We start from the raw sequence: 54,008 nt of genomic DNA on the forward strand, positions 1-54,008 counted from the left end.
TCACCTACTTTCCTTTACTGAAAGCATCTTTGCCGGCGGTCAACCAACTGGTAAATGCATGCCAATTGGGTACTAGGTAACGCTCAATCAGCCAGCCTGCTGCGCCGAAGATCAAGACCAGCAGCATACCCATAAACCCGAATCGCATCCAGGCGAAGGCAAGCACGATCCCGATCACAGCACCGATCATTCCTCGCTGCATTGTCATCTCTCCTTCTAGCTGGGCACGTCGTCAAAGGCATCAACATCTTTGGAAAGTGTCCGCTTTGAATGCCATTTGCTTGTTGTCCCAGTGTTGTCATCGTTAAATCACACGGGCCGTTTTCGCTTTGACCTTTGTGGCTGGCAAGAGATGCACCCGCACATGCTTCACAGGAATACCGAGACAGGCCTGCAGCTTCTGGCGAGCAGTTTCTTCGATTTGCTTGGCCTCTGCCTTCAGATCCTTGCTATTACCGGAAAAAGCTTCAATCCGCATTCGTGCGACTTGCTTCTTGCGAATGCTAACAGCTACCGCCACCGATTTGGCAAAATGTTGCGCAACAACCGCTTTGGCCACGGTGTTTTCGATCGCACTTTTATCAAGCGTCAGATCACCATCTTCACCAGCTAGAATCAGCGACTGAGCGGTTGACCGCCTGAAAATGGCGACCAATAGCATGATGAGGAAAACCAAAGCGACAAGCCCAGTCAGGCCTATCATGGTTGGCCGCAGCCAAACGACTTGTTGCAGATAAAATCGCGTAAACTCACGGCTTGGCCAAAGCAATAACCCGAAACCAACACTTTGCAATAAACCGCCAACGGCAATGATGCCAAGCATGATTTTTGTGATGGGTCTCATGATCATCGGCCTCCTATGCCTTGCGCCGTGTGGTTCCCAGCAACAGGGAAACAAGGAAGACGACGATGATGGCCCCTATAATGGCTGGGATCAAGGCCATTCCGGCTAATGAAGGCCCCCAGTCACCAAGGAGTGCCGTGCCGAGCCATGCACCGACTAAGCCGCCGATAATGTTACCAAGCCAGCCGAGTGGCATATCGCGCCCAACGATCAGCTGTCCAATACAACCAATCACCGCACCGATGATCAGTGTCCAAATAAAATGCATCATGGTTCTCACCCTTTCTTTTGGTTGACTTTCTTCTGACTATCCTAAGCTTAACGAAACGAGGTTATTCGAAGCAATAAATATGCTAATGATAACAATTAGTATTTTACTAGGTATACAAAAAATGCCTATAACCATGCATATTTGCAAAGTTATAGGCATATAAATTGTTTAATTAAAAATCATGGCATCATGAGCTGCTCGTTTTCCGCGTTAAAGTCCGGGAATCAGCCCATCAACCTTCAATCAAATCGCCAGCATTAGGACCGGCATCCAGTTTATAGATACGATCAACATTAATCAAAACGGCACTGATGGCTGCTGGCAGATGATGTGCCTTCGCGAATGCCTGAGCATCTTCAAAGATCTTGTCATCATGATGGAATTCAACGGTCCCTTCAAAACGAAAACCCTTGAGTGCCTTGTAATCAACCGTCGCAACCGCAGCCTTCTTAGAATACTGCAAATTATGCCATGCCTGCTTACCTGTCTCTTCGTTGTAAATCAGGTGATGATCATCGAAGACACGCATCGTGCCTTTGGGACCCACTTGTGGATTACCATTTTCATCGGCAGTAGCCAAATAGTTCAATTGTGCGCCGATCATGTCTTTCATATCTTGTGTCAAAGTTGCCATAAATGATCAATCTCCTTTTACTTACTTTTTGTTAACAGAAAGAGTGTAACACAATCAGCCACGATTCGTCATATTTTTATATCAGAGCGTTCGCAGGCGCGCTTAGAAACCTGAGTGTAAGCGGCCTCGGGCGTGATGGCCGGGTTTGGGTCATTGCGTCCGAGGTCCTTACACTCCGGTTTCTGCGCCTGCGAACGCGTTTCAGTCAAGAGCGTGATGGCCGGTTTTTGGCCATTGCGATCAAGATCCTTACACGTATGTTTCTGGGCTGGTGAACGGGAGCGTGTATATCTAGAAATATGGTTTTAGGCAACGGTTTAACCATGATTGGATTTCTAAGAAGACAAAACTTCCGATGTGATTTCTTTCTTTTTGTCTAACCTGTACTACACTTAAGTTAGGCTCTTAAAAGTATCAGTTCGGGAACTTGTAACGCAATCCGCCATGATGATGCTAACCGCACACCCATAGTGATTGTGCAGACGTTAAGACTGATCAACAAGGTTAAGGGGGAAAATGATCCATGGCAAAAGTTTATATTTCTGCAGCATTGCCGAAATCGGCGAATGCTGCCTTGCAAAAAGCTGGCGTGGATTTTGAAGCATATACCGGCAGTGGTTTAATCACCGAAAGCGACTTACAAACACACTTGGCTCATACTGAGGTGTTGATCACCGCCTTGTCCACACCAGTAACGGCGGCAACCTTGGCAAAGGCCCCACATCTGAAACTGATCGCTAATTATGGTGCCGGTTTCAACAACATTGATGTCACTGCAGCCAAGGCCCAGGGTGTGCTTGTAACCAATACGCCAAAAGTATCGACCACTTCGACTGCCGAAGTCACGGTGGCCTTAATTCTGGCGGTCTTACACCGGGTCACGGAAGGCGATCGGCTAATGCGCGGCGCTGGTTTTGCCGGCTGGGCACCCACCTTTTTCCTTGGTCACGAACTGGCTGGCAAAACCGTTGGGATTATCGGGATGGGCCAAATCGGTCAGGCCGTTGCCAAACGCGTGCATGCTTTTGACGCAAAAATTCTGTATACCCAGCGCCACCAACTGACATCGGCCACAGAGCAAACACTAGGCGCAACCTTCACCGATCAGGCCACCTTGTTACGTGAAAGCGACATCGTGACCTTACATTTGCCGCTAGTACCAGCTACGCATCATTTGCTGGACGCGCAGGCAATGGCCACTATGAAGCCGACTGCCTACCTGATCAATGCAGCTCGCGGCCCGTTAATTGATGAAACCGCCTTGCTTCAGCAATTGCAGGCTCACAAGTTAGCAGGCGCCGCGTTAGATGTCTATGAGGCTGAACCGCATGTCAGTTCAGGTCTCAAGGCGCTTGATAATGTGGTCCTGACGCCACACATCGGAAACGCCACCGTCGAAGCGCGGGATGCCATGGCCAAAATCGTGACTGACAATACACTAGCCATTCTAGCTGGTAAGCAGCCTGAGTACATCGTCAATGCCTAATCAGTGCTGGAGTTGACTAACCATAAAAAAGGCGCCTGTCGTCACACAATGCATGTGGTAACAGGCGTCTTTTTGGATGAAATACCATTTCATTTAATCAAGGCTTACGCGAGTTCCGCGGTTGCCAAATGCTTGCGACTAACAAAGCTAACACAATGCCAAGTGTTAAACCAAGACCGCCAACCAAAAAAGGATTGGCGATCTGATTTTGAGTCATGACAAGATCAAGAACGCCAATTAAGCCCACGGCAATGAGCACCAAGACAATACGGTACCACGCCGTTTTCGTCATAGATGAGCCAGAATCGTATATTTGCCAACTGCTTTATAGTCACCTTTAGCCTTTGAATCAGGCGTTCCGGCAGCTTCGTAAAAAACGGAATACTTGCCGTCTTTATCTTTAGCGACAACCAAGCCTTCATCGACAACATGTTCGGCTTTGTAAATTTGGGCACTGCGTCGAGCCGCGGCGAAATCAAAATCATTGGCGACTGCATCGCCGGGGTTGAAGAAAACAATTTCTTCGCTCATGAAGATCCCCTCGCTTTCTGGCTTCATTATACCACGTCAACATCGTCTCACTTATCAGCTTGAAGCGCCTCAGCCTTGGCTATCAAGCTTTTGGTAAATGCTGCAAACTGGGGCATCTCCTCTTGCTTGACATTTAAGGCAATTTTCACAGGGTCAGCTCCTTGAACCGCCCCACTTGCCGCCAACACGGCTTCAAACAACTCTGGCGCGGTATTGTAATCTTTACCATAATACGGATCGCCTGTGCCAAGCACGCCAAATACCAACGGCTTAGCGGAAAAATCAAGTTTGCTGAGATCCTCGTAAAAGTCTTCGGTTTCTTCCGGAATAACGCCACCAGTCCATGTATAAGTGGCCAAAACCAATACATCGTAATCCTTGATCGTCGTTGGGTCGGTTTGAATCATTTCACCAAGGGTCACGTCCCAACCATAATGTTCAAAGAACTGCTGCTCGATCCGTGCCATTCCTTTGGCATTGCCTGTAATCGATGCATATAAAATGATTGCCTTCATCGTCCTCACCTCATTACCTTCAGTATACTGATAACATCAGGGTTGTAAAAGCTTTCAAAAAAAGCATGGACACGAAAAGTTGTTTTTTCATGCACACGCTTAAAAAATTCAGCTTTCACAGCGGGCAAGTTCCATGAATGCTCACGACGTTGCCACTACAAAAACGTTCAACTGGCAGTTTCAACAGTACCTTCACCTTGCAAGATGAAATGAACGGCATCTGCCAACTCATTTTCCTTAAAAAACCGAATTTCCTGATGACCCGAAAAATCATCAATTTCGATAATCGGTTCAAAACCATTAAATCGTCGTAACTCTTGACGCAGCCAAGCATCCCAGACTTGTGTGGCTAAGCCTTGCTGCTGACCCAAATTACGCCGAATGATGATATTCTTATTGTCCCAAATTCGAACTCGCAATTGCCGATCATTTTGATCAGCTGCCAAGTCCTGTAGATAAGCATAGTGTTCCATAAGCTCACCTTACCTTTCAACAAAAGACAGCAAGCTAACAGTGTCTTTGCGTCAAGCAAACGACGAAGCATCATCGCCTAGGTGTCTATGCTAAACTAGAGGCAATGATCCAAAAAACTTGATACAACCAATGCGCTAATGGCGCTAGGGGGCAATATGACGAATTCCGAAACTAAACAATATTCATGGCCTAAATTCCGGCGCTCACTGCGCTTTGGGCGACCATCTGCCATCATTCATTTTATCTACTTGCTAGCAATTGCCCCATATGTGTTTTGGGCCATTTACTTCATCGGGTTAACTGCACTGCTGCTGGTATCAAAACCAAGTATGTTGCTCGCTTTGCTAAGTTATATTGGCAAGCTATTATTACTTGATCCCATCTTGCAAACCTGGCAGTTACTGACATCTTTGAACTTCGCCGAAACCGGTTGGATGCTACTGATTGTTATCAGTTATTGGTGTGTCATCGCAGGCATTGTCATGCATATTGTCCACCGCATTCGCAAACGGCAGCTTTTCCATCAACTCATATCAGGACAGGCACAGATTATCACAAAAGCAGATCAGACCTTCGTCATGGACAAGCACCAGCATCATTACCCACTGCTTAAGCATCCCGTGCGATGGTGGCAGGCCAGTCCGGATCGGCGGTGGTACTAATGGTTGATCTGGTTAATAGCGGATCAAGAACAACATGGTGTTAACCTTTGGTACAACTTCATTATACAAACATACGTTCGTAAATGCAATAGCTTTGTTTACTGTCGCTTTGCAATTGGCCATTAGAAGTTTGTTTTACCGCTTTAATCAAGCAACTCAGTCTGACAACGTTACGATTGAATGTCATACGTGCGCAGACTGGTAAAAATCGTTATACTGTTAGTAAAGGCTCACGAGGAGGAATCGTTTTGGCTGAAAAAGATCAAATCAGTGCATTTTCACGGGAGATTATTGACTTCCAGCGCAAAAATCATCTAACAGACACAGAGATGGCGCTAAACAGCCACGTATCAGTTGAACATATCCACAATATTAAATCCATGCGTGAGATGCCGGATTCTTCCGTCGTCGCCACACTGAAGGATTACATGGAACATAAGCCAAGCGGCAAATAATGATGCCACTGAAAAGCGCCGATGCAAACTCATTAAAGTTTGCATCGGCGCTTTTCGTTTGCCGGCTCAGAATAGCTAACTCATGAGCTACCGATTACCCAAGTAGCCAATCGTCATCGCACCCAGCAAGATAATCAAAACAATCGTCGTAATCCATACATATAACCGATCGTGTTCAACTGCAAAAGCGTAAATCGAAACGACCACTCGCAACACCGGTGTCAGGATCAGCAAGAAGATGCCCGTCATCAAAACCGCATACGGCTTCAGTGCCAGCGTGCCAGATAAAATATCACCAACACGTGTTGGATGAACGCCGGTCGCGTATCCCGTTGAGCCAGTGACTAACAATAAAAGCAGGCCAAGAATAATCACCAAGGCCGACAAAACGACCCCAATTTGCATGACCTTACCGATCATGATTTCAACGTCATCAATTTCAGTTTTGAGTTTTTTGTCCATCAGATGTTCACCCCGAATCCTTTAAGCGCCATCTGAATACCCATGTAGCCAATAACAGGAATAAAAATCAGACGTAAGACTTTTGTTGGCAGCATCGGCATGATGCGTGAGCCAACGGTTGCCCCAATCAAAATACCGATAGCGAGCGGTGCCGCGATTTGCGGCTGCAATTGTCCGCCAAAATAGTACACTGTCGCACTTGCTGCTGCCGTAACCCCCATCATCAGATTACTCGTGGCACTTGATGGCTTTAGCGGCATATGCATGATCGTATCCATGGCAATCACTTTAAAAGCACCGCTGCCAATGCCTAACAACCCAGAGGCAATGCCAGCCCCGAACATCATAGCAAATCCGCCTGGCACATTTGTCACAGTATAATTGATTTCTTTACCAGTCGCCTTGTCAAAATACGCGCTATTCAATCGCAGTTTAGTCGCAATCTCATCTGGTTTTGACTGGCGCTCTTCAGGCTCCTTCATCCGCATTTTACGAATCATGTTGAATGCAGAAAAAATCAGCAAGGCGCCGAACAAGACGTATAAGACTTTGCCGTCCACAAGACCAGTGACAACGGCACCAATAACTGCGCCAACGGTGGTCGCAATTTCTAGAAACATCGCAACGCGCAAGTTTAGCATCTCATCTTTTAAGTAAGCAATGGTGGCGCCTGAGCTGGTAGCGATAACCGATACAATACTAGCACCGATGGCATATTGAATTGGCAACCCCATCAACATCGTCAAAATCGGTGTAATAATCATCCCACCGCCGATGCCAAGCACGGCACCGAGAATACCGCCAAGTAAACCGGTGACCATTAACATTATCATTTGTTCCATTTATCTAGCCTCGTTTTCCAGCATTTTAGGATGGCAACGAAAACATCGCCATCAATTTGTTTTATTTTCTAAGGTTAGCCCACGTGGTAACAAGGTTTCAAGCCCTCAATATCATTCCCGTTGCTTACCAACTGCCGCCAAATCCACCACCGCCACTGCTGCCACCGCCAAATCCACTACCGAAATTGTCAGAACCGCCGCTGCTACCGCTGCTGGCACTCGACCCAAAGTCGGATACAACCCAAAGTGGCAAGTCGTATTGACTTAAATCCTGATTTTTTTCTGGATGCCGAATATGGAACAAGATAACGCTAAACGTGGCAGCCAACATTTCAGCTGAAAAACGATCTGTTTCTTTAACATTTTCAAGAAATTTCGACCAAGTTGTCACCGCAGCTTGACCAGCAACATTCTTTTGTTGGCCTAACCACTGGGCATAACTGGCTTCATAAGGTCTGCCTTTTGCAAAACGATCAGCTAATGCGGGGGTTAATAACGCTGCTAATGCTGAAACAGATGGGGCCGCCACCACATCTTGATCGGCTAATTGCCGCAGTGGTTTGCTTGTTTGGTAGTAGTACCAATAAGGATATGGTGCGGTCAACCGCAGCACGCGCGTCCACGACTCGAAACCACGACGAGCCAAATTGGCCAGACCGATTTCGCGTAGCTTGGCATGTGACCAAGCGAATTTGAATAGTGGTAAGGAAGCTGTCTGTCGGCGTACCGGAATGCCTGCTGCCATCACAGCCGCATACAACGGCATCGCCTCCAACGCAACGGTATCACGCATAGCATCACGCAATCGGGCAGCCATCGCCATGTGGACTACGAAGAAGAGTACCAGCAAGACCATCAAAATCAAAGCAGCAATCAAGATTGCCTGCTGAATAGCAGCATCACGTGCCCGTTTAGCGGTTATTTGGGCAGGCGTCGCGATGGCACTTTGGTTTGCTGTCACGCGTTGACCAATATGATCAAGAAACAGTGCGATTGCCTCATCGTAGTTCTGCGCCTTCAGCTGTGTTTTCACGTTCGAAGTAACAATCTCGTCTGCGCTCCCGTCTGGCACGACGTCTTCTAACCCATAGCCGACCTCTAGCCAATACTTACGGTCTTCGCGGGAAAGCACAAGAAGCAAGCCATTGTCCCAGCCTTTTTTGCCAATACCCAATTTAGCAAACTGATCATTGGCATAGTCTTCGATTTCGTCATCATCAAGCGACTTGACCGTGATAACTGCAAGTTGAGGATGACCCTTTACCTTGGCAAACGTCTCATTATTCAAACGATTGACCGCCGCCTGGCTCTTAGCTCCCATCATGTCACCGTCATCGCGATACCATGTTCCCGAAGCCGCTTGAACCGACTGTTGCGTTGCTGCCCCAATACCAAGTAGCAAGACAAGCGGGATGAGCCACCAAAGATATTTGTGCATGTGAACCTCCTTTGACGCGTTTTGACGCATTCATCGAATCGAGTCGCGCTGTCAAAATTTGCAATTGTTGCTCTCATGATACCATGAGCCTTCGACCAGCTTACACGCCATCTGGCAAAAATAACCATGCAGCAAAAACGACCTTCTCACTTTCGAGAAGGTCGTTTGGCTAACTTTGACTGAATTTAATCCTTGACGGGATCAATTTCCACAAACGTATCATTTGGTACCCGTAAAATCGAGAAACGGTCAGCAATGTTGCCAACATGCATACCTAAACCGTTTAAAAAGCCTGGCTTGTAACGAGCAGTGACCGTTGCCACGTAGGCTTGATCGGCCGTCTGATCCAATTTTTTCAGGTCTTTTTTCGACCATGGATAGCCTGCCGCCCGCGGGGTCAACGGTTGTGTACCGGCACTAACTTCAGCATTGTGACTTGTATTTTCGTATTTAGCGCCGTTAGTCCAGTAAGTGTAGTACAAGGTTGGATTCTTACCATTCCCTGTTTGGACACGAACATAAAAGGAATGATCCTCGCCAGTTTGTAAAATGAGATGTTCTGCGCTGTGGCTAATAGCTACCGCACGACTATCACGATAATCAATAGGCCGTAACCAGCTCACCCAAACCATGCCAATCGCGGCAATCGCAAAAACAAGCACTTCTGCAATGTCAATTAACACCACCGAGCCACGAACTTGCTTTCCGGATTTAACAATTGCTTTAATGTGCCGTTGCCGAATGTGCCAGACGATGAAAATCAAATAGGCGATGAGTATCACCCATGCCAACAGTCCGATAAGATTCCACGAATTCATAATTTTCCCCCTACGCCGTCGTATTATCTGCTTGCGTCACAGCCAATTGCCCTAACAGATTCAAATAATGCCACGGTTTATCATAATTCGGATTGAACAGCATGTCGACATAAGCCAGCTGATCAATCGTGTTACGATTTTGGATCATCACAGAAATGAGATTAGCTGCATTTACAATATCATATTGACTATAAAACTGGGCACCCAGAATCCGGCGATCATCAGTATCATAGACGAGCACCATCGTAATTTTGACGGTGTCCGGCATGAATGGCGGTCGAAAATCATCCGTCATCGTGACACTGGCAGCCGACAGGTGGTTGCGCTTGGCGTGAGCAAGCGTCAAACCCGTCACACCTAAGTTATGATCGTACAACTTCAGCGCGCTGGTGGCTTGCGTCCCCATATATTTAATCGTTGGTTTAAACAAGTTAGCGCCAACCATCATCCCTTGGCGCACAGCATTGGTGGCCAAAGGCGCATAAGCGTCCTTACCAGTGGGATTGAAATGGACGGCGACCGCATCACCAGCGGCGAAAATATCCGAATTGCTGGTCTGCATATAATCATTCACGTGAATGGACCCATCAGGATTCATATCAACTTGGCCGATCAGCAACTCGGTCATCGGCCGGAACCCGACACAAACCACCGCCAAATCTGCCTGTATTTCGCCTTTATCTGTTTGAATAAAAACATGCTGCTCGTCACTATCAAAATGCTTGGCAACTGTGTTGGGTTTCAACTCAACCCCACGTGTTGTCAGGGCCTCACTGATTTCATGACTAAGTGGTAAGTCAACATAATGACTAAGTAAAGGCGAAACACCATTAATTAACGTTACCTGTTTATGGTTGCGGCTATAGGCTTCCGCCAGTTCGACACCAATATACCCGCCACCAACAATCGCAATATGCTCAGCATCCTTGGCACTTTCTTTGATTCGCCGAGCATCATCGTAGTTTTTACACATCAGCACCCGCGGAATACTGACACCTGAAATCGGCGGAACAACAGGATAACTGCCTGTCGCCATGACTAATTTATCATATTGATAATGTTGTTGGTTGCCCGTTTTAAGATTTTCGGCCAAAATCCGATGATCAGCGGCATCAATGCTTAAAACATCATGTTTGAGATGAACGTGAACATGCGGCCCCAGCGCCTCTAAAGAAGCTGGCGTAGCATAAAACATATCTTCCAATCGGCCAACGGTACCTTCAAGGTATAACGCGATGCCGCAAGAAAGAAAGGAGATGTCTTCCCGCCGTTCAAAGACATCCACTTCTGTCTCTGGGTGCTTCATCAACAGTTCGCGCACTGCCGCAGTTCCTGCATGCGTACAGCCCACAACGACAACTTTCATCAGCATCTGCCTTCCTTTCAAGATTGTCAATAATGACATTATGACACGAAAATGGCTAAACCTAAAGCATGTCGCTAACCGCTTTCTGGCGCTTACAAGTATAATGAAATCGTTGCTTCACAAATATTCAACTCATAAAGGAGCGCTGCACATGCACATCACCCTCATCGGCGCCGGCCCTCGCGGCTTATTAATTTTAGAACGGCTACTCAGCTGGCAGCAAAATCGCTTTCCAAAACGCCAACTCACCATCGTTCTGACCGATCCTTATCCAATTGGCGGACGCGTTTGGAAAATCGATCAAGATCCGAACCTTATCATGAATACAGCAGCGTCACAGATCACCTTATTCACTGATCAAACGGTCACCAATGTTGGTCCATTCTTGACCGGACCTGATCTGAGCACATGGGCACTCACAACTGCATCTGGTTACCTTGATGCTCACCCTGAGTTCAATAACCGCGCGATCCTACTGCGGCAGGCAGCAGCACTGGGACCCAACAACTACGCTTCACGGGCACTTTATGGTGTCTACCAGCATTGGTTCTTTGACATGCTTGTAGCCCGCGCTGGTAACAATAGCATCACGTTTAAGCAGCAAACCGTTGTCAGTTTAGCTAAAAACGCCGCTAATTTCACAATTACCACCGATCAAGAAAGCTGGCACACAGACCAAGTTGTCATGGCGCTAGGCAACCTCAAGAATTCCTTGACGCGCGATCAAAAAGCATTGGACGATTACGCCCACGCTCACGATTTGTTTTATCTTGCCCCAGGTTTCCCTGAAGAAGGTGACCTTAGCACCATCGAACCGCAGGCACCTGTGATCATTCGCGGACTTGGCTTAAGCTTCTTTGATTTAATGAGCAGGTTAACTGAAGGCCGCGGCGGCCGCTTCCAGAAAACAGCAGACGGCTTGCTGGCCTATCATCCTAGTGGTCGAGAACCGCACATTTTTACTGGTTCTCGACGTGGTTTTCCTTACCGGGCAAAAGGTCGCAACCAAAAAGGACCCGGTGAAGAATGGGAGCCACAGTTTTTGACGACTGAACAGATCAATACTTGGCAAGCACATGGCGAAGTGAGCGGTCAAACCTTCTGGGAAGCATTGCAACACGAAGTTGAACTAGTTTATTATCGGCTCCTGCTAGTGCAACGCTACCCCGATCTAGACGTGACTGCCTTTGAACATGACTTCGTCGCCAATCCTGTTACGACGCTAGGCACATTGCCAATTGCCGCCAAAGATCGACTTGATTGGGATGCCTTGGCTGATCCAACCAAGTGGCATCCAAGCGGTCAGCCTTATCAGGACTTTATGCGGCATTATCTGCGTCGAGATGCACGCGAAGCCATGCGTGGCACCAAAACTGGACCATTAACTAGCGCACTAGAAGTTTTGCGTGATATGCGCGACCCGATTCGCCAGCTCGTCGAACGCGGTTTGTTGAGTCAAGATCAGTACCTCGATTTCTTCTTGCGCTGGTTCAACTCGCTGAATGACTTTCTCTCCATTGGGCCGCCTGCCTTGCGAATTGATCAATTGCAAGCTTTGCTGGGCGCTGGGATCGTCACCATTTTGCCACCGGGGATGCAAATTAAAGGCATCAATGGTCAATTTTTATTGAAAACGCCAAGTGATCCCAGCTTTTCGGTTCAGGCCAAGAGCTTACTCGAAGCGCGTGTGCCGGCTGTCAATGCGCCAACTGCGCAAAACGCATTAATTCAGCAACTCTTGCATGACGGCTATGCGCACACATATGAGCTGCAGTTGAACGCTGACAAGCGATTCCAATCCGGCGCCATCGCCGTTGATCGCCAAACCCAACAACTGCTTGACGCCAACGAACACCCTCAACCTGGTCTCTTCTTCTGGGGCGTCCCTACTGAAGGCGTACATTGGCTCACCACTGCCAGCCCCCGGCCACTGGTCAATGATACTAGTTTGAAAACGGCAGAACAGATTGTGCAGACAATTTGGGAAGTGTGAAGTTGTATGTTGCATTAAAGCATCTAAGATTAATCTCTTGCCGTGCCAAACTCCGCGATCTCCGGCCAGCTGGGGCTGGCGACGCGTAGCTAGAGCGGAGACGGCGCTTCGAGCCCGCAAAGCCCGCGGTCTCGAAGTCGCCTAACAACATCAGCGCCAAGACCGGTCGCTGTGTTGTTTGCACGGCTGAGCCCCATCTGGCCTACGATTGCTCCGCCTTGGCACTACGGTCTTTAAAATCGCAATAAATAATCCATGAGCAGACAAAAGCGAACAAATTTCCTTTAAGTGGAAAATTGTTCGCTTTTATTTTGCCGACTAAGAATTATGTCCCAAACTCTTTATTTGCCGGTTGTAAATGATGTTCCACTTCTCCACTTCTATTGCGGAAAAGCTCTCTATCTTGGTAAAAACACTCACTGGACCCTCTATTTTCCCAATTCGATGAATTGCAATATCTCAGGGCTCAAACATTACCAGCAGAATCGTTACTTGATATTTTCGTTTCATTTATGAACATCTTCGCTTGATTGTTGAAAGCGACAAAAAAATTTGTCGATCCGATTTCTTTTTGAATTTCAATCATTCTTTTGACGTTATTTTCATGTTCAACTGTTGGCTCTCCGCAGTAGTCACAAAATGCGTCTGCGAGTGCAATCAGGTATCGTTCAGCCATCATACTATCTTCAACATGGCTATGTTTCATAACCCGTAAAAAAAGTCTGGCAGTTGTCAGGTCTTTTGCGGACAAATTTAAAATCACGACGTTATACAGCAAATTTATAGTCAATTGAAAGTTTTGATGTATCGCCCATGCTTCATTGATTTGAGCGGCTAGCTCCCGCGCCAATTGGTTGACAGTAACCAACGACAAAGCTGACATAGTATTTCCAAAGAGCAACAACTCAAAGTGTGTCCAGCCATCAACACTAAATAAATAGTCGGCGAGGACTTTAGTATCAGCCTTTGGAAGGGTTCCCTTTTCCATATCGCAAATCATCGCCTTGACCATGATCAACGTGAGCTGATTATACTTTCCATGGTGTTTTTTTAGATGTTGCTCCGCCCGTTCTTTCACGAGTTGCGCCTGGTCTTTGTTGTTATTGATAACTGCTTTTGTAATGTCCTCTAATATGGCTTGTTCATACAGTCTTTCTTGAATTGCCAAAGCGTTCCCAAACTCAGTAAACGTCACATGGAGCCGTTCAAGTAAAGCCAGAAACTTATCAACGGAAATTTTCGTCAAATCTCGTTCAAACTTCGACAGCTGTGCTTTCGAAAGAATTCCTTCGCTGAGTTCCGCCTGACTCATACCTTTGTTTTCGCGAAAATGATTAATGAGTTCCCCAATTTTTTCCATGCTGCAGTTCCCCTTTTTCATATATGAAACAACATTTAATGGCACCATATTAGCACATATACTTGAGTCAGCAAAAACAACAAAGTCACACCCCACAAGAAAAGGAGCTGTCTCATGAAATCTACAAGTAAGTTGTTAACAAACCAAAAAACACTAACCATCCTGATGATATTCCTAACAGTTATTGAATCACTCGGCAGGGTTGCGAGTTCTTTAACACTTGCCCCGTTAACTGATCAACTCATTTCAAAAAACCTTCACGGCGTGGTTTTTTGGTTATTGTCTACCATTGGCATTTGGGGCGTCACATTGACGGTTAATTATGGTAACTCACTTTTAAAAGCCCAGATTATTCGTAAGGTAACCAATCAGTTGCGCGTTGATATTGCCAATGGTTTGAATACTGTTCCAATTTCCGAATACAAAAAAGTCAATCATAATGAATACGTTTCTTGGCTAACGAATGACGTTAACATGATTGATCAGAATGGGCTGGAGGCCTTCTTCTCACTTCTAAGCAGTGCCACTACCTTGCTATTTGCAATCACATCTCTGGCTTTCTATCATTACAGTTTAGCGCTTGCCGCTATTATATTAGGCCTCCTGACGATGACAATTCCCCAGTTTTTCTCAAAAGTCATGACGCATGAAACGAATCGCTTAGCAACTGCGAACAGCTCATTTTTAGGCAAAGCAGATGACATTATCGGTGGCTTCTCAGTATTTTTTAGTCACAATCTTGGCAATACACTCACAAATAAGCTAGCGACTGCGTCTGATCATCAAGGAAAAGAAAAACTTCTTTACACCAAAAATGTAGGATTGGTTAATTTGCTTATTAGCGGTGTTAATGTCGGAGCACAGATGCTAGTCATGACATTAACATGCTTATTGGTTATTGGTGGCTATTTCAGTGTAGGGGTTATCTCTGCCAGTGGTTCATTAGCAGGAACAGTGTTCAATAACCTTGCAGGCATGATTCAAAGCATCTTTCAAATGAAATCCGTTGCAGTATTGCTTGATAAAGACATACAAGCAACAAAAATTAAGACTGTTTCAGAAGACGATTCGTTTAATCATGCCTTGACAGTTGATCATCTTTCTTTTGGCTATGAAGGTAAACCCGTCATTAAGGATATCTCCTATAACTTCGAAAAGGGCGGTAAATATGCTGTCGTGGGGAAAAGCGGCGCCGGAAAATCGACATTGATCAACCTTATCAGCGGACGACTTCGTGATTATGCTGGTACTATCCAAGTTGATGGTGACGAATTAAAATCAATGCCGGCAACACTGCTTAATGCCAAAATCGAACTGGTAGATCAGAAATCATATATTTTCAATGAGAGTATTGAGGAAAATATTACGCTTGGCCATGCAAAATCACAGGCACTACTTTCTAACGTTGTAAGCTTCTTAGGGATTGATAAATTCACAAACCTAGCAACAAAGATTCACGAACACGGCAGCAATTTATCTGGTGGGCAGCGACAAAAGCTGGCTTTAGCGCGCGCACTTGCTTTTCATAAGCCCATCTTAATTGTCGATGAAGTCACTGCTGGCATTGATAGTGAAAATGCCCAAGAAATAGAGGACGCACTACTCGCTGAGAAAGATCTAACCGTCATTATGATTACCCACAATCTGACGGAAAAAACACGGGCACAACTAACAGACACCCTTGAACTAGCATAAGGAGATTTTTACGTTGAAAAACAATAAACGTTTTCTCTTTAAACCTTCGATCAGAATGATGGTTCCTTCTTTCGTGGCACCAGAATTCCTTGATTCATTGAGTGGCAAAACAGCCAATCTTTATAAGCAACAATTTTAGCCAAAGTTCCCTCATCAGAAACGTTCGGACAAAAAAAGCGACCAACTGGCGGGTCGCTTTTTCATTTCGACTAAAGAGCCTATGCGTAACGCACCATCGCACCGACTTCGACTGGCAAGTAGGCTTCTGTCAGCAGTTCAACTTGTCCGCCATGACTAAGGACGATGTCAGCTAAGTCATTTAAAAGATTAGCGTGCTGTGCATTGATCGAATCGCGTTCAATTTGGGTGCCTTCAAGACGCGCATGAATCCGTGCGCCGGCTTGGACAAAAAGAATGGCGATTCGTCCGGCAACGGCTGCTTGAACGACTTCTTCCAAGTGATCCGTGTAGCTGTCATTTCCGCGAGCATTTTCGATGATCTCGGCAAAGTTCTGGCGCCGGCGATCGCGCAAGGTGTCGCGTACTGGCGTCAACAAGTCGTCTAATTCAACAAAATCAAGGTTTGCTGGGCTCTTAACGACAGCCAGCTTCGGTAACAGATGATGGTTCTTGGAAATTTCGCGGAATACCGCCACGTTTTCCGCTAAGCCCATGAGTACGAGCGGCATTTTATGTGGATTGGAGTGATTGGCCAGCACATACTGATCCACCGCTTGATAAAAACGACGCTGATCGCTGGCTTTTTCCGCTGACTTCTCATTATGCCCGTGATGGGTCACACGTCCGCCACCTTGGGACACGCTGTTCATTTCGCCACCGCGAATTTCGGTGCCTAGCGTTCCCTTCAAAGTCTGCGGTGCATCGTCTGGCAACGATGTCGGCCGCACCTGATGTCCGTGGTTATGATACAGCTGAATGCTGTCGGCATTTAACGCTAAGATATCAAAGTCGGTTGCCGTTGCCTCATCCAGCATCAGTGGCAGAATCTGCGGCATGTCAGTAACCATTGCCACTTCATCAACCTCTTCATACATCGGCGTCACATAAGTCTGCGCGCCATTTGTCAACATGCCAAACCCATTTGTTTCGCAGGTTTGCCAGAATGTTGGGTCTTGTTCATATGGCTCAAGTTCAGCCGCGTATGCCGAAAAGTCCGTTTCAGGATAAGTCTCGGTCATGACGCTCTTGGTATGCTTCACCATGTTTTTGAACCGCAACCTCAGGGCCTCAACCGAGGTGTTCTCTGGCCAAGACATATAAAGCGAAACATACGGTCCATGTTTCGTGTCAGATAAAAAGTGCTGCAGTGTCGGTCTAGTCGTCATATCCATCATGATGTAACTCCTTTCCGGCCTTTAGCCTACCTTAAGCGTATCAATGAAAACGATGAAAGGCAAAGTAATCCGCTTTAATTATACTATTTATAATTAGGCGCTTCTGTTGATCCGAGTATCAATAGCCTTACCTCTCTACCAGCGTCAACCTAGGCGTCATTCTGTATGATGGTCGACAAGGTGGCGAATTGCATCGCCGGAGGTTAAAAACTGTGCCAGTGATCGTGGCTGCAACACCCTAGCTGCCTTTGCAAACGGCAGCCACTCACCCTCCAAACCTTCCTGCCAAACCAAGCCAGCCTTTTGTGCATCAGTCAACGTCACCCGATGTACCATGATGAGTTGTTGGTAAGTTCGTTCAGGTTGTTGCCAAAACGATTCCACGATCCCCACCAGTTGTGGCACCACGTTCAGCTTTAGCTCTTCATGAATTTCCCGAGCAGCCGCTTCTGCCGCCGTTTCACCAAATTTAACCGCACCGCCTGGCACAAGGGCGATACCGCTTGCCGAGTTAACTGTCGCTAAAAGTTGGCCTGCATGCACCAACAACACCGCCGCCCGGACATCGAATTTAGCCTGCGGATGCACTTGAAAGCGTAAATCATTCGGTTCTTGCACCAACACCATCAACCTCTTTTCAGTTAAACACAGCTCACATAACATGCTCTTGCCTTATTTTCTCGATGATTCAAATGGCACGATCTGAACCAGATTCTGCGAGTTTAGTGCTTGTGGCAAGGTCGTGATCACAACCCGATTGTCGGTCGCCCGACTATAGTACGCATCCATCATTGTGATCACTTTCTGATCTTGACTCAAGTCGGCTTGTGGTTCGTTTGGTACTTCCCGCCCCTCCCGCTGTTGGGCCAGTTGAAATTTCATATGTTTCATATTTTGTTTAGTGATCGGTTGTCTAAAATGAAGCCGGACACGCCACTGACCGTGTACGATAGTTGCTTCCACTTTTTCAAGTGAAACCGTCCTTCGATGTAACACAACTTTTGTAGGCAGACTTAGGCTACGCGTCTTCACTGCAGGGTGGGCCAATGGCGCGTTAAGTGTTTGATAACGCCAACTAAACAATGCTACGAAAATCATAATCATTGCCAAAAGCCCAACAGCCAAGAGACGTCGATGCAACTTTTTCATAGTGGTTGCCCAGCTTCCAGCTTATTAAGTTGGCCGCCTGTCAATTCAAAAATCTGATCGGCTAAAAGCTGCAGCCACATGAAATCGTGGCTAGCTACCACGACCAATTTGCCTTGATCACGAAGCTCTCTTAATAAATCGGTCAAGAAAGCCACCCCTTCACGATCCAACGCATTAGTCGGTTCATCAAGCAAGATTAATTGCTGATCTTCCATGATGGCTTGAGCAATGCCAAGTCGCTGAATCATGCCAAGTGAATAATCGGCAACGGCTTTCCTATCATCGCTTAAGCCGACCTTTTCCATAATCGCCCGTATATCCGCGTCACTAAGTTGACTGCGAATGTTGCCTAATGCCATTAAATTGTCGTGCCCGTTCAGATCACCAATAAATCCTGGATGCTCAATAATCGCACCAACGCTGACTGGTAGATCATGACGCGGGTCAACCCGTACGCCATTCATCTTGACACTACCAGCAGATGGTCGAATAAATCCCAACAATGTTTTTAACAAAACCGATTTACCCGTTCCATTTGGGCCGACAATGCCGTAAATGTTTGGTGACACCAGTGAAAGTGACAGATGATCGAGAATCTTTTTTCGTTTAATTGTGACAGACAACTGTTCAACCTCTAAATGAATTGCTGGCTCACGTGTGATTTGCGGCATAACGCCCCCACCTTCCTGGCATATAAAAAATCTGAATAAGGACTAATCCAATGATCAAAACCAACTGGTACCCGATGGCGCCTAATATCTGCTGATCGCCAGCAAAGGTACTGCCAATCGCAAAGCGCAACGGCATCAATGGCACTTGAAGAAAACTCAGGAAAATCATGACCAAGGGGCCGACGACACCGATGACGATGCCAAAATAACCTTCAAGAACCGTTTCCATGACCAGTAATAGCAGTTGACTCATCACAATCAAGCCGGTAAACAAGCCGGCTGTAAAAAGCTGTTGCTCTCGCCAGAATAAAAAAGTGGTTAGCCCAAACCCGGCACCCATGAACAGCAAAAGCCCAGTCTCAATCATCAAGGTTTGCTTCAAAGGCCACAGATAAGTTAAGACGCGCGGGCGAAATCGTAAATTCAGATAAGAATATAGTCCCTGCTGATAAGTATGCGTGATACCAGCACTAGCAAAAATCGGTAACAACATGTAGCCAAACCAAAGGAGCAGCCACAGTAATTGACTACTGGCAAAACGTTCGGGGGATGCACCGATAAAGATCATCATGACTGAGTCGTGAACCTGGCGAAGCAACCCATTTGTGCGATCTTCAAAATACAACGCCACTGACCCCATGAGAAGTCCGACAAATAGCAGTATCACAATGATGACTCTTTGTCTTAGCAGTCGTACTTGCCATCGTTTTTGCATGCCACTCACACCTCTACCGGTAAGCGAATACGCCTCAAAGTTAACACCATCAAGCCCGTCACAAAAATTATCATCAAAAACTGTTTAACAACACTGATTGGCCACATAGCGTTTACGGCTAATTTTGGTGTGATCAGAGTCGCGATTTCACTCAGATTGAAAACAGGGGCCACATGAAAAACAATCACCAAACTCAATCCACAGAAAATGCCAATTGCTCGCGACCTAAATAAAAGACATCCTATCAGTGTCAGCGTCGTATAAGTAAAGAGGGCTGCTGCAACATTCATGACCAAATTGACATTAGCCACGACGGCGGTGCCACTTTGTCCACCCCTTGACCGTAACAGGACGGCAGTGAACCAAATCCCCCAGACTGAAAAAGTGACGACAGCGGTCAAAAAAATCAATTCCCTCAAAATACGCCGAGCGATCATGACCCGAGCGTCAATTCTTATTAGAACACTGGTGTTTTGTAACAGTCGTAAGAGCACAGCCGTCATCATGCCCGTCATAGGTAGAAAAAGGACCAGTTGACCAAAAAGGCGCTGCATCGATCGATTCGCATCAAAGAAACCCGACTGGAATCGCCCGGTCGTCAGCCCTATAGAGGTAAAACAAAGTGACACCAGCAATGTCGCCAAAAGAAAGGCTACTCGCTGCCACCGAGGGGCAAATTGAGCTGTTAGAAAGCAATTTCTTTTTGGCATTGTTCACGCCTCTATCACGGGTATGCGAAGTGCTAATAGACTAATACTAATTAAAGCCACTGGCCACAAAATGACATACGCGATTGATGGTTGGGCAATCGTGGGAACAATTTGCAGATAAGCAATCGGTGCCAAGCTCACTTGCGACATTAGACTCACGCTCAAAAGTAACAGTTGAAGTCCCATCAATCCCAGTAATGCCACAACCATTTTCTTCGTGAGGAAATAGAGAAAGTTAGAGAAAATGGCATAACTTGCACCATAGAGGGCCACCAATAAAACCCAACCTAGCATGTATAGCCAAGTATGGGCATAGAAAAGATTGCCGCCGAAGCCTAAATAACTTATTGCGACATTGTTGTTAAGCCACTGACTCGGTAATACATTCGGGTGTATGACAAGCAGACCAAGAAAGTCCAACCCCAAAACAACAATCGGCAACATGGCACCCCAAAATCCAGCCGCAAGAAACGTTCGTCGCCGGTAAGTTAAAAAACTTTGACGAGTTCGGAGCAGCTGTGCATACCCATTCCGACCTTGGTTAGCAGCAAACATACCACCAGCAAGTACTGACAACAACGGTGCTGCCATGTTCCAAGCAATCGGTAAATTTGAGGAAATATCGACTGGTAGCCAGTTCATATATGGTGAGAAAAAGAAGTATCCCGCCACTTGCTTACCACCATTAACTTCGTAGCCAAGATTGCCCAAGAGATGCCCTAAGAGAAACAGCAACGCCAATAAGAAGGCAGCGATCGTAGATCTAGTCTTCCAATACTGCTTACTGAAAACCAATGTTAGCCTCCTTACAAGCCTACACTTTTTCCATGTTTCTAATCGGCAGCGATAAAGCCCTTGATGTAACGCCATTGCATTGGATATGGTTAAAAGTACATTTCATTCACTAAAACGTCAATCATTTATCGTTTTTTATTTTTAGAGATTCTTCACAACCTTCGATTATTATTTCCTTTTCATCATTGGATTTATAAACGGATCTCACTATCATTGTCAATGATACATAAATATGATTTTGTTATTTTAAAGTGACTGGCGATACCTACCCACCTCGGTACCAACCCAAGACATGTTTTGTCTGTCTGCACAGCATTATTCAGAACAAAAAAAACATCCCCATCGCCAGTCAACTTACCTTGAACTGAACAAAATGGAGATGTTTTTTGATTTTGATAATATTACTTAGCCATATAAGCCCCAACAAAGTTATACATGTTGGCTGGGCTGAAAGTAGCACCTTTCAGCTTAGGATTGCGCAAATGGCCTTGAACAGTTTGATAAAGCGTTGCAACAGGTGATTCCTTAGAAAGCAGTTCCTGTGCCTTCAGAAGATCATCATATCGCTTGGTTTCGCTGTTAGCATCCGTTCCCTTAGAAGCCTTAATCAGATCATCATATTGTTTATTGGACCAGTGACTAAAGTTGTAAGTGTTGCCAGTCGTGTAAAGGTCCAAGAAGGAAATTGGATCTGGGAAGTCACCTTGCCAGCCGGAGAGAATGAACTGAGCACTGCCATCTAATGACCGTTGGATCCGGGTCTTGAATGGAACAGAAGAGATGGAAACCTTCATGCCTGGCAATTGTTCCAAAGCAGATTGCAGATATTCAGCAGACTTCTTAGCAACGTCTGTGTCATCGGTCGTCAGGGTCACATCTTCACCAGATTTACCGACTTCCTTCAGGCCTTCAGCCCAAAGTTGCTTAGCTTTCTTAAGATCGTATGTCTGAACTGTCTTAGATTCCTTAGCGGCTTCCTTAGAGAAGTCTTCGCCAGTCTTTGGATTACTGCCAGAGTTTTCTGGTGTAATCGTTGAGATTCCGAAAGAACCATCGCCAATAACCTTATTCGCAAACTCATCACGATTAATAGCCATCGCAACAGCTTGACGCAACTTCAGATTCTTGAAGTCAGGTACCTTTTCTTCGTTCATATCCAAGTAAGTGGTCCGACCTTGCTTGTCGCCAACGTAATCCTTGTCCTTGGCATGCTGCTTAGCAATTTCACCGGTCAGAACCGCATCGTCAAGTTTCTTCGTAGCGAATAAATTAGCGGCAGTGTTGGAATCCTTAACCACTTGAACGTGAATCTTATCGAGCTTAACTTGCTTGGCGTTCCAGTAAGAAGTGTTCTTCACTTCATCCCATGAATTGCCAGTGCCGTTCCAGTTAGTCAACTTGAACGGGCCATTGAAGACCAAGTACTTGCTTTGCGTACCGAACTTCTTGCCATACTTATCAACCGTCTTCTGGTTCAATGGGAAGAAGACCGGATTGACCATCATCGTGCTAAAGTACGGTACTGGCCGATCCATCGTGACAACCAGCTTATAATCGCCTTCTGCTTTAACACCAAGGGTTGAAGCAGCCTTCTTACCAGCAGTGATGTCATCCGCGTTCTTAATGCCAGAGAAAAGATAAGCATATTCTGACTTAGTTTTCGGATCTGCTGCTCGCTTCCACGCAAAGACGAAATCTTTGGCAGTAACAGGATCGCCGTTACTCCACTTCGTCTTCCGCAAGTTGAATGTATAAGTAAGGCCGTTATTCGTTGGCTTAACGACTTTAGTGGCAACAGCAGGTTCCAATTTCTTGCCTTTATACCGATACAACCCATCACCAGTATCAACGGCGGCTTGCCCACTAATAACATCCGTAATGTGGGCATTATCCATTGTGGAAATAACATCTTTTTCCATTCGATTAAAAGTTTCTGAGCTACTGCTGCTACTCTTGCTGCCACATGCGGCCAAGAGTGCAGCTGAGGCAAATACCATTGCCCCTGCTACCAATCGTTTAACTTTCATTTACTCACCCTCAAAATGATATTACGTTGAGAATACATTAGAGTATGAAGAAAGTAAAGAGAAAATTTGCAGATATTACTTGTTTTCGTGGCCTTTTTAGCAGCAGAAGTTACTCATCAAAGTCTCACGTCCCACTTTTTAAATATGTGAATTTCGTGAATCGCCGCGCCATCGCCAACTTGCTAGTCCGGCACACAAAAAAACACCCCTGCGCAAGCAGAAGTGTTTGAAAGACAACTGAAGTTACTTAATTGGTTTCCAGGTCCATTCCTGAACTTCTGGAATATCATCGCCGTTTGCGCGGATGAAGTCATGATGATATTGCAAGGTATCATCCATCTTCTGAACAAACGCGGCAGCCTTTTCAGCGTAGGCTGGCACATGCTGAATAACATCCTTGGCCAAGTGGTAACGGTCAAGTTCGTTGAGTACCCGCATGTCAAATGGTGTGGTAATGTCACCTTCTTCACGATAGCCGTGAATCAGCACATTGCGATTCGGGCGAGTGAAGAAGATGTCGCGAATCAACCCTTCAAAGCCATGATAAGCGAAGAGGATCGGTTTGTCGGTGGTGAAGTAGCTGTTGAATTCAGCATCACTCAAACCGCGCGGATCGATTTCCGGACTGCGCAGCTTCAGCAGGTCAACCACGTTAATGAAGCGAATCTTCAAATCTGGGAAGGCGTCGTGCAGCAAGTTAATGGCAGCAAGACTTTCCATGTTTGGTTCGGTTCCGGCAGCGGCAATGACAACATCTGGTTCGACGCCATCATCATTGGAAGCCCAATCAATCCGCTTCAAGCCGGAATTAGCCAAAACAGTGGCTTCATCAATGCTATAGAACTGTGGCCGCGGCTGCTTGGATGTGATGAGCACGTTCACGGTATTTTGTGAGCTGAACAACTTCGGAGAAATGGCCAGCAAGCTGTTGGCATCAGCTGGTAGATACTCGCGAATGTATTCAGCCTTCTTTTCAGCCATGTGTGTCAAAATACCTGGGTCCTGATGGGTGTAACCATTGTGATCCTGCTGGAAGGAAGTCGATGTTGAGACCACGTTCAGACTTGGATAAGCCTTATGCCATGGTTCTTCATGTGCCTTCCGAATCCACTTGAAGTGCTGAGTGAGCATGGAATCGACGACCCGGAGGAAAGCCTCGTAACTGGTGAATAAGCCATGACGGCCGGTCAGCGTGTAGCCTTCGTTAAAGCCTTCCGCCTGATGTTCGGACAACTGCGAGTCAATAATCCGGCCAGCCGGTGCCAAATATTGGTCAGCCGGTTCCTTGATTGGTTCCAGCCATTGACGGTTGGTCACTTCAAACAAGCTATACAACCGGTTACTCATGGTTTCGTCAGGGCCAAAGATCCGGAAATTATGCGGATTCAGCTTGATCAAATCACGCAGATAATCAGACCACACGATCATGTCTTGCTTAATCTGCTTGCCGTGTTCCTTGTTGTCCAGCGCATACTTGCGATAATCTGGCAATACCAACGGCTTCGGATCAATCCCACCGTTCGTAATTGGGTTAGCAGCCATCCGCTGCTCACCCTTTGGCGGCAATGCAGCCAATTCAGGGATCAACTTGCCGTTTTCATCGAACAGTTCCTCTGGATGGTAGGACTTCAGCCAGCCTGCCAAGGAATCAGCGTGTTCCATATCTTCAGCGTCGACAGGAATCGGAATCTGGTGCGCACGGAAGGAACCTTCGATTGGTTCGCCATTCCAACTCTTCGGGCCTGTCCAGCCCTTTGGTGACCGGAAAATAATCACTGGCCAGTGTGGCATCGTGGTGTCGCCAGTCTCACGTGCATGTTTCTGAATGGCCTTAATGTCTTCAATTGCTTCATCCAAAACTTTAGCCATTTCCGGATTCAGCTTCTCTGGATCATCGCCTTCAACGAAGAATGGCTTCCAACCCATACCACTGAAGTATTTGTCTAGATCTTCATCTGACTTACGTGACAAGATAGTTGGGTTGGAAATCTTAAACCCGTTCATATGCACAATCGGTAAAATCGCGCCATCCGTGATTGGGTTAATGAACGTATTGCTGAACCATGATGCAGCCAATGGGCCGGTTTCAGTTTCACCATCACCCGTGACAACCGCCGCGATGACCTCAGGATTATCAAGAATCGCGCCGGTTGCGTGACTCAAAGCATAACCTAATTCGCCACCTTCATGGATGGAACCTGGCGTTTGTGCACTCGCATGTGAAGCAACGCCACCTGGCCATGAGAACTGCGTAAATAGGTTCTTCATGCCTTCTTTATCCTGCGACACACGCGGATAAATCTCCGAATACGAACCGTCTAGATAGGAATTGGAAACCATCACTTGGCCGCCATGACCCGGGCCTTCAATATAAAACATGTTCAAGTCATACTTATTGATCACCCGGTTCAAGTGGGTATAAATGAAGTTCTGCCCAGCAATCGTGCCCCAATGGCCGATCGGATGCGGCTTGACGTCTTCGCTCTTCAGCGGCCGTTCCAGCAGCGGGTTGTCCTTCAAATAAAGTTGACCAACTGAAATATAGTTGGCTGCCCGCCAATAAGCGGTCATCTTGTCAAAGTATTCCTTGGATGAGTAATCAACAGTCTTTACTTTTGTATCCATGCTCATACCTACTTTCGATTTTAATGACCTCAGTATAACACAGATTCCGAAAAAAGCACTTACTTTGACTTAAATTCACTTAAAATGCCTTAAATATTTTAAAAAATCGGTTTGTACCAGATTTTAGCGTGCACAACACCTACTGAGAAACTATTCTGAAAACGCTCGCTGCTAAACTGGACTCATTCTGAACTTTACCGTGCTAGAATGAAGGTAATGATGCATGGTTCCTAATCAAGGCAAACTAAGGAGGTCACTTATGGGCAAACATCTTTTAAAAACGGTCATGGCCGTGACGCTGATTGGCGCCGCCGCTTACTGTCTCAAACGATTTAGTGATGAACTCGTCGTGTATGTTTCACCTGATGATGCACCGGCCAACAAAGATTCTTGGACTGACTTTTAGTTTGAACATTCGGAGATGTTTTGTCATTGTCACAGTTTGATTGGTGATTGCGACTCTTCGCTTTGATCGGAAGTGTTGGACTTGTAATCATTGGCCAATTGACAGCTGCTGGTATTATTGTTTTCCTGATGGAAGTGCCATCGGTATTGACCGCAGCTGCCTGCTATGTCACTAGAACGTCGACGCGTCTGGTTAGTTACCGGGCGTTTTTTTGTGCTGCAGCCTTGACCCTGACTGGTAAAATGGATTTATCAAGGAGATGTCAAGATGTCCACATCAGTAAAGCCTCAAAACCGCGGGCTTGTCATGGCGGCGGTTTTTATCGCCACATTCATGACTTCCGTTGAAGTTACCATTGTCACAACTGCTTTGCCAGCGATTATTAGTGACCTGCATGGATTGGCATATCAAAGTTGGATCATGAGTGCCTACTTGCTCACAACCGCTATTACCACACCGATTTATGGTAAATTAGCTGACACAATTGGCAGGCGCGGTATTTTTCAGTGGGGCGTGGTACTGTTCACGCTTGGTACCCTGTTAAGCGGGTTGGCACCGCATATCTTCTTGCTCATTTTGGCGCGGGCACTCCAAGGTATCGGTGCAGGCGCCGTGATGCCGCTGACATTTACCATTATTGCTGATTATTATGATTTTGCTCATCGGGCGAATGTCTTAGCCCTTAATAACACAGCTTGGGGACTTTCCGCCTTGGTCGGACCGCTAATTGGCGGTTTTCTGGTTGATCAATTGTCTTGGCATTGGGTCTTTTTCGTTAATGTGCCGCTTGGTATTCTCGTTTTTTTGCTTATTCAAATCGGTTATCGGGAACCTAGTCGTGAACACGGCGTTCTCACGATCGATTGGTTAGGGATTCTTTGGTTGGCGGTGACGCTGATTGCACTTCTACTTGGCATTCAGGCGCTTGATCGGCAACCAGTGCTCGCTGGCGTTTTGTTAGTGCTGGCACTTGCGGCTGGCTTGCTATTGTACCATCAAGAACAGAAAGCCCCCGATCCGCTCATCGCGCCGAAAATGTTTCATAACTTCACGTTCACAGTGCAAATTTTAACTGCCTTGTTACTTAGCGGTGTCTTGATTGGCTATCAAGTTTACTTCCCGATCTGGCTTCAGTCGTTGTATCATCTCGGCGCGACAACAGCTGGTTTAGTTGTGACATCGAGTTCTGTCCTTTGGCTCGCCTCTTCATTTTTGGTCGGTCCATTAATCAAACGCTTTGTGCCGCGAACCATGACACTTTGGCTCGTCGCCATTCTGACCTTAGCTTACTTATTGCTCACCATTGCTTCCCCGCATTTTCCGGTTTGGGCTTTTTATGTCATTGCCATGATTAACGGCACGGTGATGGGCATTGTGATCAGTATGAATACCGTTTTGAGCCAGCATCTTGTTGGCAAAGAATACGTTGGTTCCGCCACCAGCATCCTAACCCTTGGCCGTTCGCTCGGGCAAACTGTGATGACCGGTATCTATGGTGCCACTTTGACGCTCGTGATTCGCGCTAATTTGCACGGTAACACTTTTAAAGCTGTCAATGCCGCGATTAGTGCTAATGCTGCCGCCAAAAGCCACGATCCTCAGGTAGCTGCCACCATTCTCACTGGCTTACACGGTGTTTTCGTGATGGTGGTCATCGTGATGGTGCTTGTGTTTATCCTCAATTTGCGCGATCCTAATCGCCACGTCATTCAATAAACCGCCGTTAAATGATCAGCCGCATCCAACATTTGGGTGCGGTTTTGTCGTGCACGCAGATCAACCAGCTAGTCTCCAGACTGCGCATGATGACAAAAAAACATCGGTGATCGGCCACTGAACAGCCACGCACATGCAACACCACACGTCTGGTTACTCCTATTTTTTGACAATCTACAATCTGTAGGTTGCATTCTTCAAATCATCGGCGTATATTCGTCTAACGTAATATAGATAACTCAAGGAGGTCGCATGGCTATCAAGCATCGTATTTTGGATCGTGAAAAAGTGCTCGCCGCTGCCCGGGTGATGGTGACCCGTGATGGTATTCGTGAGCTCACCTTCCAGACACTGGCTAAGGAATTGAATATTCGTTCCCAGTCGCTATACAACTATTTTAGTAACTTGGATGCCGTGATTGAGGCGCTGGGGACTGAATTCATGCACAACTTACATCAAGAACTCATTGAACAAGTCAGTGGCATTGCTGGCAAAGACGCCATTCGCACTTTTGCGCAAACCACGCATCGCTATTTCGAACAGCAACAATCATTGGATGAAATTATTTACTTTGTGCATCATTTTCCAGAAAGCAGTCCATTTGTTCAGGCAACCGGCGATGTGATCGGCTTATTAAAACGCTTGATCACCCATACCGAGTTCAAACACATGGCAAAAGAAAGTTTCGTCCAAAATTTTATCAGCAGCGTGCTCGGTTTTACCGTTCTGGAAGTCATGGGCTTTTTGCCAGATGGCCAACCTAGCCGCGATACGACTTTTGAATCCCTGCTGGATCTCTATCTCAGTGAAGTAAAGGAGTAACTCGACATGATCAAAGATGAATTTAAGTTCATCGGCAAAAACAAACTCATTTTGCTCTCAGTTCTCGTCATTACCTTAATCCCATTTCTCTACTGTATCTTCTTTTTGAAGTCAGTCTGGGATCCTTACGGTGACACCAAGAATCTGCCAGTAGCAGTGGTCAACCTTGACCAACCTGTCACCTATCAAGGCAAAAAGCTTGATGTTGGTGCGCAGACTTTGACCAAGCTTAAGAAAAATCGTCAACTTGGCTGGCATTTCGTTTCTGAAGCAGAAGCTAAAAAGGGCATGAAGGCAGACAAATACTACACTGTCATTACGCTGCCAAAGGATTTTTCCAAAAATGCCGCCACCGTCTTAGACGAACATCCTAAGAAAATGACGCTGAAGTACGAGACAAATGATTCACTCAACTATATTGGCCAAGTCATCTCCGGCATCGGCGTTGACAGTCTCAACTCCGAAATTCGGGCTAACGTGACCAACGCTTATGCCAGCGCAGTTTTTGATCAAATTAAGACTATCGGTAATGGCATGAAAACGGCAGCCGGCGCCGCTACCCAAATTGATGCTGGCCAAGTCAAACTTGACGATGGCATTGATCAGTACACCGTCGCCGTTTCGCAAGTAAATGACGGCGTGCAAACGATGAAGGTTAAAGTTGCACCGATGTCCTCACAAATACCTAAGCTCGCAAGCGGCGCTAATCAAGTCGCAGGTGGGTTGCAAACGCTCAATGGCAGTACGACAAACCTAGCAAGTGGCGTTAATCAGCTTACGGCGGGATCTGGCCAAGTTACGAGCGGTTTGGGAACCTTGCAATCGCAGACTGGCACACTTAAATCTGGTGTAGGGCAGCTTGCAACCGGATCAACTAAAGTGACTAATGGGCTGGGAACTTTGCAGTCGCAGACTGGCACACTTAAGTCTGGTGTAGGGCAATTAGCAACAGGATCCAATAAAGTTACTAGTGGTTTAGCGTCTTTGCAGTCGCAGACTGACCCACTCAAATCCGGCGTAGGCCAATTAGCAACGGGATCTGATGCGGTCACCAGTGGCTTAAACACATTGCAGAACCAAGCAGGACAACTTGTTGACGGTACAAATCAATTACAAACTGGTTCAAAAAAGCTAACAACTGGTGTCAAGAACTATACGCAAAGCGTGACGACACTCTCTAACGGCATTGATCAGCTTGCTAGCAGTACCAGTTCCTTAGATAATGGAACAAAAGCATTGGTAACCGGTTCATCTCAATTAACACAAGGTCTTCAACAAGTAGGCAAATCCGTTGATTCACAAAATCAGCAAGCTGCCTCATCCTTGCCCAAGCTTCAGAACACTCTCACTGAATATGAAGCTAAGTTAAAATCCGAACCCAATCAAAACCCAGAATTGATTGCGGGCTTTGAGCAAATTCAAGCAAGCGTCAACGCTTTGATTTCTCAGACTCAAACTAATGGCGCCAAAATGGCCACGACTCTCAGCCAAAGCTTGATTCCGGGTTCGGAAGAACTAACAAACGGTTTAACGACTTTGAATCAACAAGTTCCGACTTTAACGGCAGCAATTATTGGCCTTCAAAGCGGTTCAAAACAAATTATTGCAAACAATGACCAACTGGTAACTGGCGCAAACAATCTGACTAACGGCATAGGGCAAATGGCAACACAAACACCTTCACTAGTTAGAGGTGTAGATCAGCTTTATACTGGCTCTAACCAAGTTTCAGGAGGCCTTGGCACCCTGAACCATCAAGTTCCTGTACTCACCAGCGGCGTCAACCAACTTTACGCCGGTTCTAGTCAAGTTTCTGGCGGTCTTGGTACTCTGAACAGCCAAGTACCAGCACTTACCGGTGGCGTCAATCAGCTCTATACCGGTTCTAGCCAAGTTTCAGGAGGCCTTGGTAGCTTAAACAGCCAAGTTCCTGCTCTCACCAGTGGTATCAACCAACTCTACACGGGTTCCAGCCAAGTATCCGGCGGTCTTGGTACCTTAAATGGCCAAGTTCCGACACTTACCAACGGTGTCGGTCAGCTAACCAATGGTGCCAGCCAAGTTGCTGGCGGTGTCAATCAATTAAACGCTAGTGTGCCGACACTGGTATCCGGTGTCAATCAACTCGCCGACGGAACCGGTCAAATCAATGACAAGAGCGACACACTCAAATCTGGTTCCAGTCAGCTTGAAGACGGCGACAAGAAGTTCGCTAAGACACTTACCAGCACCGCACGTAAGGTCAATGGCATTACGTTAACCGGTGATACGGCAAAGATGTTCGCTGCACCCACCAAGACAGCGCAAAAGCATTATTCTTATGTGCCAAACTACGGCCATGCACTTGCCCCATACGTTTTGAGTCTGGCACTTTACGTTGGCGCCTTGGTCTTCAACTTTGCCTATCCAATTCGCAAGGTTTCCAGAGCAAATGGGACGGCAACTCAGTGGTTCCTGAGCAAAGTAGCCATTGGCGGAGCTGTTGCCCTTGGCACCGCAGTTCTCGAAGCAACTTTGATGATGGCGACCGGTCTCAAGGTCGACAACATCGGCTTGTTCTATCTGACCGCGATCCTCTTCTCCTTTACCTCAATGTATCTGATTATGTTCCTCTCAATGGCCTTCGATAATCCTGGTCGATTTGTGGCGATGGTGGGGTTGATGCTGCAATTAGGTGGTGCCGGCGGGACGTTCCCGATGGAGATCACCAATCAGTTCTACAACGCCATTCATCCATTCCTGCCAATGACCTACTCCATTATGAATTTCCGGAACGCGCTCACCGGCGGCATTGCCAATAGCACTGTCAACCTCGGCTTCATGGTATTGATCGCCTTCACGATCGGCTCGCTCCTGTTGCTGTGGGGCACAATGATTCTCTTACAACGTCATCACTTAATGGGTATCTCACAACTCGACGACAATCAAAAGCTCCAAGCTGTCGAAAAATAAACTTCAAGACGCAAAAAGATCACGACAATCGCCGTGATCTTTTTTTGTCTTCAATGCTTGAACTTTGTCACCTTGTCAGCAATCGTCAGGCCAGTATCTTCAGGAAAATAGTTAATTTTCGCATACACCATTTGACTAGTACCGCCTGCCTTCGCTGTGACAATCGGAATTTCTTTCAAAATCGCCATCAGCTGATCATAATCGCCTTCCATTGTGGTTTCAAAAGCACTAACTTCATAATTAATTCCGGTTGATTTGATATAGGCGATCACCGCATCAACCACTGCCAAGACCTTTTGTTTCTCTGGATACATCGGTAACACTTGCACAGCAACGCTAGCATTCATTTTTAGGTCTCCCTTGTGACAGGATTGCCAAAACAACTCACGAGCAAAAAGCATTTATTTATGAGTCATCGCTGACGGATCGGCGGCGTGCCGCCACTTGCCGCTACCCGGATCATCATGGGGCGGCTCCACTTGAACCGCTTCCGGCGGCCATGCCGCCTCAGTCAAATCTGGCTGCAGCAAAAACCGGTCGTCATACGCATGCCGAACTTGCGTTTTACCATGTTCGTCAATCAAGGCATGCCATTCGCGAGCTTCGTCTAACGTGATTTGATCAAGTGCTGGCGCAAAATCAGCCTGCATTTTAGCATAGTTCGTATACGGTCCAAAACCGAGCCGGTTGAAAAGACGCATGGCATACGTATCAGCTACAAAAGTTTTTTTGCCAAAGGTGTACATTAGCATGACATCCGCCGTTTCATTGCCAATGCCATTTAGAGCCAGCAGAGTTTCACGTAACTCAGCTGCCGGTTTTTCTGCAATCTTCTCAAAACTACCGCCTTGGGCCACAAACCACGTCAATAGATCGTGAATCCGCTGCGCTTTTTGCCGATAAAAGCCGGCTGGCCGCACCAACGTTTCCAGCTCTGATTGCGATAACGCCATCAAGCGATCAACCTGCATGTAAGGTTGCAAATTATGCACGGCTTGGGCAACATTCTTTGAACTGGTGCGCTGAATGAGAATCATCATCAGCCAATCTTCCAATGAATGCTGCTGCCACCAGTATTGTTTGCCATAATGACGGCTCAGATTATGCATGACGATTAAGCGTTTATCCATCTTTTCACCCCTATTCCCCTATTAATATCGCACATTCTTCTAAAAATAAAGTAAACTGGTCCTATCAGCAGTTTTTGCAAAACGCGGCGCAGTCCTGTTAGGAACCGAAATATAAGTCGTTTTAAGCGTGACAGTCAAGCGCTGACTATTGCGACCAAAAGCCCTATCTGCAGGTTTTGGGACTGGAGCATGCGTTTTATAAGGAGGCAAACGTTATGACCATGATCGTGGTCTCAGATATTCACGGTCATCTGGAAACAATGGATCGAGTGCGGGCGATGCAAGCAAAGTATCCCCATACTTTGACCGTCTATTTGGGTGACTACATTGATGGCTATCCATACGGCGGGCGGGTGCTCACTCAAATTCGCGAGCAAGTGCAGGCGAGTCAGGCAATCGCGATCCGTGGCAATCATGATCAGATGCTGCTGGATTATCTCGCCGACAAAGATAATCCATGGTTCATCAATGGCGGCAAGGCTACCTTACGTCAAATGGTGCAAGATTACACGCCAGCTAAAGCGCGTAAAAGCAACCTACAACAAGCCGTGTTGACCTACATGTCACCGCTGATTCAATTCATCGCCGAGATGCCAACTGCTGTTGAGTTTGACAAGCTGTTGCTCATTCACGCCGGTCTAGACCTCTCGCTGGAAGACCCTTTAAAAGAAACGACGCCATTTAATCGAATGTGGGTCCGTGAGCCGTATATCTATAATATGGATGAAACCAAAAATCGGGAACATCCCATTTTTGCTCACAATCCGATCGCTAAAACAATTGTCACCGGTCACACGCCAACTGCCTTGATTTATGGCGACTATGAAAACAATGTCAAACCATCTCTACCACCAACTTCATTCAGTGACGGTTATCCTAAATGCCCGGTTAAAGTCATTCAATATCCTGACGAATCACCCCGGTACTTTATTGATGGCGGCAATCATATGACTTATAAAGAAAATTACGGCAATATCTGTGTTTTCGATGAAACGAAAGGAGTCATGATTGATTCAGATCAGGGGATTAACGCCAATTAATTGTCTGTTTGCTCGTTCATTCCTCAGAAGCTTATGCAGACACAAAAACCATCTCTCCTTCAGTCGAGAGATGGTTTTTTAATTGAGAAGTCATTAACGCTTAGCTCAATGCCATGACATCACGGACGATCATTAATTCTTCATTGGTCGGCACGAGCAATGTTTTGACAGTTGAATCTGGTGTGCTGAGATCAGCTTCAACACCGTGCGACTTGTTGTTGATGTCATTGTCGATTTTAGCCCCGAGGTAATCGAGTGAACGCATGATCTTGTCGCGAATCTCGTCACCGTTTTCGCCGATCCCGGCTGTGAAGACAAGCACATCCACGCCGTCCATCAAGGCTGCGTACGAACCCACGTACTTCACAACGCGGTTAACGAAAATATCCAATGCCAGTTTGGCGCGTGGCTTGGTATCTTCGTCAGCTTCTAGATCCCGCATGTCGTTGCTGATGCCGGAAATACCGAGCAGGCCGGAATCGTTGTTCAGGATATGAATCATTTGCCCCACATCAGGGACATCAAGTTTCTTCATGAGATAAGCCACAAGTGATGGGTCAATATCCCCGGATCGTGTCCCCATCGTCACCCCGGCTAACGGCGTAAAGCCCATGGAAGTATCAATAGACTGCCCGCCTTGGACTGCGGTAACACTGGAGCCTGAGCCTAAATGCATCACAATCATCCGTAAGTCTTCTAACGGCTTGTTAAGCATCTCAGCTGCCCGCGCGCTGACGTAACGCACACTTGTCCCGTGGGCGCCATATTTGCGAGCACCATATTTCTTGTAATAGTCATAGGGAATACTGTAAAGGAAGTTCTCAGGTTGCATGGTTTGGTGGAACGCCGTATCAAACACTGCGACTTCCGTGGCCCATGGCATCATCTTTTTGAAAACATCAATGTAATCTGCTTCAACCGGATTATGCAAAGGCGCATAGTCACGCAGGTTTTGAATCTGCAACAAGGTAGCATCATCAACTACAACGGATTCGGCAAAAGTCTCCCCGCCGGCTACCACACGATGGCCCACACCAGTAATCTCATGCAGATGTTCAACCAACCCTAACGCCTTGATGTTACCCATCAAACTGGCGACGGCTTCTTGATAGTTAGCAATTGGCGTATCGCTTTCATATTTCTGCCCATCACCATACTTAATTTTAACTTTTGATTGCGGCTGTCCCAACCGATCAACCAAACCTTCTGCCAGCTGAACCTCAGCTGGCATATCAAAAAGCTTCCACTTCAGGGTTGAACTGCCTGCGTTGACTGCGAGAATTTTTGCCATTGTTTTTTTCCTCCTCTAAACGGGTAGTCGGATTGCCGCACACGTAATCGCACAGCATCATGACTTTTTCTTGGTTTTCGGCGAATCGGGGTCAGGGTGTTGCGCATGCCAGGCCTTGATCTGCTCTAGCCGTTCCTTGACCTTGGCTTCGCTGCCTTGAGTCGTGGGATGATAGTACGTTTTGCCGATAAGATTATCCGGCATGGTTTGCATGGTCGTTAGTTTATCTTTTGTGTTGTGAGCATATTGATAGTCCTTACCATAACCCAGATCCTGCATCAAATCCGTTACCCCATTTCGAATCTGAAGTGGAACTGGTTCGGCCAGCGTTTCGGTCGCATCTTTCTTTGCACCTTCATACGCTGTGTAGAGTGCATTCGATTTCGGTGCAAGTGCCAAATAGGTGACTGCATGTGTGAGATGAACCGTGCACTCAGGCATCCCAATAAATTGACACGCCTGATAAACAGCAATTGTAATCTCCAATGCGCGTGAGTCGGCCATTCCGATATCTTCGCTCGCAAATCGAACTAGCCGCCGAGCGACATACAAGGGGTCTTCCCCTGCTTCCAGCATTCGAGCCAGCCAATAAATGGCCGCATCAACATCGGAATTGCGCATTGATTTGTGTAATGCTGATATTAGATTATAGTGCTCCTCACCATTCTTGTCATACAATAAGGCTTTCTTCGTCAACAACTGGGCCACATCTGCTTGGGTGACCGTTATCACGCCGCCTTTGGTTTCGGCGTTTGTCACCGCCATCTCCAAGGTGTTCAAAGCGATTCGAGCATCCCCGTTAGCAAAATCAGCAATCTGGGCTAAGAGCTTTTTGCCGATCTTAACCTTCTGCAGACCATAACCGCGCGGATCTTTTAACGCTCGCTGTAACAGGTCAACCAATTCAGCACTGGTCAAGCCGTGCAACACGAAAACCCGCGTCCGTGACAAGAGCGCCGCATTGACTTCAAACGAAGGATTCTCGGTTGTCGCACCAATCAGGATAATGCTGCCGCGTTCGACATATGGCAGAAAGGCATCCTGCTGCGCCTTGTTGAAACGATGAATTTCATCAACAAACACAATAGTTTTCTGACCCAGCTCGCGATTCTGTTCAGCCTCTTTCATCACCTGCTTGATTTCTTTAATCCCGCTGGTGACTGCTGAAAATGTCACAAACTGTGCCTTCGTTCGCCGAGCAATGATCCGCGCCAATGTTGTTTTACCGACACCAGGCGGACCCCAGAAAATCATGGAACTAATCTCGTCATGTTCGATAAGATTGCTGAGCACCTTATCCTTCCCTAGCAAATGCGTTTGGCCGACAAACTCATCAAGCGTCTGTGGCCGCATACGACTCGCCAAAGGTTGGAAGTTACCATTTTGAAATAGACTTTGATCCATATGCTCACCTCCGATCAACGTCCAGACTTAATATTAAGCGTTTTCAGGCCGCGGCGCAAACATTCAATTGTTCTATTATTGTGTTACCATCATGATAAGTAAATTAATAACCAAACAGCGCTGCTGAATCACGCGTTTTGGCCACAGTAGCAAAGCACTTTAATCAGGAGGAATCACACCATGACACAAATGCCTTCATCACTACAAGGATTTCCAAAAGGTGAATTTGCAGCTTTTTCAACTGCAAAAATGACCCACTTCTTACCTTACTCACAAGAAACCAGCACTGACGACTTGAAAGGCTTCTTTGGCGCAAATTACCAATACCTCACCAAAACCCCGATTGGCCGTCTCAAAATTGACATCCCCAACACGGAGCAATTGATTGTACAATACGGTGAGATCATCGCTCGCTTCACCAATGGCAAATTCAAGATCATTGACAGCACCTACTTCCACAAAAACTTCAATGATCCGCTAGTAGATGAGGATGAAAAGGGTATCTATTAGCCAACGTTAGGAGACCTTTACTTCATTAAAAAATGCAGCCGCGGCTGCATTTTTTAATACCTTGAGTGGTGCTTATGCCTCGTCGTCACGAAACTTGGTTGGCAGAGCAAGAATGACAATCTGAACGATGATGAGGAGTAACGCAATTAAGCTTAACGGCACATTACCCGCATTTCGATCAAGAGTTGATAGAAATGCTGATACGACGTTGAAAGCAATCAACCACCATGGACTAACGCCTGCATCTTTGAATCGCCGCCAACCAACTGTCAACGCTGGCAGAGCTAACATTGACCACGCGTAAATGATGGCGAAAAGAATGAAAACGATGATGATTGCACCAGTCCCAAGCGAATTCACAAGATGGTCAACATTTTGGCTATTAAATCCGCTGACTGCCGCGCCACCAATAATAATTGACATAATTGAGAAGAGCATAAACAAAAAAGTAGGGATAATGATAATCACGCTAAACAGAATGCTCCACCAATATTGGCTGCGACTGGATTCACCAGTAAAGTCACCACCGCGGATAAAGAAGTCCTTAACCGCTGTACCAAAACCAACACCAATCGTACCGCGCGTGTTAGGTTGAGCCGGAAACGGAACAACTTTCTGTTCTCGACTCGGCAACAATAGAATGACCAAGTTAGCAATGCCGCCAATTAAAGGAAACAGCAATGCCAACCACCAACCCATGCCGTTAACCGCTAGTAACGGGCCAATAAAACTAATGATAATAATACCCAGATACCACCACGGACTAACTTTGGCGTCACGATAACGGCGAATCGTTAAGCTCAATTGTGGATAGCCAAGATACCCAAAGATTGAAAATGCCAACGTTGTCAGCGTGAACATGATATTGCTGCCTAACGAATGACTATCCATGAGAGAAAATGGAATCGCAATGCCGAACAGAACACCAGCAGCCAACCCTAATAAAAATTGGGCAAGGAAAAGCCACCAATACTGTGGTCGTGAACTAACACCCTTAAAGTCACCGGCCCGAAAGAAAAAGTCCTTAATAGCCGGCCCAAAATCGTTTTCTCTTTTCATCGTGCCTCGCCTCCAAGTATTTGTTAAGGCGAGTATACCATTTGCGGTCATCTCACCAAAACTTTATAACCTTCATAAACTTAAGAATTTTATGCACTGGCTTCGGCATGCCACTGAACAGGTTGATCACACTGCTCTCATCATGCCTTTTTCACCGTGCGATCGGCTAGCCGCAAATCCAGCAGTTCTTCAATGACATTCTCCCAATCTTCTGGTCGCGGCGGTGACAGCCAGATGACTTTTGAAATGTCCGTATCATGATAAGCATTGACCAAATCCGTGATAATCAATTTAGTTTCTGGCCGGACTTCGTTGGTCACCTTGACATTCAATGTTGAAAAGTACTTGATGTCGCGTTCAATAATGGTGTTGTACTCCTTGCCCAGCGTGAAATCAACACAGACATAAAGTGGCTCCAGAACCTTGTTCAAAGGCACATTGGCTGCCAAGGTCAACAAACAATGGTAAAACATAAACTTCGACTGATTCCTATCCAACTTAACCGACCGTGTCTGGACAAATTGCTGACAATAGTCAAAGAATTCGGGATACATTCTAAAGAAGTAACTGACTTCAATATGATCATCAAAGAATTCACTCCTAAACGGCAAGGCCAGCACATCAATCAAACACTTGTTGACAACGTATTCGATATTGGCCTTCTCAGACAATGTCAACTGTACATCAAAATTGGCTTCAAACCCTTGAATGAAAGCCCGGCCGTGCTGTTTGATTGTATCGGGAAAAACGATCTCCTCCGACGTAATAATGCCAATAATGGCAAGGAACGTCCCAAAATAATCGCACTCGCTGTCAATCGTCTGGTCGCTTGCGGTAAAATGCGCCTGATAAATCGCAATAACCCGTTTTCTGGTTTCCAGCGTGCGCTCGCGAATATTGCGCACCAAATCAACAATTTCCGGTGATGTGGCAATGACATGCCCTTGCTGGAATCTAACCAAACTGATCAAAAAATACGCTTTAGTCTCAATGAGCTGACTCATTGACGGCGTTGCTTCTGTCATCTTCAGCAACTGCAACAGCTCATGCAGCGTACTGCAAACATTGTCATCAAACCCGGTTTCATCAATATGCGCAACCACCATGATTTTCGTCAGAAGCAGTCTAATCGCCAATTCATCACCGGTCAGCTTGCCATCATTACTCAGCACAATGCCCCAACTTTTGAGCGTATCCCGCAGAGCCGTATACCGTTTGTACATAAAGGCATAACTACCAAAGTGTTCCTCAGCAAACTCGGTCAGATTAAATGCTGGTGGTTCGTGCATCAGCGTCATCAAGATCTTAATTTGAAGTGACTGCTTTAGATAATGTTCCAAAAAAACCGATGCATTCGTATTGTGATATTCATGCAAGATAACGGTAGTGTTCGTCACTTCGATCGCAAAAAAATCACTCAAGTCGAATGCTGCAATATCTTCAGCAATCTCTTTGGTCTGGCGTTTAAAAAGATAATATGAAATCTGCAATTTATCTTGCAACTCGCTGTTCTTCAATTTGCGATTCGGATGCTGATCAAGATAATACAGTAACTGAAGTTTCTTTTGATCGTTCTTTTCCATCAGTTCAAGTAATTTCACAAAATCCACCTTGTTTTTGAGATCGTACCTGTACGTGCCAGCAATGTTTTCCCAGCAAAACGGTAAGCAATATTGGCCAAATATGCTTGTTGTTGCGTTGTTTTCCCACTTTGTTTGTACCTGTCCACATCAAAAATTCGCACACTTTGGTCATCGGCAGTAAACATGTCCGATAACCAAATGTGCAAATTTTGTTGGGCTGCTTTTTCTTCCGCTTCAGTGTCCTTCACGAATTCTCATATTCCTTCTTAGTCAATCTAGTGTCACGACAATGTTGGTGCATCCCATGCGGACCTAGGTTCGACACAAGATACCGTTTCAAGAAGACTGTTCCAATTCGCCAACGTCTCAATGTTGCCATTGATTCATTCGCAGCCCTGTCCATTAGTTTTATCGACTAATTTAATCACTGAATACTTACGAATATTGTACCATTATTCTTATTCATCCTTGATCAGGACGCTTGCTCCTTCTTCTTTCGTTTGAAAACAATGACGAGTAGAAGCGCCACAATCATGATCAGTACAGCGACAACAGCAATGAGTGCATACAATTGCCAGCTATTATCTTTTTTAATCGAGACATCTTTTTGATTCAGATTTTTGGCCACTTTATCGGTAATCGTGAATTGCTTTGTCAGCGTCCAGTGATCATGGTAATGCTGTTTGCCATCAGCTGTTTTACGAGTCATCCCGCCATCTGCCTGCTGATTGCCATACACCTCAAGATGAGCAACATACGTACCTGGCTTAAGCGTCTTGCCTTCTAACGCAATTGGAAAATCGAAGGTCGTGTCCGGCGCCATTTGCAAGCCTTCTTTAGCCACTTGATAGACAGATTTATCCGAACCTTTAGCCGTAATTTTGGCATCAACCGCCACTTTGTTGACGAACGTCGCGGCATCGTTTTCCATGGATGCCAAGATCACATTGCGGTAATTGATCTGACTCGGCTTAACATCATTCAATTTCACATGAGCCGCTACCTGATCAGTGCTTTGTTGCATCAATAAGCCAATCACGTAGGAGAAGCGATTGTTGATGGCAACCCCTTTACCTGCATCTTTTGCAGCTTGATCACCTGGCTGATGTTCCTTCAAGGTAATGCCGCCTGCCATCACGCCATGGAGTGGTTTGCTTGGCATGGTCACATCAAGATTTAAAACCGTGCTGCCTTTAGCGGGGATCTTGACCTGAGCTGGCGTTTTGACATAATCCTTCATGTTAAAGGCAAGGCTTTTCGCTGGCTTGATGGCATTTTGACCGTATTCAACCACGCCGTTAATATTCGTCGTTGCACTGGCAATGCCAACATCCACAGCCACCTCTTTTTCTGTATCGTTTCGCAAGTCAACATGCAGGGCCTGCTTAGCACCCTGATCCATTTTGATGTCAAAATAGCTAACACCTTTATTGACCTGATTGTCTGGCATCTGGGCCTTGGCCGCAAAGTTCAATTCTGAGGCAAAAACATGGGCTGCAGGGGTCATCAACATGGCAACAAACGCCGCTATACAGAAAATTGCTTTTTTCACAAAGGATCTCCTTGTCTTTTAAGATGTGATCGGTCATGTCTATTCAAGTTGGAACTAGATGCTAGAAAATGTATGTGCGCTAACGGAAACCAATTGCGTCCAACATTTTCGGAGAATCATGAGCTTACTTGTTATCTGGTGTATCCGTTAAAGTCCAGGTGAATGTTGTCGCATACTTTTCAGCGTATTTCGTCGTGGCGCCTGGGACGGTCAATTCAACGCTGCGTGCCGCATCATCGGCATCTTTGCCCCAGTTCAATAGGTGCGTGCCAGTACCTGACCCGGTTTTAGCGTTCATCACCGTTTGCTCTGCGCCTGGGACCAAGGTCATCTCGGCTGTACCATCAGGGTGTGCTGCGGTGGAGGCGGTGACCACATGCCCATTCTTAAGCCGAATTTGTGCACCAGTTAATTCTTTCCCGCTAACGGACGTGAGTTGGTCATTTTGCTTCACAACTAATTTCCAACCGGCTTCGGTGCCGCGATTATCGGTGACCTGAACAAAGTTGGGTCCCACTTTTTCCGTACCTGCAGCATCTTGATATTTTTGTGCTGCTGCAAAGTAAGTCTTGGTTTCAGAAGTGATTTCTTGCTTGCCAAAATTGAAGCTGGAAGCAAAATCAATCGACAATGGGCCTTGTGTCCCTGGTTGAACAACCTTCTTCGGATCCTCCGCATCAATTGGGGTGGCCGTTTTAGTTGGATCAAGCGGATCGACTGGTTTTGTCACTTTTTCTGTTGGCTTAAATTCAATTGAACCGTTCGTGCTGTACACACCACCATTAGTTTGGGCAGCGAGTACGGTCGTGGCATTGACGGCCATGGTACCCATGGCTGCAGCGGCTGCTAATAAAACAAATTTTTTCATCATAACACTCCATTTTTTAGTTTTCATCGTGCATCTTTGTCAGGTGCCAGCAATCTTTGTTGTCAGTGATGACGCTATGCGAGGCTAATGATCTTTGTCGGTTTGCTGCTTTGGTGCTAAGTCCCCCCCGAATCACTGTTCCACGTGGCTCTTTAGCTTTTTGGTGACGGTGTTGTGTTGGTTGGCGTTGATTCTAACGTCCAGGTCAATTCGGTGACATATTCCTTGGCCATCTTCGGCGAAGTTCCAGGCACCGCCAACTCAATTGACTTGGCCATCGTCTGTTCATCCCCGAATCGATAAATCCAAGTGCCCATGCCCTGATCTTTAGCAGCCGCAAGCGGTGCGACCTCAGCACTGCCTGGCACAAGCGTGATTTCCTTTTGACCAGTCGGCGCGTACTGCTGATCAATTGTTGATGTCACATTTCCATTCAAGAACTTCAACTGAGCACCGGTTAATTCCTTAGTGTCATCATCTTTAACTGAAAATTGTTTTTCTTGCTTCACTTTCAATGTCCAACCTTCAAACGTCCCGCGCTTGTCGGTCACCTGAACAAAGTTAGGACGATCCACGGTCTTGCCGTCATCCTGTGAGAAAACTTGCGGCTTCGCATAGTACTTAGCATCGTCTGCGCTAATCATTGCTTCGCCAAAAGTAAAACTGGAAGCATAGTCCAAGGATAGTGGTCCGGTGGTACCATTGGTTGCCGTGCCAGTTGGGTTGGTCGGATTAGTCGGCTTACCTGGCTTGGTGTCGCCTGGATCAAGCGGATTCTTTGCTGGTGTCCGGGTGACATCGGTTTTAAACATCACCTGACCGTCTGATACAACTTCAGTCGTTGCCCCAACCATTGAGACTGGCATGCTGCTGAGACCAATCAGGGTTAACCCTGCCAGTGATGCCACTAGATAACTTTTTTTCATTTTTTAATTTTCCTCTTCCTTGTCTTTTCCATTTCGTTTGAGAATCAAAAGCAATGTGATAATGAGTATCGTCAACAAGCCAGCCATGCTGCAAAGCCAAGCTTGCGTTGTACCAAGCCGTGGCATGAAGCCGAACTGATCCGCATTCGTTGTTTGCGCATCAGACCTGTCTTTCGCGCCATCAGTTTGCCCTGTCCCTGCTTTTTTAGCCTGACTGTCAGTACTAGCGGATGACGGTGATTCGTAAAAGCCAACTTCAGCGCCTGAGGTATAGCCATCCCCTGCTTCGGCTGCATCAACCTGTGAAAACGGGTTGCAGGCGAAGCCCAATAAGAGGACAGTCAGTAAAATCATTTTTTTCATTTCATTCTGTCCTCCTTAATTAGCCGGCACATCTTGTAGCGACCATTCTACTTTTCCCGAGAAAGTGCCCAGTTTTTGTTTCTCAACTGGAATCGTCAACTTAAACCCACGGGCACTGCTGTCAATCGTTTGATTCCACTCACTGCTAACATCGCGTTGATCGACATCAGCTGTTTCTTCAACTAAGATGCTCTGGTCAGACAGAACCTGTTCCTGCCCTGTTTGACTGATATAACTCATGTTGCCAGTCACATCGATCTCACCATTTTTGAATGGTTGAATCACTTTCATCGATAGCCGAGACTGTTTTTTGGCAATCTTTCGACTGTCCTCAATTAACAATTTCCCACGAATCTGCGGTCGCACAACCTGAGTCTCACTGCTAATGAGCAAGGTGCCAAAATCAAAGTCAGGCACTTCCACCAGTTTTAATGCGCCCGACTGTTTGTCTTTCTCATCTGGCTTCGGTTGATCCGGCGGCTTCACATCTGGAGCCGTTGCTTTAAATGGTGAGCCATTGCGGGTAAACCTCAAGGCTGTGCTCTTTTGAATGCGATTCGCCGCCGATTTGTCTAACTTGGTTGGCGTACGTTCAACTTTCTTGCCATTCAGTTGCCAATCGGAATCATCTGATTGGGTTTCTAACAACTGATTATCGGCATAAATGTCATAACCTTTTGTCTCGGCACTGAACGGGGCAAAAATCAGATTCGCGGACTTTCCTGCCGTTAAACCAGTGGGACTTTTAGTACCGTGATCACCAGACCCGAACGATAACTCGTCGGCATTGTCAATCTTGATCGTGCCATCTCCTGAGTGGAAGAAATCACCGCGAAGGTTTTTTAAGTCCGCCTTGGCGCCGGGTCCAAGATTGATGCTTGATGCTTTCGTAAATGGCGTGGCTTTGGTTGTTTGGATCAACAACTGCCCATTCTTTTGGACATCTACCACTAAATCGTCATGGTGATACATGAGGGCACCGTCATTTTTGTCCGTCAGGTAAGCATCCAGAACGGCATCTTCACCAATTGTGATGCGATTGTTGTGATGAGCGAGCCCATCGGTGTAAACCAAGGCATTACTGCTCACAACTTTCAGACGAGCGCGCTTTTTCAATTCCAAGTTCAGCGATCCGGCTGATGCCCAGAATGTTCCGAGCAGCGGATTGTCTGCCATTTCAATCGTGGTATCTGAATCTTCTTCAAAAAGGTAATTCGTTGCTTCAGCAAATTCCTGAACTAACGCGCCTTTTTTCATCGTATAAAATGTATTCTTACCTTTGAAAACGATCTGGTTGCTTGGCTTGCGGATATGGAATGGTTGAGCGCCGCGATCAGAATAGTAATCAACATTTTCAACGATGATCTTGCTGTTTTCAGTGTGATTGTCGGCTGGTGCGATCCCATAGTAGTTATTGGCTGATTCAGCGACATTACGATCACCGATTTTCAAGTTCTTAAAGGTGATGCTAATGTTACTGGCGTTAAAGTAGATGCCGCGATGCCAGTTTTCGCCACTGTTGTACATGTACGTATACTTGTGATCACCATCGATCGTGACTGAGTTTTTCACGGGAATCGCTTCGCGGCCAATATTGATGTCAGCCGTTAATCGCACATAAGGAATCCCTTTCTCAATCGCTTCTTTTAACTCGGCGGTTGTTTTCACCGGGCATGGATGATCTTGATCAAACACTGGCGCTGCACCAGATCGCAACCGACTATCTTCAATTGATCTTTTTGATCTGGCCGCAGTTGGCGGTTCTGGTTTGGCCGCTGATACTGCGACACTAGCAGATGCAGCAGCTTCTTTTGAAGAACTTGCCGACGATTCTTTGGCTTGCGTCGGTTTTTCGACACTGGCAGATGCTTTGGCACTTGATGCGGTCGCCTGTGTCGTTTTCTGCTGACTGGTACTAGGCTGAGACGTCTTACTTGAATCAAGGATACTTTCAGCGCCAGACACTAAACTGTCAGTCGCTGAGGTTGAAGACTCGCTTGGCATGAGCGATTTAGCAAGTTGCGTGCTCGCGCTTGAGACAAGCGGCTGTAACAACATCAACCCAGACAAAAGCCAAAAAAAAGCTGCTTCATTCGTATCACTCCCCCTTCTCAATGTTATTGATTATATAAGCGAGTTCTATATTCTGTCATTTTTTCTTTTTATTTGAATCATGAAAAAATAAAAAATGATTTGTGTAAATCCTCACACAATCACTTTTTGGCCACTTCTCAAATGACCATCAATAACCACTAAGGGCATCGTGTCTTGACAGATGGTCTGATATCTCAAAAATGAAATCAGCGTTTTTTAATAATCGCAGCGTCAACGGATTGTTCGCCATTAGGCTCAAAGCACGCATGTTGCGCAATCTATGGTAAGCTAACGTCATCACCATCACGGAGGCTATAACATGCAAAGTTTTGAGAAGTACCATCCAATCATGTCCGTGCATTACACCATGGACTGGTTGACGACATTTAAAATCAAGGATATTTTCCAGTTGCGCGCCGATCGGCAAATTGCCGCAGAATCAGGCCGTGAATTCGATCAAGAAATCACCGACACGGCCCGCTACATCAATCGTTCCATGCGCCTCGTCATGAGTAACAACGCCTTGTTATACGGGATCAAGGATCGTGCCAATGGTGATTTTCTTGGCAGTTTCTGTATTTGGAACTTCAGTGAAAAGAAAACCGTTGCCCAAGTACGCTTCGAAACCTTGGCCGAGCGTCAAGGTGAAGGCGTTATGAGTGAAGTCCTCAAACGGATGCTTGGCTTTGCCTTCTTTGAATTAGGTCTCAAACGGGTTTATGTCATTTTGCCAGCCACCAACGAACGAGCAGCGAAATTGTTAGCCGCCAACGTCTTCACACAGGTCGGTGATTATCACCACGACCGCACTTTACCGGATGGCACCAAAGTTCCACTGGCGCGCTTTGAATTGACGGCTGATGCTGTTGCCGATAATGACGCCTTTCATTTTTAATCAACGCACCATAACGCGCTCGCCATTGCAGAAACCTACAGGTGATGTCCTTGAAGCTAATTGACCAAGCCTGGGTCATTTGGCTTCAAGTCCCCTATGTTCCGACTTCCAAACACGCCTGCTCGCGCTCAAAAAAAGATCTTTGTACAGAACGCCACACGCGTCCGTACAAAGATCTTTTTCGTTGTTTTAATGCTCATTTGCTCAACATACTTGGCTGCCGACTGACACCCAGTCTTGGCACGCGCCTATCGTTAGACCATTGGCGCCGGAAACAAGGTCATCATCACGAGCAAATACCCCGCCAACGCCGGAATCGCAATTAAGGTGCCCATCAAGCGGCTAAAACCATGTGACGCACCAAGTAATCGCAAGCCTTCAACAATCGCATCCATGATGAAGAAAGCCCCGGCAATGGCCGCGAACAAAGCACCAGTCATGACACTCAATCGAAACATGACCACACTAGCCACAATTGCCATGACGGCTACCAAAATCTCCATCTTCATCAATCGTTTGTACTCTGCAGGATTATCCAAAAAATTAAACATCGCTGGCACGCGCTCCTTTTGGTCTGACAAATCTTCAATGTCGAGAGCATACCACGCCTGCCAGGATCATTAGCCTCAGAGCCAAGAATTTTGAAAAGACCTTAAGCACTTTAACGAAAACGCAACCCTTGTCTTTTCACAAGAGACGTGGTACCTTTTGCTTACTAAATGTAAGTAAAAGGAGCACTGACCATGGCTAATCAACTCACTGGATTGCATCACTTGACCGCCATCACCTCAAGTTCACCAAGGATTTTTCATTTTATGAGCGGTATTTTGGGCCTGCATCTTATCAAGAAGACTGTCAATCAGGACGATGTGCGAACCTATCACCTGTATTTCACCGATGATATGGGCACTGCTGGGACAGACATCACCTTTTTCGACTTTCCGGGGATTCAAAAAGCTCAGCATGGTAATAATGAAATCGCGCGTACCAGCTTCCGCGTTCCGTCTGATGCCGCGCTGACCTATTGGATCGATCGCTTCGACACGTATCGGGTGCATCACGATGCGATTGACGAGTTATTCGGCGCCAAGATCCTCCGCTTCCATGATTTTGACGGTCAACAGTACCAACTCATCAGTGACGAGCATAACCATGGTGTTCCCGCGGGCACGCCTTGGCGCCATTCAACCGTTGATCCGCAGTTTTCGATCGGCGGCCTCGGCCCAGAGTACATCACCACCGACCACTACGACGAACTTGTCGGTGTTATGACCGATCTGCTTGGCTTCAAGCAAATCGCCAAGGAAGGTCAATATACCTTGCTTGAACTCAATGACGGCGGCCACGGTGCGCAAGTCATTATCGACTATCAACGGTTGATTCCAGCCGCTTATCAAGGCTTCGGCGGCGTTCATCACCTTGCTTTCCGCACCGATGATCGCGACAGCCTCCAGCATTGGATCGAAAAAATCGGTGCTGCTGGTTTAAACTCATCAGGCTTCGTTGATCGCTTCTACTTCGCCTCCGAATACTTCCGACCAATTCCAGACATTCTGTTTGAAATTGCGACAGATGGTCCAGGCTTCCTACTAGATGAAACCTACGAAGAAGCCGGTGTTCACCTCGAATTACCACCATTCTTGGAAGATCAGCGCGAGGCAATCGAACGGAATTTGGTGCCATTTAACACGGAACCGCAGACGGCGGGGAAGGCATAGTTATTTAGTCCGAGTGTTCTAGTTCGGTGGCTGAATTGACGGCTCAGTTTTTAAAAACCTTGGGGTCCACAATATCTTGTAAATAAGCCTTACCTGCTAAGATCCTGTCAGAACTTGAATAATTTCTGACAGGATCTTTTTTACTTCGCGTCAACCGTTGTGTATAAGCATATTGGTTTACTGTCATGAAGCTACTGCTTGCTGTCGCCAAAAACCGGGTTAATCAATGACATTTGATTTCTTCTGTTCTCGATAAGGAAGGAATGATTTGACAGCTCCAGAGTCAACCTAACTTGTAAGGACGCGTTAGATAAGAAATAGCTTTAGAGTGACCATGGTGAAAATGTCTTTTATTCTTAAGCTTAAAGTAAAAACAGAGACCATCATATGACGTGGGATAGAAAGCCAAAGAAAAGATGAGATAATTGATTTCACATCAATGCTGATAGTAAAATAGAGCAATTATCGGAACGCCTTTGAAGTTTAATAGTTTTTATGAAGTGTTAACCAAAGAGCATAAGTCTTTCACCATAAATAAACACCCTGAAACTCTCGAACGGTTTTTTCGTGCAATGACGAGAAAGAAATTGTCAAAATGAAAAGCAAAAAATCAATTTTAAGTCAACTTCCAGAACTCATCGCAGATCCTACTACAACTGGATCTGAACTAGAAATCTTGAAACACGCTGAAACTCGACGACAAAAGGGTGATAACGAGGAAGGAATCGCCTTCGAAATTAGAACAGGACTGCAACCCTTAGCTATTGGACAAAAACCGTCTCCAAAGGTTGTAGATTTTCTCACTGAAATTGCGGCTCAGTACTTGGGGATGGGAAGTAGAGGAAACATCATATTCTGACTAAATATTGGTATGCCCCATTACAGAGTGTTTTTTTAAAGTAGTAACATATTCAGTCTTACTTGTTCTCGCTGCTAGAAAGAAGAAGTAAAAACCTGATCCGCTGGCGTTAAGTGGATTCTTCATTGCTTGTTAAAAATATAACATCATTGAAAAAGGAAACCTATCAAGATTTAGCATACTCAATCTTGATAAAGATCTTGAAGCAGCTTACTTAATTCGGTCTCATCAATCAATTGTTTAACTTTGTCTCCCATACCTGAGTCACGGCGATATGCCATCACAACCTTAACCGAGAGTTGATTTAAAGGTACTTTGATGATATTGCATCTTGTTGCATCGAAATGGCGATGTAAACAATATTGTGGTACAAAAGTACATCCTAGTCCATGATAGGCCAAATTTGCAGCTGTTTGAATGAAACGGACATTAAAAATGGTCTTTGGTCGAATTCTCTGTTCATCAAAGAAAACATCTAGTTGCCTCATAAAACCCGATCCTGAATCTAATGTAATGTAATCAACTTGACGAAACTGAGGTGCCTTAACTGGTAATGTCAGAATTTCTCGGCGTCCTGAAGTAAAAAGTGGCGAACTATCATTGACCAATAAATAGACTGGCAATTCGCAAATAGCATGATACATAATCTCATTCGAAAATATTGGCAATAGCCTTAACTGAGCATCAATTCGCCCAGTTAACAATAAATCTCCTAATTCACTGGAAATTCCTTCGGTAAATGCTATTTGACTTTCCGAATGAACTTGATGGTACCGATAGAGTAGTGGCGGTGCAACATTTGTTGACATCGACTGATTGATCCCAAGTCGTAAATGAGTCACATCTGCCATCTTTTCAAGATCGTGCATTAATTTATTGTACTGATTATTTAATTGTTCTAAGGCGCGAACATATTGGACTCCCATTGAGGTTAACGCGATCGGTCTCCTACTACGATCTAGCAAATGATATCCTAACTGGCGTTCGTTTTCGGTGACAAATCGACTAAGATACGGTTGTGAGATATATAATCGCTTAGCCGCAGCCGTCACACTACCGGCAGAAATAATAGTACGCAAATAGGTCAAAAGTTGTGTTGTATCTTTCACCATGGCTACCCCCCAAAAAAGCGCTATACCCTACAAGTTATACTAGTGGAATTGAATAAGTATTTCAATTATTTTGTGAAATATTATACAGTTCACTTGTAAACAGAAATGGAGGGGTGTTCATGATATCAATGGGATTTGATCGTTATGGTCTAGATAAGAGACAACCAATTGTTGGCTTTATTGTGCTTATATTAACAATTGTTTGGGCAATTACATTAAATCAAAAAGCGGGATCACTACCAATGGCTCTGGTTGCTGGGTTAATGATTGGTTATACTCTGACTCGCTCACGATATGGTTTTGCTGGAGGTGTCAAGCGAATCTTTTATCGAGGAGAAGGAAGTCTAACAATTGCGTTGCTGGTTATGCTGGCAACAACCGCACTCATTAATTTTGGTATCCAATGGTTCGCAGCAAGTAATGGTGCTATACCAGCATGGGAAATTACCAGTGCCAAACAAGCTTTAATCCCTGGCACGCAAAATGTTCGAATTGGAAATATTTCAGTCATCATTGGTGCTTTCCTTTTCGGCATGGGTATGATTATGGCTGGCGGTTGTGCTTCTGGAACGCTATCCGACTTCGGTGAAGGCGAAGGCCACGCTTGGATTGCTTTTCCTTTTTTTGTTCTATTCGCTGCACCCGGCCAATATTTTGGATATATTCTTGATAATACAACTATTGGCAAAATCGGAGTTAATGTTTGGCTACCACAATACATTGGTTACTGGGGAGCACTTTTACTGACAATAGCGATTCTCTTTGTCCTTTACCTCATAACGAAATATTATGAAAATAAAAAAAAGGCAGCTGGAGCTTGGCTAAGTCCAAAGTCAGACTGGGCAGACTATGAAAAGCCAATACCACTTGATGAAAAACACCACTTCAAATGGTGGTCTTGGACAACTTACCATAAATTATTTATCGAACGATGGTCTTTTTTGACTGGTGGCATCGGCATTACCCTTGTCGCAAGTTTCATCATGATTACCACAAACAAAGCTTGGGGTGTTACAACTCCCTTCGTCACTCTTGATCAAAAAATTTTCCAATTATTTGGCATGCAGTTCCACTCGCCAGCTTTCGATGAAACAGCAAAAGCTATGAGCGGTCCACTACTTATGGATGGCGGAACAATTCGTAACATTGGCATTGTGTTGGGAGCATTAATTGCATTCTTAATGGCAGGTCGGTTTAAAGCCAATCTCAAAATGACTTGGGCAGACTTTAGCGGCTATGCATTCGGTGGTGCGTTCATGGGACTAGGCTCACGTATGGCGCGTGGTTGCAATATTGGAGCACTTTACTCTTCCATCACCAACTTTTCATTGCCGGATATATCTTTATGTTTTTCCTTGTTTTAGGGGCAGCCTTTGCAATCAAGCTATTCCAAGGAAAGCTTGATTTATGCCCTATGTACATGCCAAAGAAAGTCCTTAAGGAGGATATTACCTATGAGTAAAAAAATTATTGTTGTCGGTGGTGTTGCAGGTGGTGCTTCAGTAGCTGCACGAGCCCGAAGACTAGATGAATCAGCAAAAATTATCATGTATGAAAAAGGCCCAAATGTATCCTTTTCCAATTGTGCATTACCATATCACCTATCAGGTATGATTCCAAATGCCGATGACATTGTGCTAATGGACCCTGTTCAGTTCAAGCGTCAATATAATATTGATGCCATTGTTAACCACGAAGTTATCTCAATTGATGCTGTAAATCGGGCTGTGACAATTAAGAATATGCAAACCGGTGAAACTGCAATCGATCACTATGATGATTTGTTTTTATCCCCAGGTGCAGTGCCAATTTTACCAAAATCAATTAAGGGTATTGATGGATCCAATGTTTTCACGATTCGTAATGTTGACGACATAAAAGCCTTAGGCGATGTTCTTAAAAAGTGCAGTATCTCCAACATCTCAGTTATCGGTGGTGGCTTTATCGGTGTGGAAACTGCCGAGAATTTAGTGAAGGGTGGTTATCACGTTAACTTAGTTGAAGGCGCAGATCACATCTTGGCAACAATTGATCAAGATATGGCACAGGTGGTTCAAAAAACAATACTAGATAACAAGGTCAACCTAATTGTCCGCGATACATTGACTGCCATCGGAAAACACAGCATCACACTAGCTTCCGGACAGGAATTGCCCAGTGACATAGTTATCATGGCAATTGGTGTCAAGGCTGATACTACACTGGCACGAAAAAGTGGCATTAAACTTGGTAAAACAGGCAGTATTCAAGTTAACCAATCATTTCAAACCAATTTGCCACATGTTTATGCTGTGGGCGACGCAATTGAAGTTTACAGTCGCCTTCTACGCCGACCGACTCGACTAAATCTAGCTTTTCCTGCCCAGCTTCAAGCTCGTCAGGCTGTAGACCACGCTTATGGCCGGCAAATTCGTAATCGCGGTGTCATTGGATCACAATGTTTACCCGTCTTCAATACGAACGTTGCCTCCACCGGACTAACTGCACAACAATGCCAAGATGCAGAAATCGATTTTCGTTCCGCAATGGTAATTCCCAAAGATAAGGTAGCGCTTATTCCAGGTGCAAAACCACTATATATGAAACTAATTTTTGCTTATCCATCTGGTGAAATTTTAGGGGCACAAGCAATCGGAGAGAGCTCCGTAGATAAGCAAATCGATATTATTGCTACAGCAATTACCAACCACAATTATGTCGAAGATTTAGAAACATTAGAGTTGTGCTATCAACCAACTTTCAGTACAGCCAAGAATGCTGTCAATATGGCAGGACTAGTTGCCACTAACATCTTAAACGATGAGTTTAAACAGGTGATGGTCACAGATGTTAGGTCACTTGTTGAAGCTGGGGCCACCATCATCGATGTCCGTGAGCCTGATGAATACGCGGAAGGTCATATCATCGGGGCAAAGAACATTCCAATGAGCGTATTTCGAGACCATCTCAAGGAAATTCCCAAGGATCGTCCCGTTTACATTCATTGTCTGAGTGGACAGCGCAGTTACAACGTTGCCCGTGCGCTGGGTAATCGTGGATACCACAATATTTACAATATCGCGGGTTCTTTCTTAGACCTTTGTGAATTCGAATATTTCGAAGATCAAACTCAGAATCGTAGACCAATTGTTACAAATTACCGCTTTGACTTACTTTAGAAGAAAAGTTAGATGTCTAGGCTTAGACGGTCTAGATATTTTTGTTTATTGATCTTTGGGGGGTTGCATGATGACACCTAGAAAAAATTTATCTAGCCTCAGTGGACGTTCGCTCATAGTAGTAGGCATCTTGGGATTATGGTGGTGTATAACCAGCTCTCATCTTGTGTCAAGTGTTCTATTACCAGCCCCTACTGATGTATGGATAGCCATGTTAAATCTATTTAGATTTGGTTATAACGGTACTCCTTTTTGGCAGCATTATTTGCTCACACTGACACGAGTGGGAGTTGCCGTCAGTAGTGCCATTATTGTTGGCATTCCTTTGGGATTATTTAGTTCTTATAATACAACAATCGGTAGTTTAATCGATCCGATTATTCAGTTTCTCCGACCTATACCGCCATTGGCATATTATACACTATTAATCTTATGGCTAGGAATCGGTGAAGCGTCAAAAGTATTGCTGCTATTTTTATCGGCGCTGCCTCCAATTTATCTAGCTGCATACGATGCCGTGTCAGGGATTAATATTGAATATCGCAATAATGCCGCTTCACTAGGAGCCAATTATTGGCAAATTTTTCTTCGAGTCATTTTTCCTGCTTCATTACCTGCCATCATGACTGGTGTACGCTCTGCAGTTGGTATGGCGTA

Annotated in this window: 54 protein-coding genes; 17 read left to right on the top strand and 37 right to left on the bottom strand. The window is 45.8% G+C overall.

Annotated features, from left to right (window positions below):
- Positions 1–4: 4 nt before the first annotated feature.
- The 4 genes from ACWPAB_RS07685 to ACWPAB_RS07700 form a co-directional block, all read right to left on the bottom strand.
- Positions 5–202, bottom strand: coding sequence for a hypothetical protein (locus tag ACWPAB_RS07685; RefSeq protein WP_003562916.1), 198 nt, complete (start codon positions 200–202; stop codon positions 5–7).
- Positions 203–304: 102 nt separating this feature from the next.
- A complete protein-coding gene (gene amaP / locus ACWPAB_RS07690) occupies positions 305–844 on the bottom strand; it encodes an alkaline shock response membrane anchor protein AmaP (RefSeq protein WP_003562913.1) in 540 nt (179 codons plus the stop codon).
- Between the two features lie 13 nt (positions 845–857).
- Entirely contained in the window at positions 858–1,115 is a 258-nt protein-coding gene (locus ACWPAB_RS07695) for a GlsB/YeaQ/YmgE family stress response membrane protein (protein ID WP_003562911.1), read from the bottom strand.
- Positions 1,116–1,347: 232 nt separating this feature from the next.
- Positions 1,348–1,749, bottom strand: a complete 402-nt coding sequence (locus tag ACWPAB_RS07700) for a pyridoxamine 5'-phosphate oxidase family protein (protein WP_003562908.1) — start codon at positions 1,747–1,749, stop codon at positions 1,348–1,350.
- Between the two features lie 523 nt (positions 1,750–2,272).
- On the opposite strand from ACWPAB_RS07700, the gene ACWPAB_RS07705 reads away from it, so the two are divergent.
- Complete coding sequence (locus tag ACWPAB_RS07705; RefSeq protein ID WP_003562906.1) at positions 2,273–3,235, top strand: 2-hydroxyacid dehydrogenase family protein; 963 nt, start codon at positions 2,273–2,275, stop codon at positions 3,233–3,235.
- 97 nt (positions 3,236–3,332) lie between these two features.
- Here the strand turns inward: ACWPAB_RS07705 and ACWPAB_RS07710 are convergent, their stop codons facing one another.
- From ACWPAB_RS07710 to ACWPAB_RS07725, 4 genes are all read right to left on the bottom strand, one after another.
- On the bottom strand, positions 3,333–3,527 hold the full coding sequence (locus ACWPAB_RS07710) for a hypothetical protein (RefSeq protein ID WP_003562904.1): 195 nt from the start codon (positions 3,525–3,527) through the stop codon (positions 3,333–3,335).
- Positions 3,524–3,766: a hypothetical protein gene (locus ACWPAB_RS07715; RefSeq protein WP_003562902.1), complete on the bottom strand. Its 243-nt coding sequence runs from the start codon at positions 3,764–3,766 to the stop codon at positions 3,524–3,526. Before ACWPAB_RS07715 ends, ACWPAB_RS07710 begins: the two co-directional genes overlap by 4 nt.
- A gap of 47 nt (positions 3,767–3,813) precedes the next feature.
- The gene (locus tag ACWPAB_RS07720) at positions 3,814–4,281 is read right to left on the bottom strand and encodes a flavodoxin domain-containing protein (protein ID WP_003577391.1); all 468 of its coding nucleotides are present in this window, start codon (positions 4,279–4,281) and stop codon (positions 3,814–3,816) included.
- A gap of 167 nt (positions 4,282–4,448) precedes the next feature.
- Positions 4,449–4,754, bottom strand: coding sequence for a hypothetical protein (locus tag ACWPAB_RS07725; protein WP_003562898.1), 306 nt, complete (start codon positions 4,752–4,754; stop codon positions 4,449–4,451).
- A gap of 156 nt (positions 4,755–4,910) precedes the next feature.
- On the opposite strand from ACWPAB_RS07725, the gene ACWPAB_RS07730 reads away from it, so the two are divergent.
- Together ACWPAB_RS07730 and ACWPAB_RS07735 are read left to right on the top strand one after the other, a co-directional pair.
- Complete coding sequence (locus ACWPAB_RS07730) at positions 4,911–5,417, top strand: hypothetical protein (RefSeq protein WP_003573098.1); 507 nt, start codon at positions 4,911–4,913, stop codon at positions 5,415–5,417.
- A 248-nt stretch (positions 5,418–5,665) separates the two neighbouring features.
- Positions 5,666–5,872, top strand: a complete 207-nt coding sequence (locus tag ACWPAB_RS07735; RefSeq protein ID WP_003562894.1) for an LBP_cg2779 family protein — start codon at positions 5,666–5,668, stop codon at positions 5,870–5,872.
- Positions 5,873–5,959: 87 nt separating this feature from the next.
- Here the strand turns inward: ACWPAB_RS07735 and ACWPAB_RS07740 are convergent, their stop codons facing one another.
- The 5 genes from ACWPAB_RS07740 to ACWPAB_RS07760 all read right to left on the bottom strand — a co-directional run bounded on the left by ACWPAB_RS07740 (position 5,960) and on the right by ACWPAB_RS07760 (position 10,804).
- Positions 5,960–6,334 (bottom strand): DUF1634 domain-containing protein, encoded by a 375-nt coding sequence (locus tag ACWPAB_RS07740; protein ID WP_003562878.1) that lies wholly within the window; start codon positions 6,332–6,334, stop codon positions 5,960–5,962.
- Positions 6,334–7,176, bottom strand: coding sequence for a sulfite exporter TauE/SafE family protein (locus ACWPAB_RS07745; RefSeq protein WP_016381757.1), 843 nt, complete (start codon positions 7,174–7,176; stop codon positions 6,334–6,336). Before ACWPAB_RS07745 ends, ACWPAB_RS07740 begins: the two co-directional genes overlap by 1 nt.
- Positions 7,177–7,300: 124 nt before the next feature.
- Positions 7,301–8,614, bottom strand: a complete 1,314-nt coding sequence (locus ACWPAB_RS07750) for a TPM domain-containing protein (protein WP_003562873.1) — start codon at positions 8,612–8,614, stop codon at positions 7,301–7,303.
- Positions 8,615–8,799: 185 nt separating this feature from the next.
- Positions 8,800–9,432, bottom strand: coding sequence for an LVIS_2131 family protein (locus tag ACWPAB_RS07755; RefSeq protein WP_003562871.1), 633 nt, complete (start codon positions 9,430–9,432; stop codon positions 8,800–8,802).
- Positions 9,433–9,442: 10 nt separating this feature from the next.
- Positions 9,443–10,804, bottom strand: coding sequence for an FAD-dependent oxidoreductase (locus ACWPAB_RS07760; protein WP_003562867.1), 1,362 nt, complete (start codon positions 10,802–10,804; stop codon positions 9,443–9,445).
- Positions 10,805–10,949: 145 nt separating this feature from the next.
- Between ACWPAB_RS07760 and ACWPAB_RS07765 the strand changes: the two genes are divergently transcribed.
- A complete protein-coding gene (locus ACWPAB_RS07765; protein ID WP_003577390.1) occupies positions 10,950–12,791 on the top strand; it encodes an FAD/NAD(P)-binding protein in 1,842 nt (613 codons plus the stop codon).
- Between the two features lie 466 nt (positions 12,792–13,257).
- On the opposite strand, the gene ACWPAB_RS07770 is transcribed toward ACWPAB_RS07765, so the two are convergent.
- On the bottom strand, positions 13,258–14,151 hold the full coding sequence (locus ACWPAB_RS07770; RefSeq protein WP_003562863.1) for a helix-turn-helix domain-containing protein: 894 nt from the start codon (positions 14,149–14,151) through the stop codon (positions 13,258–13,260).
- Between the two features lie 114 nt (positions 14,152–14,265).
- Here ACWPAB_RS07770 and ACWPAB_RS07775 point away from each other — a divergent pair, with 114 nt between their 5' ends.
- On the top strand, positions 14,266–15,846 hold the full coding sequence (locus ACWPAB_RS07775) for an ATP-binding cassette domain-containing protein (protein ID WP_003577389.1): 1,581 nt from the start codon (positions 14,266–14,268) through the stop codon (positions 15,844–15,846).
- A 218-nt stretch (positions 15,847–16,064) separates the two neighbouring features.
- Here ACWPAB_RS07775 and ACWPAB_RS07780 read toward each other — a convergent pair whose 3' ends face one another.
- The 9 genes from ACWPAB_RS07780 to ACWPAB_RS07820 form a co-directional block, all read right to left on the bottom strand.
- The gene (locus ACWPAB_RS07780) at positions 16,065–17,198 is read right to left on the bottom strand and encodes a baeRF6 domain-containing protein (RefSeq protein WP_003589774.1); all 1,134 of its coding nucleotides are present in this window, start codon (positions 17,196–17,198) and stop codon (positions 16,065–16,067) included.
- A gap of 159 nt (positions 17,199–17,357) precedes the next feature.
- Positions 17,358–17,825: an NUDIX domain-containing protein gene (locus ACWPAB_RS07785; protein ID WP_003606585.1), complete on the bottom strand. Its 468-nt coding sequence runs from the start codon at positions 17,823–17,825 to the stop codon at positions 17,358–17,360.
- 48 nt (positions 17,826–17,873) lie between these two features.
- Positions 17,874–18,350 (bottom strand): hypothetical protein, encoded by a 477-nt coding sequence (locus ACWPAB_RS07790; RefSeq protein WP_003577386.1) that lies wholly within the window; start codon positions 18,348–18,350, stop codon positions 17,874–17,876.
- Positions 18,347–19,021, bottom strand: coding sequence for an ABC transporter ATP-binding protein (locus tag ACWPAB_RS07795; RefSeq protein ID WP_003577385.1), 675 nt, complete (start codon positions 19,019–19,021; stop codon positions 18,347–18,349). Before ACWPAB_RS07795 ends, ACWPAB_RS07790 begins: the two co-directional genes overlap by 4 nt.
- Positions 19,002–19,736, bottom strand: a complete 735-nt coding sequence (locus tag ACWPAB_RS07800; RefSeq protein ID WP_016363386.1) for a PTS mannose/fructose/N-acetylgalactosamine transporter subunit IID — start codon at positions 19,734–19,736, stop codon at positions 19,002–19,004. The genes ACWPAB_RS07795 and ACWPAB_RS07800 overlap by 20 nt, the downstream gene beginning before the upstream one ends.
- Positions 19,737–19,741: 5 nt before the next feature.
- Entirely contained in the window at positions 19,742–20,446 is a 705-nt protein-coding gene (locus ACWPAB_RS07805) for a hypothetical protein (RefSeq protein WP_003586510.1), read from the bottom strand.
- Positions 20,447–20,449: 3 nt separating this feature from the next.
- Positions 20,450–21,241 carry a hypothetical protein gene (locus tag ACWPAB_RS07810; protein WP_003577382.1) on the bottom strand — a complete coding sequence of 264 codons (792 nt, stop codon included), beginning with the start codon at positions 21,239–21,241 and terminating at the stop codon, positions 20,450–20,452.
- 401 nt (positions 21,242–21,642) lie between these two features.
- On the bottom strand, positions 21,643–23,268 hold the full coding sequence (locus ACWPAB_RS07815; RefSeq protein ID WP_003562852.1) for a peptide ABC transporter substrate-binding protein: 1,626 nt from the start codon (positions 23,266–23,268) through the stop codon (positions 21,643–21,645).
- 243 nt (positions 23,269–23,511) lie between these two features.
- The gene (locus ACWPAB_RS07820; protein ID WP_003562849.1) at positions 23,512–25,893 is read right to left on the bottom strand and encodes a phosphoketolase family protein; all 2,382 of its coding nucleotides are present in this window, start codon (positions 25,891–25,893) and stop codon (positions 23,512–23,514) included.
- Positions 25,894–26,152: 259 nt separating this feature from the next.
- On the opposite strand from ACWPAB_RS07820, the gene ACWPAB_RS07825 reads away from it, so the two are divergent.
- The 4 genes from ACWPAB_RS07825 (at position 26,153) to ACWPAB_RS07840 (ending at position 31,789) form a co-directional block, all read left to right on the top strand.
- Positions 26,153–26,299, top strand: coding sequence for a hypothetical protein (locus tag ACWPAB_RS07825; protein ID WP_003562847.1), 147 nt, complete (start codon positions 26,153–26,155; stop codon positions 26,297–26,299).
- Between the two features lie 267 nt (positions 26,300–26,566).
- Positions 26,567–28,015 (top strand): MFS transporter, encoded by a 1,449-nt coding sequence (locus tag ACWPAB_RS07830; protein WP_003577381.1) that lies wholly within the window; start codon positions 26,567–26,569, stop codon positions 28,013–28,015.
- A gap of 252 nt (positions 28,016–28,267) precedes the next feature.
- On the top strand, positions 28,268–28,837 hold the full coding sequence (locus ACWPAB_RS07835; RefSeq protein WP_003562844.1) for a TetR/AcrR family transcriptional regulator: 570 nt from the start codon (positions 28,268–28,270) through the stop codon (positions 28,835–28,837).
- A 6-nt stretch (positions 28,838–28,843) separates the two neighbouring features.
- The gene (locus tag ACWPAB_RS07840; protein WP_003577380.1) at positions 28,844–31,789 is read left to right on the top strand and encodes a YhgE/Pip domain-containing protein; all 2,946 of its coding nucleotides are present in this window, start codon (positions 28,844–28,846) and stop codon (positions 31,787–31,789) included.
- Positions 31,790–31,839: 50 nt separating this feature from the next.
- On the opposite strand, the gene ACWPAB_RS07845 is transcribed toward ACWPAB_RS07840, so the two are convergent.
- Positions 31,840–32,136: a thiamine-binding protein gene (locus tag ACWPAB_RS07845; RefSeq protein ID WP_003562840.1), complete on the bottom strand. Its 297-nt coding sequence runs from the start codon at positions 32,134–32,136 to the stop codon at positions 31,840–31,842.
- A 54-nt stretch (positions 32,137–32,190) separates the two neighbouring features.
- Complete coding sequence (locus tag ACWPAB_RS07850; protein WP_003573072.1) at positions 32,191–32,919, bottom strand: endonuclease III domain-containing protein; 729 nt, start codon at positions 32,917–32,919, stop codon at positions 32,191–32,193.
- Between the two features lie 215 nt (positions 32,920–33,134).
- Between ACWPAB_RS07850 and ACWPAB_RS07855 the strand changes: the two genes are divergently transcribed.
- Positions 33,135–33,959, top strand: coding sequence for a metallophosphoesterase family protein (locus tag ACWPAB_RS07855; RefSeq protein ID WP_003577379.1), 825 nt, complete (start codon positions 33,135–33,137; stop codon positions 33,957–33,959).
- A gap of 100 nt (positions 33,960–34,059) precedes the next feature.
- Here ACWPAB_RS07855 and ACWPAB_RS07860 read toward each other — a convergent pair whose 3' ends face one another.
- Together ACWPAB_RS07860 and ACWPAB_RS07865 are read right to left on the bottom strand one after the other, a co-directional pair.
- Positions 34,060–35,250 carry an acetate kinase gene (locus ACWPAB_RS07860; protein WP_003583008.1) on the bottom strand — a complete coding sequence of 397 codons (1,191 nt, stop codon included), beginning with the start codon at positions 35,248–35,250 and terminating at the stop codon, positions 34,060–34,062.
- A gap of 57 nt (positions 35,251–35,307) precedes the next feature.
- Positions 35,308–36,654: a replication-associated recombination protein A gene (locus ACWPAB_RS07865; protein WP_003562821.1), complete on the bottom strand. Its 1,347-nt coding sequence runs from the start codon at positions 36,652–36,654 to the stop codon at positions 35,308–35,310.
- Positions 36,655–36,834: 180 nt separating this feature from the next.
- Between ACWPAB_RS07865 and ACWPAB_RS07870 the strand changes: the two genes are divergently transcribed.
- Positions 36,835–37,164, top strand: a complete 330-nt coding sequence (locus tag ACWPAB_RS07870) for a hypothetical protein (protein WP_003573065.1) — start codon at positions 36,835–36,837, stop codon at positions 37,162–37,164.
- A gap of 72 nt (positions 37,165–37,236) precedes the next feature.
- Here ACWPAB_RS07870 and ACWPAB_RS07875 read toward each other — a convergent pair whose 3' ends face one another.
- The 8 genes from ACWPAB_RS07875 to ACWPAB_RS07910 all read right to left on the bottom strand — a co-directional run bounded on the left by ACWPAB_RS07875 (position 37,237) and on the right by ACWPAB_RS07910 (position 45,585).
- Positions 37,237–38,223, bottom strand: a complete 987-nt coding sequence (locus tag ACWPAB_RS07875) for a DUF805 domain-containing protein (protein ID WP_003573063.1) — start codon at positions 38,221–38,223, stop codon at positions 37,237–37,239.
- Between the two features lie 140 nt (positions 38,224–38,363).
- The gene (locus ACWPAB_RS07880; RefSeq protein WP_003577377.1) at positions 38,364–39,824 is read right to left on the bottom strand and encodes a helix-turn-helix domain-containing protein; all 1,461 of its coding nucleotides are present in this window, start codon (positions 39,822–39,824) and stop codon (positions 38,364–38,366) included.
- On the bottom strand, positions 39,821–40,054 hold the full coding sequence (locus tag ACWPAB_RS07885; protein WP_003562813.1) for a hypothetical protein: 234 nt from the start codon (positions 40,052–40,054) through the stop codon (positions 39,821–39,823). The genes ACWPAB_RS07880 and ACWPAB_RS07885 overlap by 4 nt, the downstream gene beginning before the upstream one ends.
- 224 nt (positions 40,055–40,278) lie before the next feature.
- Positions 40,279–41,358: a DUF916 and DUF3324 domain-containing protein gene (locus ACWPAB_RS07890; protein ID WP_003577376.1), complete on the bottom strand. Its 1,080-nt coding sequence runs from the start codon at positions 41,356–41,358 to the stop codon at positions 40,279–40,281.
- A 124-nt stretch (positions 41,359–41,482) separates the two neighbouring features.
- Entirely contained in the window at positions 41,483–42,226 is a 744-nt protein-coding gene (locus ACWPAB_RS07895) for a WxL domain-containing protein (protein ID WP_003568704.1), read from the bottom strand.
- 152 nt (positions 42,227–42,378) lie between these two features.
- Positions 42,379–43,152, bottom strand: a complete 774-nt coding sequence (locus ACWPAB_RS07900; RefSeq protein WP_003577370.1) for a WxL domain-containing protein — start codon at positions 43,150–43,152, stop codon at positions 42,379–42,381.
- 3 nt (positions 43,153–43,155) lie between these two features.
- Positions 43,156–43,515: a hypothetical protein gene (locus ACWPAB_RS07905; protein WP_003577369.1), complete on the bottom strand. Its 360-nt coding sequence runs from the start codon at positions 43,513–43,515 to the stop codon at positions 43,156–43,158.
- Positions 43,516–43,530: 15 nt separating this feature from the next.
- Positions 43,531–45,585 (bottom strand): WxL domain-containing protein, encoded by a 2,055-nt coding sequence (locus tag ACWPAB_RS07910; RefSeq protein WP_003577368.1) that lies wholly within the window; start codon positions 45,583–45,585, stop codon positions 43,531–43,533.
- Positions 45,586–45,928: 343 nt separating this feature from the next.
- Here ACWPAB_RS07910 and ACWPAB_RS07915 point away from each other — a divergent pair, with 343 nt between their 5' ends.
- On the top strand, positions 45,929–46,504 hold the full coding sequence (locus ACWPAB_RS07915; RefSeq protein ID WP_003577367.1) for a GNAT family N-acetyltransferase: 576 nt from the start codon (positions 45,929–45,931) through the stop codon (positions 46,502–46,504).
- Positions 46,505–46,758: 254 nt separating this feature from the next.
- Here the strand turns inward: ACWPAB_RS07915 and ACWPAB_RS07920 are convergent, their stop codons facing one another.
- The gene (locus ACWPAB_RS07920; protein ID WP_003562796.1) at positions 46,759–47,055 is read right to left on the bottom strand and encodes a hypothetical protein; all 297 of its coding nucleotides are present in this window, start codon (positions 47,053–47,055) and stop codon (positions 46,759–46,761) included.
- 192 nt (positions 47,056–47,247) lie between these two features.
- Between ACWPAB_RS07920 and ACWPAB_RS07925 the strand changes: the two genes are divergently transcribed.
- Together ACWPAB_RS07925 and ACWPAB_RS07930 are read left to right on the top strand one after the other, a co-directional pair.
- Positions 47,248–48,222, top strand: coding sequence for a ring-cleaving dioxygenase (locus ACWPAB_RS07925; RefSeq protein ID WP_003577365.1), 975 nt, complete (start codon positions 47,248–47,250; stop codon positions 48,220–48,222).
- A 595-nt stretch (positions 48,223–48,817) separates the two neighbouring features.
- Positions 48,818–49,081, top strand: coding sequence for a bacteriocin immunity protein (locus tag ACWPAB_RS07930; RefSeq protein WP_016363233.1), 264 nt, complete (start codon positions 48,818–48,820; stop codon positions 49,079–49,081).
- A 182-nt stretch (positions 49,082–49,263) separates the two neighbouring features.
- Here the strand turns inward: ACWPAB_RS07930 and ACWPAB_RS07935 are convergent, their stop codons facing one another.
- Entirely contained in the window at positions 49,264–50,193 is a 930-nt protein-coding gene (locus ACWPAB_RS07935) for a LysR family transcriptional regulator (protein ID WP_003577364.1), read from the bottom strand.
- A 119-nt stretch (positions 50,194–50,312) separates the two neighbouring features.
- Between ACWPAB_RS07935 and ACWPAB_RS07940 the strand changes: the two genes are divergently transcribed.
- From ACWPAB_RS07940 to ACWPAB_RS07950, 3 genes are all read left to right on the top strand, one after another.
- Positions 50,313–51,557 (top strand): YeeE/YedE family protein, encoded by a 1,245-nt coding sequence (locus tag ACWPAB_RS07940; protein ID WP_225437628.1) that lies wholly within the window; start codon positions 50,313–50,315, stop codon positions 51,555–51,557.
- Positions 51,558–51,647: 90 nt separating this feature from the next.
- On the top strand, positions 51,648–53,351 hold the full coding sequence (locus ACWPAB_RS07945; protein ID WP_003562788.1) for an FAD-dependent oxidoreductase: 1,704 nt from the start codon (positions 51,648–51,650) through the stop codon (positions 53,349–53,351).
- Between the two features lie 67 nt (positions 53,352–53,418).
- Positions 53,419–54,008: ABC transporter permease (locus tag ACWPAB_RS07950; protein ID WP_080647108.1), on the top strand; the 590-nt coding region annotated here is incomplete at its 3' end.

The sequence above is a fragment of the Lacticaseibacillus sp. 30 genome (genome assembly GCF_053819265.1).

Excerpts from the sequence above, each read along its gene's own strand:
- ACWPAB_RS07805 (WP_003586510.1), bottom strand. The coding sequence starts at position 20,446 with ATGCCAAAAAGAAATTGCTTTCTAACAGCTCAATTTGCCCCTCGGTGG.
- ACWPAB_RS07750 (WP_003562873.1), bottom strand. The coding sequence starts at position 8,614 with ATGCACAAATATCTTTGGTGGCTCATCCCGCTTGTCTTGCTACTTGGT.
- ACWPAB_RS07815 (WP_003562852.1), bottom strand. The coding sequence starts at position 23,268 with ATGAAAGTTAAACGATTGGTAGCAGGGGCAATGGTATTTGCCTCAGCT.
- ACWPAB_RS07800 (WP_016363386.1), bottom strand. The coding sequence starts at position 19,736 with ATGCAAAAACGATGGCAAGTACGACTGCTAAGACAAAGAGTCATCATT.
- ACWPAB_RS07830 (WP_003577381.1), top strand. The coding sequence starts at position 26,567 with ATGTCCACATCAGTAAAGCCTCAAAACCGCGGGCTTGTCATGGCGGCG.
- ACWPAB_RS07895 (WP_003568704.1), bottom strand. The coding sequence starts at position 42,226 with ATGAAAAAATTTGTTTTATTAGCAGCCGCTGCAGCCATGGGTACCATG.
- ACWPAB_RS07935 (WP_003577364.1), bottom strand. The coding sequence starts at position 50,193 with ATGGTGAAAGATACAACACAACTTTTGACCTATTTGCGTACTATTATT.
- ACWPAB_RS07930 (WP_016363233.1), top strand. The coding sequence starts at position 48,818 with ATGAAAAGCAAAAAATCAATTTTAAGTCAACTTCCAGAACTCATCGCA.
- ACWPAB_RS07695 (WP_003562911.1), bottom strand. The coding sequence starts at position 1,115 with ATGATGCATTTTATTTGGACACTGATCATCGGTGCGGTGATTGGTTGT.
- ACWPAB_RS07700 (WP_003562908.1), bottom strand. The coding sequence starts at position 1,749 with ATGGCAACTTTGACACAAGATATGAAAGACATGATCGGCGCACAATTG.
- ACWPAB_RS07720 (WP_003577391.1), bottom strand. The coding sequence starts at position 4,281 with ATGAAGGCAATCATTTTATATGCATCGATTACAGGCAATGCCAAAGGA.
- ACWPAB_RS07840 (WP_003577380.1), top strand. The coding sequence starts at position 28,844 with ATGATCAAAGATGAATTTAAGTTCATCGGCAAAAACAAACTCATTTTG.
- ACWPAB_RS07725 (WP_003562898.1), bottom strand. The coding sequence starts at position 4,754 with ATGGAACACTATGCTTATCTACAGGACTTGGCAGCTGATCAAAATGAT.
- ACWPAB_RS07855 (WP_003577379.1), top strand. The coding sequence starts at position 33,135 with ATGACCATGATCGTGGTCTCAGATATTCACGGTCATCTGGAAACAATG.
- ACWPAB_RS07715 (WP_003562902.1), bottom strand. The coding sequence starts at position 3,766 with ATGAGCGAAGAAATTGTTTTCTTCAACCCCGGCGATGCAGTCGCCAAT.
- ACWPAB_RS07860 (WP_003583008.1), bottom strand. The coding sequence starts at position 35,250 with ATGGCAAAAATTCTCGCAGTCAACGCAGGCAGTTCAACCCTGAAGTGG.
- ACWPAB_RS07740 (WP_003562878.1), bottom strand. The coding sequence starts at position 6,334 with ATGGACAAAAAACTCAAAACTGAAATTGATGACGTTGAAATCATGATC.
- ACWPAB_RS07730 (WP_003573098.1), top strand. The coding sequence starts at position 4,911 with ATGACGAATTCCGAAACTAAACAATATTCATGGCCTAAATTCCGGCGC.
- ACWPAB_RS07755 (WP_003562871.1), bottom strand. The coding sequence starts at position 9,432 with ATGAATTCGTGGAATCTTATCGGACTGTTGGCATGGGTGATACTCATC.
- ACWPAB_RS07760 (WP_003562867.1), bottom strand. The coding sequence starts at position 10,804 with ATGCTGATGAAAGTTGTCGTTGTGGGCTGTACGCATGCAGGAACTGCG.
- ACWPAB_RS07780 (WP_003589774.1), bottom strand. The coding sequence starts at position 17,198 with ATGGATATGACGACTAGACCGACACTGCAGCACTTTTTATCTGACACG.
- ACWPAB_RS07875 (WP_003573063.1), bottom strand. The coding sequence starts at position 38,223 with ATGAAAAGAGAAAACGATTTTGGGCCGGCTATTAAGGACTTTTTCTTT.
- ACWPAB_RS07685 (WP_003562916.1), bottom strand. The coding sequence starts at position 202 with ATGCAGCGAGGAATGATCGGTGCTGTGATCGGGATCGTGCTTGCCTTC.
- ACWPAB_RS07850 (WP_003573072.1), bottom strand. The coding sequence starts at position 32,919 with ATGGATAAACGCTTAATCGTCATGCATAATCTGAGCCGTCATTATGGC.
- ACWPAB_RS07705 (WP_003562906.1), top strand. The coding sequence starts at position 2,273 with ATGGCAAAAGTTTATATTTCTGCAGCATTGCCGAAATCGGCGAATGCT.
- ACWPAB_RS07795 (WP_003577385.1), bottom strand. The coding sequence starts at position 19,021 with ATGCCGCAAATCACACGTGAGCCAGCAATTCATTTAGAGGTTGAACAG.
- ACWPAB_RS07710 (WP_003562904.1), bottom strand. The coding sequence starts at position 3,527 with ATGACGAAAACGGCGTGGTACCGTATTGTCTTGGTGCTCATTGCCGTG.
- ACWPAB_RS07790 (WP_003577386.1), bottom strand. The coding sequence starts at position 18,350 with ATGAAAAAGTTGCATCGACGTCTCTTGGCTGTTGGGCTTTTGGCAATG.
- ACWPAB_RS07775 (WP_003577389.1), top strand. The coding sequence starts at position 14,266 with ATGAAATCTACAAGTAAGTTGTTAACAAACCAAAAAACACTAACCATC.
- ACWPAB_RS07900 (WP_003577370.1), bottom strand. The coding sequence starts at position 43,152 with ATGAAAAAAAGTTATCTAGTGGCATCACTGGCAGGGTTAACCCTGATT.
- ACWPAB_RS07745 (WP_016381757.1), bottom strand. The coding sequence starts at position 7,176 with ATGGAACAAATGATAATGTTAATGGTCACCGGTTTACTTGGCGGTATT.
- ACWPAB_RS07870 (WP_003573065.1), top strand. The coding sequence starts at position 36,835 with ATGACACAAATGCCTTCATCACTACAAGGATTTCCAAAAGGTGAATTT.
- ACWPAB_RS07820 (WP_003562849.1), bottom strand. The coding sequence starts at position 25,893 with ATGGATACAAAAGTAAAGACTGTTGATTACTCATCCAAGGAATACTTT.
- ACWPAB_RS07835 (WP_003562844.1), top strand. The coding sequence starts at position 28,268 with ATGGCTATCAAGCATCGTATTTTGGATCGTGAAAAAGTGCTCGCCGCT.
- ACWPAB_RS07940 (WP_225437628.1), top strand. The coding sequence starts at position 50,313 with ATGATATCAATGGGATTTGATCGTTATGGTCTAGATAAGAGACAACCA.
- ACWPAB_RS07825 (WP_003562847.1), top strand. The coding sequence starts at position 26,153 with ATGGGCAAACATCTTTTAAAAACGGTCATGGCCGTGACGCTGATTGGC.
- ACWPAB_RS07925 (WP_003577365.1), top strand. The coding sequence starts at position 47,248 with ATGGCTAATCAACTCACTGGATTGCATCACTTGACCGCCATCACCTCA.
- ACWPAB_RS07865 (WP_003562821.1), bottom strand. The coding sequence starts at position 36,654 with ATGGATCAAAGTCTATTTCAAAATGGTAACTTCCAACCTTTGGCGAGT.
- ACWPAB_RS07905 (WP_003577369.1), bottom strand. The coding sequence starts at position 43,515 with ATGAAAAAAATGATTTTACTGACTGTCCTCTTATTGGGCTTCGCCTGC.
- ACWPAB_RS07920 (WP_003562796.1), bottom strand. The coding sequence starts at position 47,055 with ATGTTTAATTTTTTGGATAATCCTGCAGAGTACAAACGATTGATGAAG.
- ACWPAB_RS07765 (WP_003577390.1), top strand. The coding sequence starts at position 10,950 with ATGCACATCACCCTCATCGGCGCCGGCCCTCGCGGCTTATTAATTTTA.
- ACWPAB_RS07770 (WP_003562863.1), bottom strand. The coding sequence starts at position 14,151 with ATGGAAAAAATTGGGGAACTCATTAATCATTTTCGCGAAAACAAAGGT.
- ACWPAB_RS07945 (WP_003562788.1), top strand. The coding sequence starts at position 51,648 with ATGAGTAAAAAAATTATTGTTGTCGGTGGTGTTGCAGGTGGTGCTTCA.
- ACWPAB_RS07915 (WP_003577367.1), top strand. The coding sequence starts at position 45,929 with ATGCAAAGTTTTGAGAAGTACCATCCAATCATGTCCGTGCATTACACC.
- amaP (WP_003562913.1), bottom strand. The coding sequence starts at position 844 with ATGAGACCCATCACAAAAATCATGCTTGGCATCATTGCCGTTGGCGGT.
- ACWPAB_RS07845 (WP_003562840.1), bottom strand. The coding sequence starts at position 32,136 with ATGAATGCTAGCGTTGCTGTGCAAGTGTTACCGATGTATCCAGAGAAA.